This is a genomic window from Shimia sagamensis (assembly GCF_900182745.1).
Taxonomy (GTDB): domain Bacteria; phylum Pseudomonadota; class Alphaproteobacteria; order Rhodobacterales; family Rhodobacteraceae; genus Shimia; species Shimia sagamensis.
In genome coordinates, this window is record NZ_FXTY01000003.1 from 338,366 (window position 1) to 396,036 (window position 57,671).

Annotated in this window: 51 protein-coding genes and 2 tRNA genes (2 of these 53 running past the window's edge); 36 read left to right on the top strand and 17 right to left on the bottom strand. The window is 56.4% G+C overall.

Annotated features, from left to right (window positions below; all coding sequences use genetic code 11):
• The 15 genes from rpsK to QOL67_RS09905 all read left to right on the top strand — a co-directional run.
• On the top strand, positions 1-386 hold the 3' portion of the coding sequence (gene rpsK / locus QOL67_RS09835; protein ID WP_283425792.1) for a 30S ribosomal protein S11. It extends 4 nt beyond the left edge of the window; only the last 386 of its 390 coding nucleotides appear in the window; its start codon lies beyond the left edge, outside the window; its stop codon occupies positions 384-386.
• A 114-nt stretch (positions 387-500) separates the two neighbouring features.
• Positions 501-1,517, top strand: coding sequence for a DNA-directed RNA polymerase subunit alpha (locus QOL67_RS09840; RefSeq protein ID WP_283425793.1), 1,017 nt, complete (start codon positions 501-503; stop codon positions 1,515-1,517).
• Positions 1,518-1,656: 139 nt separating this feature from the next.
• Positions 1,657-2,076 (top strand): 50S ribosomal protein L17, encoded by a 420-nt coding sequence (gene rplQ / locus QOL67_RS09845; protein ID WP_283425794.1) that lies wholly within the window; start codon positions 1,657-1,659, stop codon positions 2,074-2,076.
• Positions 2,077-2,236: 160 nt separating this feature from the next.
• Positions 2,237-2,992 carry an alpha/beta fold hydrolase gene (locus QOL67_RS09850; RefSeq protein ID WP_283425795.1) on the top strand — a complete coding sequence of 252 codons (756 nt, stop codon included), beginning with the start codon at positions 2,237-2,239 and terminating at the stop codon, positions 2,990-2,992.
• Between the two features lie 53 nt (positions 2,993-3,045).
• Positions 3,046-4,215: an NAD(P)/FAD-dependent oxidoreductase gene (locus tag QOL67_RS09855; protein ID WP_283425796.1), complete on the top strand. Its 1,170-nt coding sequence runs from the start codon at positions 3,046-3,048 to the stop codon at positions 4,213-4,215.
• A gap of 74 nt (positions 4,216-4,289) precedes the next feature.
• Positions 4,290-5,672 carry a trypsin-like peptidase domain-containing protein gene (locus QOL67_RS09860; RefSeq protein WP_283425797.1) on the top strand — a complete coding sequence of 461 codons (1,383 nt, stop codon included), beginning with the start codon at positions 4,290-4,292 and terminating at the stop codon, positions 5,670-5,672.
• 17 nt (positions 5,673-5,689) lie between these two features.
• On the top strand, positions 5,690-7,015 hold the full coding sequence (locus QOL67_RS09865) for a replication-associated recombination protein A (RefSeq protein WP_283425798.1): 1,326 nt from the start codon (positions 5,690-5,692) through the stop codon (positions 7,013-7,015).
• Positions 7,016-7,114: 99 nt separating this feature from the next.
• A complete protein-coding gene (gene crcB / locus QOL67_RS09870) occupies positions 7,115-7,504 on the top strand; it encodes a fluoride efflux transporter CrcB (protein ID WP_283425974.1) in 390 nt (129 codons plus the stop codon).
• The gene (locus QOL67_RS09875; RefSeq protein ID WP_283425799.1) at positions 7,501-8,556 is read left to right on the top strand and encodes an RluA family pseudouridine synthase; all 1,056 of its coding nucleotides are present in this window, start codon (positions 7,501-7,503) and stop codon (positions 8,554-8,556) included. Before crcB ends, QOL67_RS09875 begins: the two co-directional genes overlap by 4 nt.
• An 82-nt stretch (positions 8,557-8,638) precedes the next feature.
• Positions 8,639-9,316: an HAD-IA family hydrolase gene (locus tag QOL67_RS09880; RefSeq protein WP_283425800.1), complete on the top strand. Its 678-nt coding sequence runs from the start codon at positions 8,639-8,641 to the stop codon at positions 9,314-9,316.
• Positions 9,313-10,023: an ATP12 family chaperone protein gene (locus QOL67_RS09885; RefSeq protein WP_283425801.1), complete on the top strand. Its 711-nt coding sequence runs from the start codon at positions 9,313-9,315 to the stop codon at positions 10,021-10,023. Before QOL67_RS09880 ends, QOL67_RS09885 begins: the two co-directional genes overlap by 4 nt.
• Before the next feature lie 200 nt (positions 10,024-10,223).
• Entirely contained in the window at positions 10,224-11,240 is a 1,017-nt protein-coding gene (locus QOL67_RS09890; protein WP_283425802.1) for an amino acid ABC transporter substrate-binding protein, read from the top strand.
• Positions 11,241-11,362: 122 nt separating this feature from the next.
• Positions 11,363-12,631 carry an amino acid ABC transporter permease gene (locus QOL67_RS09895; RefSeq protein ID WP_283425803.1) on the top strand — a complete coding sequence of 423 codons (1,269 nt, stop codon included), beginning with the start codon at positions 11,363-11,365 and terminating at the stop codon, positions 12,629-12,631.
• Between the two features lies 1 nt (position 12,632).
• Positions 12,633-13,979 (top strand): amino acid ABC transporter permease, encoded by a 1,347-nt coding sequence (locus QOL67_RS09900; protein WP_283425804.1) that lies wholly within the window; start codon positions 12,633-12,635, stop codon positions 13,977-13,979.
• Between the two features lie 15 nt (positions 13,980-13,994).
• Positions 13,995-14,786 (top strand): amino acid ABC transporter ATP-binding protein, encoded by a 792-nt coding sequence (locus tag QOL67_RS09905; RefSeq protein WP_283425805.1) that lies wholly within the window; start codon positions 13,995-13,997, stop codon positions 14,784-14,786.
• 51 nt (positions 14,787-14,837) lie between these two features.
• Here QOL67_RS09905 and QOL67_RS09910 read toward each other — a convergent pair whose 3' ends face one another.
• The 8 genes from QOL67_RS09910 to rpmH all read right to left on the bottom strand — a co-directional run bounded on the left by QOL67_RS09910 (position 14,838) and on the right by rpmH (position 19,465).
• Complete coding sequence (locus tag QOL67_RS09910; protein WP_283425806.1) at positions 14,838-15,290, bottom strand: DUF411 domain-containing protein; 453 nt, start codon at positions 15,288-15,290, stop codon at positions 14,838-14,840.
• A gap of 66 nt (positions 15,291-15,356) precedes the next feature.
• Positions 15,357-15,872, bottom strand: a complete 516-nt coding sequence (locus QOL67_RS09915) for a SixA phosphatase family protein (RefSeq protein ID WP_283425807.1) — start codon at positions 15,870-15,872, stop codon at positions 15,357-15,359.
• Positions 15,869-16,495 (bottom strand): ferredoxin, encoded by a 627-nt coding sequence (locus QOL67_RS09920; RefSeq protein WP_283425808.1) that lies wholly within the window; start codon positions 16,493-16,495, stop codon positions 15,869-15,871. The genes QOL67_RS09915 and QOL67_RS09920 overlap by 4 nt, the downstream gene beginning before the upstream one ends.
• Entirely contained in the window at positions 16,492-17,286 is a 795-nt protein-coding gene (locus tag QOL67_RS09925; protein ID WP_283425809.1) for a sterol desaturase family protein, read from the bottom strand. Before QOL67_RS09925 ends, QOL67_RS09920 begins: the two co-directional genes overlap by 4 nt.
• 61 nt (positions 17,287-17,347) lie before the next feature.
• Positions 17,348-18,211 (bottom strand): acetylglutamate kinase, encoded by an 864-nt coding sequence (gene argB / locus QOL67_RS09930; RefSeq protein ID WP_283425810.1) that lies wholly within the window; start codon positions 18,209-18,211, stop codon positions 17,348-17,350.
• A gap of 178 nt (positions 18,212-18,389) precedes the next feature.
• Entirely contained in the window at positions 18,390-18,710 is a 321-nt protein-coding gene (locus QOL67_RS09935) for a putative quinol monooxygenase (protein ID WP_283425811.1), read from the bottom strand.
• 152 nt (positions 18,711-18,862) lie between these two features.
• The gene (gene rnpA / locus QOL67_RS09940) at positions 18,863-19,309 is read right to left on the bottom strand and encodes a ribonuclease P protein component (protein ID WP_283425812.1); all 447 of its coding nucleotides are present in this window, start codon (positions 19,307-19,309) and stop codon (positions 18,863-18,865) included.
• 21 nt (positions 19,310-19,330) lie between these two features.
• Entirely contained in the window at positions 19,331-19,465 is a 135-nt protein-coding gene (gene rpmH, locus QOL67_RS09945; protein ID WP_005980833.1) for a 50S ribosomal protein L34, read from the bottom strand.
• Between the two features lie 406 nt (positions 19,466-19,871).
• Between rpmH and QOL67_RS09950 the strand changes: the two genes are divergently transcribed.
• From QOL67_RS09950 to QOL67_RS09965, 4 genes are all read left to right on the top strand, one after another.
• The gene (locus tag QOL67_RS09950; RefSeq protein WP_283425813.1) at positions 19,872-20,612 is read left to right on the top strand and encodes a TVP38/TMEM64 family protein; all 741 of its coding nucleotides are present in this window, start codon (positions 19,872-19,874) and stop codon (positions 20,610-20,612) included.
• 3 nt (positions 20,613-20,615) lie between these two features.
• A complete protein-coding gene (locus QOL67_RS09955; protein ID WP_283425814.1) occupies positions 20,616-22,034 on the top strand; it encodes a dihydrolipoyl dehydrogenase family protein in 1,419 nt (472 codons plus the stop codon).
• 18 nt (positions 22,035-22,052) lie between these two features.
• Positions 22,053-23,441, top strand: coding sequence for a sensor histidine kinase (locus QOL67_RS09960; RefSeq protein ID WP_283425815.1), 1,389 nt, complete (start codon positions 22,053-22,055; stop codon positions 23,439-23,441).
• 62 nt (positions 23,442-23,503) lie between these two features.
• Positions 23,504-23,580: transfer RNA gene (locus tag QOL67_RS09965), tRNA-Arg, on the top strand.
• Positions 23,581-23,926: 346 nt separating this feature from the next.
• On the opposite strand, the gene QOL67_RS09970 is transcribed toward QOL67_RS09965, so the two are convergent.
• Complete coding sequence (locus QOL67_RS09970; RefSeq protein WP_283425816.1) at positions 23,927-24,844, bottom strand: LysR substrate-binding domain-containing protein; 918 nt, start codon at positions 24,842-24,844, stop codon at positions 23,927-23,929.
• A 149-nt stretch (positions 24,845-24,993) separates the two neighbouring features.
• On the opposite strand from QOL67_RS09970, the gene ugpB reads away from it, so the two are divergent.
• The 9 genes from ugpB to QOL67_RS10015 all read left to right on the top strand — a co-directional run bounded on the left by ugpB (position 24,994) and on the right by QOL67_RS10015 (position 37,914).
• A complete protein-coding gene (gene ugpB / locus QOL67_RS09975) occupies positions 24,994-26,301 on the top strand; it encodes a sn-glycerol-3-phosphate ABC transporter substrate-binding protein UgpB (RefSeq protein WP_430458946.1) in 1,308 nt (435 codons plus the stop codon).
• 84 nt (positions 26,302-26,385) lie between these two features.
• Positions 26,386-27,267, top strand: coding sequence for a sn-glycerol-3-phosphate ABC transporter permease UgpA (gene ugpA / locus QOL67_RS09980; RefSeq protein ID WP_283425817.1), 882 nt, complete (start codon positions 26,386-26,388; stop codon positions 27,265-27,267).
• Positions 27,267-28,118, top strand: coding sequence for a sn-glycerol-3-phosphate ABC transporter permease UgpE (gene ugpE / locus QOL67_RS09985; RefSeq protein WP_283425818.1), 852 nt, complete (start codon positions 27,267-27,269; stop codon positions 28,116-28,118). Before ugpA ends, ugpE begins: the two co-directional genes overlap by 1 nt.
• A gap of 14 nt (positions 28,119-28,132) precedes the next feature.
• On the top strand, positions 28,133-29,188 hold the full coding sequence (locus QOL67_RS09990) for a sn-glycerol-3-phosphate import ATP-binding protein UgpC (protein WP_283425819.1): 1,056 nt from the start codon (positions 28,133-28,135) through the stop codon (positions 29,186-29,188).
• Entirely contained in the window at positions 29,185-30,150 is a 966-nt protein-coding gene (locus tag QOL67_RS09995; protein WP_283425820.1) for a glycerophosphodiester phosphodiesterase family protein, read from the top strand. The genes QOL67_RS09990 and QOL67_RS09995 overlap by 4 nt, the downstream gene beginning before the upstream one ends.
• Positions 30,151-30,345: 195 nt before the next feature.
• Positions 30,346-31,992, top strand: a complete 1,647-nt coding sequence (locus QOL67_RS10000; RefSeq protein WP_283425821.1) for a Na/Pi cotransporter family protein — start codon at positions 30,346-30,348, stop codon at positions 31,990-31,992.
• Between the two features lie 190 nt (positions 31,993-32,182).
• Positions 32,183-32,677 carry a P-loop nucleotide/nucleoside kinase family protein gene (locus tag QOL67_RS10005; RefSeq protein WP_283425822.1) on the top strand — a complete coding sequence of 165 codons (495 nt, stop codon included), beginning with the start codon at positions 32,183-32,185 and terminating at the stop codon, positions 32,675-32,677.
• A 426-nt stretch (positions 32,678-33,103) separates the two neighbouring features.
• Positions 33,104-35,392, top strand: a complete 2,289-nt coding sequence (locus QOL67_RS10010; RefSeq protein WP_283425823.1) for a hybrid sensor histidine kinase/response regulator — start codon at positions 33,104-33,106, stop codon at positions 35,390-35,392.
• A gap of 152 nt (positions 35,393-35,544) precedes the next feature.
• Positions 35,545-37,914 (top strand): Hint domain-containing protein, encoded by a 2,370-nt coding sequence (locus QOL67_RS10015; RefSeq protein WP_283425824.1) that lies wholly within the window; start codon positions 35,545-35,547, stop codon positions 37,912-37,914.
• A gap of 70 nt (positions 37,915-37,984) precedes the next feature.
• Here the strand turns inward: QOL67_RS10015 and QOL67_RS10020 are convergent, their stop codons facing one another.
• The 3 genes from QOL67_RS10020 to QOL67_RS10030 form a co-directional block, all read right to left on the bottom strand.
• Positions 37,985-40,264, bottom strand: coding sequence for a calcium-binding protein (locus QOL67_RS10020; RefSeq protein ID WP_283425825.1), 2,280 nt, complete (start codon positions 40,262-40,264; stop codon positions 37,985-37,987).
• Between the two features lie 305 nt (positions 40,265-40,569).
• Positions 40,570-42,903 carry a calcium-binding protein gene (locus QOL67_RS10025; protein WP_283425826.1) on the bottom strand — a complete coding sequence of 778 codons (2,334 nt, stop codon included), beginning with the start codon at positions 42,901-42,903 and terminating at the stop codon, positions 40,570-40,572.
• A 249-nt stretch (positions 42,904-43,152) separates the two neighbouring features.
• A tRNA-Cys gene (locus QOL67_RS10030) sits at positions 43,153-43,226 on the bottom strand.
• Between the two features lie 261 nt (positions 43,227-43,487).
• Between QOL67_RS10030 and QOL67_RS10035 the strand changes: the two genes are divergently transcribed.
• From QOL67_RS10035 to QOL67_RS10045, 3 genes are all read left to right on the top strand, one after another.
• A complete protein-coding gene (locus tag QOL67_RS10035) occupies positions 43,488-44,141 on the top strand; it encodes a protein-L-isoaspartate O-methyltransferase family protein (RefSeq protein WP_283425827.1) in 654 nt (217 codons plus the stop codon).
• Between the two features lie 43 nt (positions 44,142-44,184).
• The gene (locus tag QOL67_RS10040; RefSeq protein WP_283425828.1) at positions 44,185-45,597 is read left to right on the top strand and encodes a TolC family outer membrane protein; all 1,413 of its coding nucleotides are present in this window, start codon (positions 44,185-44,187) and stop codon (positions 45,595-45,597) included.
• A 72-nt stretch (positions 45,598-45,669) separates the two neighbouring features.
• Positions 45,670-46,605, top strand: a complete 936-nt coding sequence (locus QOL67_RS10045; RefSeq protein WP_283425829.1) for a hypothetical protein — start codon at positions 45,670-45,672, stop codon at positions 46,603-46,605.
• A gap of 89 nt (positions 46,606-46,694) precedes the next feature.
• On the opposite strand, the gene QOL67_RS10050 is transcribed toward QOL67_RS10045, so the two are convergent.
• Positions 46,695-47,015: a DUF6280 family protein gene (locus tag QOL67_RS10050; RefSeq protein ID WP_209065235.1), complete on the bottom strand. Its 321-nt coding sequence runs from the start codon at positions 47,013-47,015 to the stop codon at positions 46,695-46,697.
• A gap of 219 nt (positions 47,016-47,234) precedes the next feature.
• Here QOL67_RS10050 and efp point away from each other — a divergent pair, with 219 nt between their 5' ends.
• Complete coding sequence (efp, locus tag QOL67_RS10055; protein WP_283425830.1) at positions 47,235-47,798, top strand: elongation factor P; 564 nt, start codon at positions 47,235-47,237, stop codon at positions 47,796-47,798.
• 82 nt (positions 47,799-47,880) lie between these two features.
• Positions 47,881-48,351: a GNAT family N-acetyltransferase gene (locus QOL67_RS10060; RefSeq protein ID WP_283425831.1), complete on the top strand. Its 471-nt coding sequence runs from the start codon at positions 47,881-47,883 to the stop codon at positions 48,349-48,351.
• Here the strand turns inward: QOL67_RS10060 and ygfZ are convergent, their stop codons facing one another.
• A complete protein-coding gene (gene ygfZ / locus QOL67_RS10065) occupies positions 48,352-49,095 on the bottom strand; it encodes a CAF17-like 4Fe-4S cluster assembly/insertion protein YgfZ (protein WP_283425832.1) in 744 nt (247 codons plus the stop codon).
• A 73-nt stretch (positions 49,096-49,168) separates the two neighbouring features.
• On the opposite strand from ygfZ, the gene QOL67_RS10070 reads away from it, so the two are divergent.
• On the top strand, positions 49,169-49,855 hold the full coding sequence (locus QOL67_RS10070; protein WP_283425833.1) for a TIGR04283 family arsenosugar biosynthesis glycosyltransferase: 687 nt from the start codon (positions 49,169-49,171) through the stop codon (positions 49,853-49,855).
• A 5-nt stretch (positions 49,856-49,860) separates the two neighbouring features.
• Here QOL67_RS10070 and QOL67_RS10075 read toward each other — a convergent pair whose 3' ends face one another.
• Complete coding sequence (locus tag QOL67_RS10075) at positions 49,861-51,735, bottom strand: ABC transporter ATP-binding protein (RefSeq protein WP_283425834.1); 1,875 nt, start codon at positions 51,733-51,735, stop codon at positions 49,861-49,863.
• A gap of 158 nt (positions 51,736-51,893) precedes the next feature.
• Here QOL67_RS10075 and QOL67_RS10080 point away from each other — a divergent pair, with 158 nt between their 5' ends.
• A complete protein-coding gene (locus QOL67_RS10080) occupies positions 51,894-53,090 on the top strand; it encodes a pyridoxal-phosphate-dependent aminotransferase family protein (protein ID WP_283425835.1) in 1,197 nt (398 codons plus the stop codon).
• A 272-nt stretch (positions 53,091-53,362) separates the two neighbouring features.
• Here QOL67_RS10080 and QOL67_RS10085 read toward each other — a convergent pair whose 3' ends face one another.
• Entirely contained in the window at positions 53,363-54,466 is a 1,104-nt protein-coding gene (locus QOL67_RS10085; protein WP_283425836.1) for a pyridoxal phosphate-dependent aminotransferase, read from the bottom strand.
• Between the two features lie 121 nt (positions 54,467-54,587).
• Here QOL67_RS10085 and QOL67_RS10090 point away from each other — a divergent pair, with 121 nt between their 5' ends.
• Entirely contained in the window at positions 54,588-55,379 is a 792-nt protein-coding gene (locus QOL67_RS10090; RefSeq protein ID WP_283425837.1) for a crotonase/enoyl-CoA hydratase family protein, read from the top strand.
• A 136-nt stretch (positions 55,380-55,515) separates the two neighbouring features.
• On the opposite strand, the gene QOL67_RS10095 is transcribed toward QOL67_RS10090, so the two are convergent.
• Positions 55,516-57,671: the 3' portion of a valine--tRNA ligase gene (locus QOL67_RS10095; RefSeq protein WP_283425838.1), read on the bottom strand. 1,000 nt of this gene lie beyond the right edge of the window; only the last 2,156 of its 3,156 coding nucleotides appear in the window; the start codon falls outside the window, past its right edge; it ends in the stop codon at positions 55,516-55,518.

The following is a 57,671-nucleotide window of genomic DNA, read 5'->3' on the forward strand; positions in this document are numbered from 1 at the left end:
CACGTGAAAAGACTCGCGCGAAGAAAAAAGAGCGCAAGAATATCGCCACTGGCGTTGCGCATGTGAACTCTTCGTTCAACAACACCAAAATCCTGATCTCTGACGTTCAGGGCAACGCAATTTCCTGGTCCTCTGCTGGCACCATGGGTTTCAAGGGCTCCCGTAAGTCCACCCCATATGCTGCTCAGATGGCTGCGGAAGATGCAGGCAAAAAAGCTCAGGACCACGGCGTGAAAACGCTGGAAGTGGAAGTTCAGGGTCCGGGTTCCGGCCGTGAATCTGCACTGCGCGCTCTGGCTGCAATTGGTTTCAACATCACTTCTATCCGTGACGTGACACCAATCGCCCACAACGGCTGCCGCCCACCAAAGCGCCGCCGCGTCTAAGCGACATTTCTACTACCTGGGGCCGCGTGATCCGCACGGCCCCAGTTCGTCATTTTGAAACCTCGGGCGTCTGGTTCTTTTGGACATGGGAACGAGACAAGAATGGAGGGACGCATGATCCACAAAAATTGGGCAGAATTGATCAAGCCTACACAGCTTGAAGTGAAGCCGGGCAATGACCCTGCGCGCCAAGCTACTGTTGTGGCCGAGCCGCTGGAGCGTGGCTTTGGTCTCACACTGGGCAACGCGCTGCGCCGCGTATTGATGAGCTCGCTGCAAGGCGCGGCCATTACCAGCGTACAAATCGACAACGTATTGCACGAGTTCTCCAGCGTTGCTGGCGTGCGCGAAGACGTGACCGACATCATCCTGAACCTGAAGGGTGTGTCCCTGCGCATGGAAGTGGAAGGCCCTAAGCGTCTTTCCATCAATGCCAAAGGTCCGGGTGCTGTGACTGCCGGTGACATCTCCGACAGCGCGGGCATCGAGGTTCTGAACAAAGATCACGTGATCTGCCACCTTGACGATGGCGCCGACCTTTATGTCGAGCTGACCGTCAACACCGGCAAAGGTTATGTGTCTGCGGACAAGAACAAGCCTGAAGATGCGCCAATTGGTCTTATTCCAATCGATGCCATCTACTCTCCGGTGAAGCGCGTGTCTTACGACGTGCAGCCAACCCGTGAAGGTCAGGTTCTGGACTATGACAAGCTGACCATGAAAATTGACACTGATGGCTCCATCACGCCGGAAGATGCTGTGGCTTATGCTGCGCGTATCCTGCAGGACCAACTGTCAATCTTCGTGAACTTCGATGAGCCGGAAGCGGCAGGTCGTCAGGAAGAAGACGATGGTCTCGAGTTCAACCCACTTCTGCTGAAGAAAGTGGACGAGCTGGAACTGTCTGTACGGTCTGCAAACTGCCTGAAAAACGACAACATCGTTTACATCGGCGATCTGATCCAGAAGACCGAAGCAGAGATGCTGCGCACGCCAAACTTTGGCCGCAAGTCGTTGAACGAGATCAAAGAAGTGCTGTCCGGAATGGGCCTGCACCTCGGCATGGACGTCGAGGACTGGCCACCAGACAACATCGAAGATCTGGCCAAGAAGTTCGAAGACAACTTCTAAAGAATTTGGGCGGGGGCAACCCCGCCCACTTCAACAAATGCCCGGACCTGCCGGGGACGATCAGGGCACATGCCCCAAGGAGAGTGGCTGACACGCATCGGCTGCCAGACAAAGCAAAAACGCACTTAGGAGAATTACAATGCGTCACGCACGTGGTTATCGCCGCCTGAACCGTACTCACGAACACCGTAAAGCCCTGTTTTCCAACATGGCGGGTTCGTTGATCGAGCACGAACAAATCAAAACCACCCTGCCAAAGGCCAAAGAACTGCGCCCGATCATCGAAAAGATGATCACGCTGGCCAAACGTGGTGACCTGCACGCGCGCCGTCAGGCCGCAGCACGTCTGAAAGAAGACCAGTACGTTGCAAAACTGTTTGACGTTCTGGGCCCACGTTATGCTGAGCGCAAAGGTGGCTACGTCCGCATCATGAAAGCCGGTTTCCGTTATGGCGACATGGCTCCGATGGCGATCATCGAGTTTGTGGATCGCGACGTTGATGCAAAAGGCGCAGCCGACAAGGCTCGCGTGGCAGCTGAAGAAGCCGCCGAGGACTAATATCCTGAATAAACATCCATCTGGATCAACCAGATGCCTGGACCCCTGCCGTAAAGGTGGGGGTCTTTTTGTTTGTGTCGCAGCCTGAGACATCCCGCCGCCTGTTGACTGGTCTCCATCGCTCCTACCTGTTGAGGGAACTCACATAGGTTTCGCGAACATGACCTCCTCCCAAACTCCCATTTTCTTTTGCCATGGCGTACCCGGTGGGCCTGACGATGCAACGCTATTGCAGACCGGCGACTTGCCAGTCACCGCGCCAAACCTGTTTGACTTTGCGACCGGGGAACCCCTGCCGCATTTGTTTTCGATGTATGACAACGCCTGTGCCGAGGCTGGCGCAGGGGGGATGCATGTGGTTGGGTTTTCCATCGGGGCAATGGCGGCCTTGCGGCTGGCAGCGGCACGGCCTGACACAGTGTCTCGCGTGACGGTGATTTCTCCGGCGGCGCCTTTGTCGTTGGGGAACTTCCTGCCGGAGATGGCAGGCGCGCCGGTGTTTAAAATGGCAATGCAACGATCCGGAGTGTTGCGTGTGTTGACTGCCGTACAGGGGCTGCTTGCGCGCAAAGCACCGGGCGTGTTGATCAATCAACTGTTTGCAAAAAGTGGCGCGCAGGAACGATCCTTGTTTGCGGATGCGCAGTTTGTGGCTGCTTTGACCAAAGGCATGCACAGCAGCTTTGGGACGCACCGGTCCGGGTATCTCGACTACCTTGCCGCCTATGTGACAGATTGGTCAGCCGAGGTGCGCCAAGTGCAAGCGCCTGTTGAGATTTGGCATGGTGAAAAGGATACTTGGGCACCTGTGGCGATGGCTGAAGCTATCAAGAATTTGGTGTCAGTACCCTGTTCCCTGCAGGTTGTGCCCGATGGCGAGCACTACTCCACATTAAAAGCGGTACGGATCGGCTAGTACTTCCTGAGATTGCGCGCCATGCTCGCCTTGGATGATTTGAGGTGGTCTAAATGGGCTTTGATGTAATTGTGGTCGGCGCGGGGATGTGGGGCAGTGCTTGTGCCCGACATTTGGCGGAGATGGGGGCGACGGTTGCGTTGGTGGGGCCCGTGGAGCCGGACCATGCGGCGTCGCATGAAGGCGTGTTTGCCAGTCACTACGATGAGGCACGGATCACGCGGCGGTTGGACGGCGACTGTGATTGGTCGCGAGCAGCGGCGGTTTCGATGGATCGATATGCAGACATCGAAGAGAAAGGCGGTGTGCCGTTTTTTCATCGGGTTGGAGCCTTGATGGCTGGGCCCACGCGAGGCGCGGGCAGCGAGTACATTCTCAACACAAAAACTGTGGCTGAGGACGAAGGCATAGATCATGTTGCATTGCGTGGCGCAGATTTGCGAGCGCAGTTTCCGTATTTTGACTTTCCTGACGGTGTCCTGGGTTTGTTTGAGGCAGCTGGCGGGTGGATCAATCCACGGGGACATGTGTCAGCGGAGATCAGCGCTGCGGTGGCCAATGGCGTGACGTTGGTGCGTGATGAGGTTGTGGATGTTCAGGAAGATTCTGATGGTGTACTCGTGCGTTGTGCTGGTGGCGGAAGGTTGCGGTCGGAGAGGGTGGTTGTGGCTTGCGGGGCGTTTTCGAAGGCAGCTGACTTGTTGCCAGAGCCTGTGCCGCTCAAGGTCTATGCGCGCACCATTGCCTTTGTGGAGATTGATGACAGCGAAGCGGACCGGCTGAAGGATATGCCGTCGGTGGTCTATTTCTTCCCAAATGGCGCAGGGGATTGCTACATCCTACCGCCCGTGCGCTATCCGGATGGCAAAACCTATCTGAAAATTGGTGGGGATCCGGACGATGTCGAACTGACCACAGCGGCGGAGATGAAAGAGTGGTTCCGCGGCGGTGGCGACCCGAAGGCGGGCCGCTATATGGCGGAGCAGCTGTTTCAGTTGATGCCCAGTTTGGCATCACAAGGCGTGACGTTTGGCAGCTGCGCTACAAGTTTCACGCCGCGTGGCAATCCCTTGATTTATGGACAGACAAAGCGGGTGTTTGCTTTGACCGGCGGTAATGGGGCCGGTGCAAAATGTGCCGATGAGATTGGGCGGTTGGGCGCGTTGAAGGTGATGGGCAAATCCTTGCCAGAAAACACCTATCAGACGGGTTTTCTGCCATAGCCGCCTTAAGCACTGGCTTGCATTACGCCGGGCTGCTGCGCATATGCGATACACTGAACAATTGAGGATAACGCATGATCCGCGCTGTATTGATTTCCCTCACGTTGGGACTGGCCACCACGGTGTCCGCAGAGACCAAAGTTCCGCAATCGCAAGTCGAGATTTCCATGGGCTTTGCGCCTTTGGTGAAAGAGGCAGCGCCTGCGGTGGTGAACATCTTTGCCAAGCAGATTGTGCAGGTGCGTCAGAGCCCCTTCACCGGGGATCCGTTTTTTGACGAGCTGTTCCGAGGTTTTGGCACGCCGCAGCCGCGGGTTGAGAACTCTCTCGGGTCCGGCGTGATCCTGTCTGACGATGGCATCGTTGTGTCCAATTACCATGTGGTCGGGATGTCGACAGATATTCGTGTGCAGCTGAACGATCGCAGCGAATACACCGCTGAGGTTTTGTTGGCTGACGAAGAGAGTGATTTGGCCATTCTGAAGCTGAAAGATGCTGAGGGGCTGCCGTTTTTGCAGTTCCGTGACAGCGATCATGTGGATGTTGGCGAGTTGGTCATGGCGATTGGCAACCCGTTTGGGGTGGGGCAAACCGTGACCAGCGGAATTGTCTCTGGCCTGGCGCGCTCTGGCGTGGCGACGGGCAATGCGCGCGGCTACTTCATTCAGACCGATGCGGCGATCAACCCAGGTAACTCCGGCGGGGCGCTGATTGATATCAATGGGGACCTGATTGGTATCAATACTTCGATCCTGACGCGCTCTGGCGGGTCAAACGGGATTGGCTTTGCCATTCCTGCCAATTTGGTGGCGCAGTTTGTCGATCAGGCTCGAGACGGTTTTGATGATTTCCAGCGCCCGTGGGCAGGCATGTTTGGCCAGCCGGTGGACGCGGATATGGCGGAAGGTTTGGGGCTGGATCGTGCGGGGGGCATTGTTGTGTCTGCGATGCATGAGGTTAGCCCGTTTCTGGCGGCAGGTGTCGAGGCGGGTGACGTGATTGTTGCGCTTGACGGGCAGCCGGTGAACACGCCAGCGGAGATGATTTTCCGTATGTCGGTGGCCGGGCTCGGGAGTGAAGTTGACGTTGACGTGCTGCGGGACGGTGAGGCACTTATTCGGACCGTGAAAATGGATGTTGCGCCGGACACGCCAAGCCGAGACACAATTGAGACCAGTGCACGATCGGCGATTCCGGGAGTGGTGATGTCCAACATAAACCCAGCCGTATTGGGCGAATATGGCCTGCCCCTGAGCCTTGAGGGCGTGATGGTTGAAAATCCGGGTGAAATTGGCGCACGTTTGGGCCTGAGACCTGGAGATGTGTTGCGTGTGATCGACGGAACGGAAATCAACACCTCCAAAGAAGCGGACAAGGCTTTGCGAGAGGCGCGCAAGCGGCTTACGTTGGAGGTCCAGCGGGGCACCCAACGGGTGGTGATGCGCTTTAGACTTTAGGGATTTTCAAGCAGACCATGGCCGATCTTTTTGACAGCACGCCTGCGGATATTCCCGCAGCGACACCTGCGGGTGAAGCGCCACGTCCCTTGGCGGACCGGCTGCGCCCCAAGGCGTTGTCCGAGGTGATTGGGCAGGCGCAGGTGCTGGGCGAAGAGGCTCCCTTGGGCGTGATGTTGTCGTCGGGCTCATTGTCCTCGCTGATCTTCTGGGGACCGCCCGGTGTGGGCAAGACCACGATTGCGCGGCTATTGGCGGATGAAACCGACCTGCATTTTGTCCAGATCAGTGCGATTTTTACCGGGGTTCCGGAGCTGCGCAAAGTGTTCGAGGCCGCCAAGGTGCGGCGGGCCAACGGCAAAGGCACGTTGTTGTTTGTGGACGAGATACATCGGTTCAACAAAGCGCAGCAGGACGGGTTTCTGCCCTATATGGAGGATGGCACCATTCTTCTGGTCGGCGCGACCACGGAGAATCCGTCGTTTGAATTAAACGCTGCGGTGTTGTCGCGCTCGCAAGTGCTTGTGCTGGAGCGTTTGTCTCTGGGTGACTTGGAGCGCATGGCGCAGAGGGCAGAGAAAGAACTTGAGAGGCCCCTACCATTGGACGGACCTGCGCGGGAAGCGCTGCTCGAGATGGCGGATGGCGATGGGCGGGCATTGCTCAACTTGATTGAGCAGGTGATGGCCTGGAAGGTGGATGGAAAGCTCGACACAGATGCGCTGTCCACACGCCTGATGCGGCGCGCAGCTAAATACGACAAGTCGGGTGACGAGCATTACAACCTGATTTCAGCCTTGCACAAATCGGTGCGCGGATCCGACCCGGAGGCGGCACTCTATTGGTATGCACGGATGCTGGAGGGCGGAGAAGATCCTCGGTTTCTGGCGCGACGACTGACGCGGATGGCCTGTGAGGACATTGCCTTGGCGGATCCGCAGGCACAGGGCATTTGCTTGAGTGCTTGGGAGACATATGAGCGCTTGGGTAGCCCTGAAGGGGAGCTGGCGCTGGCGCAGGCGGTGATTTATCTGGCGCTCGCGCCAAAGACCAATGCGGGCTATGCGGCCTATAAGGCCGCGCGGGCGTTGGCCAAAAAGACCGGCTCAGAGCCCCCACCCAAACATATCCTGAATGCGCCAACGTCGTTGATGGCGGATCAAGGCTATGGCGACGGCTATCAATATGACCATGAAGCTGAAGATGGGTTTTCCGGGCAAAACTATTTCCCCGAGGGCGTCAAGCGCCCGGTTATCTACACACCGGTGGAGCGAGGCTATGAGCGTGAGCTCAAGCGGCGGATGGAGTATTTTTCAAAGCTGCGCAGCAAACGCAGCGGGTAAAAGGCACTCGTTTGGTCTCCAAACGGTTCTCTGAGAGTATTTGAGGCTGAAGGCGCTGGTTTTCTTGACATTGCAGACCAAAGCGCAGAGAGACGCGTGATGGTTTTGAACGTGGTATATGTGGCTTTGGGCGGTGCGGTAGGCGCTGCGCTGCGCTATCTGCTCGGCATCGGCGTGGTGCGGCTGGTAGGGCAGGGTTTCTGGAATGGATTTCCCGTCGCGATCATCACTGTCAATGTCATTGGTTCGTTCTTGATGGGGGCTTTTGTTGTGCTGGCAGCACAGCGTGGTCTGACCCATTTGTCACCCTTGGTGATGACCGGGCTGTTGGGTGGTTTCACGACGTTTTCGGCGTTTTCGCTGGAGACCGTGAACTTGATGGAGCGTGGGGCTTATGGCGCTGCGACGTTTTATGTGGCTGTTTCAATTGTTGGCGCGGTGGGCGCGCTGATGTTGGGTATGGCCGTGACAAGAGGAATGCTGGCATGAGCCGGGTACAGACAATGACCGTCGCGGACGGTGAAGGCGATCAGCGGCTAGACCGGTGGTTCAAGCGCAAATTCCCCCATATAGCCCAGGGGCAGGTCGAGAAGATGTGCCGTAAAGGTGAAATCCGCGTGGATGGTGGTCGTGTGAAGGCCAATTCGCGTGTGGAAGACGGGCAAAGCGTGCGTGTGCCGCCCTTGCCGGAGCCCCATGAGGTGGCTCAACGCGAACAGTCCCGCGCCGTAGCCAAGGTCAGCAAGGCAGATGCCAAATTGATGCTGGACAGCGTGATCTACAAAGATGACGAGATCATTGCGATCAACAAACCGGCGGGCTTGCCCACGCAGGGTGGCAGCAAACAGACCCGGCATGTGGACGGGCTGTCGGTTGCGTTGCAATTTGACATGGAAGAAAAGCCGCGTCTGGTGCACCGTTTGGACAAAGACACGTCAGGTGTGTTGTTGCTGGCGCGAACCCGTATGGCGGCCAAAGCCTTGACCGAGGCGATGCGGCACAAGCAGACCCGCAAGATTTACTGGGCTGTAGTCGCCGGTGTACCAACGCCGTATCTGGGCGAGATCAAATACGGTCTGGTGAAAGCTGGCGGACATGGGGCGCGTGGCGAAGGTGAGAAGATGATCGCGGTGCATCCGCGTGAAGTGGACAGCACACCAGGCGCAAAACGCGCCATCACGCAATACTCCACATTGTATCGTGTGGCCGGTCGGGCATCTTGGGTGGCCATGGAGCCGATCACAGGTCGTACGCACCAGCTGCGGGCGCATATGGCGGAAATTGGTCACCCGATTATTGGCGATGGGAAATACGGTGGCTCCGGGCAAGAGAACCTTGGCGATGGCTGGGGCGCAAAGCTGGGCGGAATGATTTCCAACAAGCTGCACCTGCACGCGCGGTCCATGACCTTTATGCACCCTACGAAGGGCAAACCGGTCACCGTGACTGCGGAGCTTCCTGAGCATATGGCCCATACGTGGGAGAGCTTTGGGTGGTCTGAAGATCTGGCAGCTGACGATCCATTTGAGAGCTTGCGGTAAAGCCCTTCACGTTTGCTGAGACTAGAGTGTAGTCGCGGTTCATTTTGTGGTGCCTCAAACACATTGGAAACAAGGGGGCCTCATGCGGCTCAAACTCGTAATTTTTGACGTAGATGGCACGTTGGTGGACAGTCAGGGGCTGATTGTCGAGGCGATGAATCTGGCCTTTGAGGGTGAGGGGCTGACACCGCCAAGCCGAGCAGACACCCTTTCGATTGTTGGGTTGTCGCTGGATGTAGCAATGTTCAAGCTGATGCCAGAAGCGGACAGCGATTTGCGGGCCCGGTTGGTGGACGGCTATAAGCAAGGCTACATGATGCGCCGTACGGAAACCGGCGTGGCGCAGTCCTCGCCGTTTTTTGCTGGCGCGCGGGAGGTGCTGGAGCGGTTGCGAGCGCAGGATGATGTGCTTCTCGGGGTGGCCACCGGTAAATCGCGGCGTGGGCTGGACAAACTCATTGAAGGCCATGGGCTGGGCGGTTTCTTCGAAACGACACAGGTGGCCGATAATCACCCATCAAAGCCACATCCGTCGATGATCACCACAGCGCTGGCCGAAACCGGCGTGGTGGCGCGGGACGCGGTGATGATTGGTGACACAAGTTACGACATGGAGATGGCGGCGGCCGCTGGTGTGGCAGCCATCGGTGTGGGCTGGGGATATCACGAAACAACTGCCCTGAGCGCTGCGCACTGTGTAGCTGAGGATTTTGCGGCGCTTGAGGGCGCTTTGGCACAGGTTTGGGAGAATGCATCATGAGCGGATGGGCCAAAAAACGATTTTGGAAAGACACTACCTATGAGGCCACCGAGGGTGGGTTCAAAGTGCTGTTGGACGGGCGGGGCGTCAAAACGCCAGCCAAGGCGCCGCTGGTGGTACCAACTGAGGCGCTGGCACAAGCCGTGGTGGCGGAATGGGATGCACAAGAGGGTGAGATTGACCCAACCGGCATGCCGGTGACGCGCTCAGTAAATGCTGCAATTGATAAGGTATCCATACAGCGTGCCGAAGTCGCGGACATGTTGGCGGAGTATGGTGGCAGCGATTTGCTGTGTTACCGTGCCACCAATCCCGAGGGGTTGATCGCGCGTCAGGCCGAGGCTTGGGATCCGCTTTTGGACTGGGCTGCGGAGACATTTGACGCGCGCCTAAAAACAGTGGCCGGGGTGATGTTTGAGGCGCAAGATGCGGAGGCGTTGAGCAAGCTAAGCGCGAGTACGCACAGTTTTGACAACTTCGAGTTGGCAGCGTTTCATGATCTGGTTGGCATCTCCGGCTCACTGATCATTGGATTCGCCGCAACCCGTGATCTGCACCCCGTCGAAACACTGTGGAAACTGTCCCGAATCGACGAGCAATGGCAGGAAGATCAATGGGGACGAGATGACGAAGCCGCCGAGGAAGCCGAGAAGAAAAAGCAAGCTTTTCTCCATGCTTACGCTTTCTTCCAGATGAGCAAAAAGTGATCTCTCTGCATGTAAAACAGGGGCATGAGGCTGATAGCGCAAGCATTGATAGTATTGCGTGATGGAGCTCTTGACGTTTGGCGATGAATGCGACCAAACTGAACCTCGATGTGAGGGGGGTGTAATCTCTGAACATCTACTTTCGGTCTAACATGGCCAAAAACCACCCGGCATAGGGTGGACAACAGGAAGAGGTAAAAATGAAAAAATCCGTAGTTTTCGGTGCATTGACAGTTGCTGGTCTCGCGGCCGGCGCAGCTGCTGCTGGCACGCTTGACGATGTTAAAGCGCGCGGCAAGCTGAACTGTGGTGTGACCACTGGTCTGGTTGGCTTTGCCGCACCAGACGCAAACGGCGAATGGATGGGGTTCGACGTTGGCGTTTGCCGTGCAGTTGCAGCAGCCGTACTGGGCGACCCGAAAGCGGTTGAGTTTGTTCCGACCACTGGTAAGACACGCTTCACCGCGCTGGCTTCCGGCGAGATCGACATGCTGGCTCGCAACACCACCTGGACCTTCTCCCGCGACGTTGACCTGAAGTTCACCTTTGTTGGTGTGAACTACTATGACGGTCAGGGCTTCATGGTTCCAAAAGAACTGGGTGTGTCTTCCGCTAAAGAACTGGACGGTGCGACCGTTTGTATTCAGACCGGTACCACAACCGAGCTGAACCTGGCGGACTTCTTCCGCTCCAACAACATCAGCTACGAGCCGGTGCCAATCGAAACCAATGCTGAAGCACAGCAGCAGTACCTTGCCGGTGCTTGCGACGTGTACACTACTGACGCATCTGGTCTGGCTGCGACACGTGCCACCTTTGAAGATCCTTCTGCGCACGTTCTGCTGCCAGAAATCATCTCCAAAGAGCCACTCGGCCCATTGGTTCGTCACGGCGATGACGGTTGGGGTGACGTAGTTCGTTGGTCCCTGAACGCTCTGGTAACAGCTGAAGAGCTGGGTGTGACCTCCGCAAACATCGGTGAGATGGCTGCAGGCACAAACAACCCAGAAATCAACCGTCTGCTGGGTTCCGAAGGCTCCCTGGGCGAGATGCTCGGTCTGGACGCTGGTTGGGCTAAGAACGCCATCATGGCGGGCGGCAACTACGGTGAGCTGTTTGAAGGTAACATCGGCGAAAGCACTCCGATCGGTCTGGCCCGTGGCCTGAACGCTCAGTGGACCGATGGTGGCCTGATCTACTCCCCACCTTTCCGCTAAACACATCACGGAAAGGGCGCGGACATCTCCGCGCCCTTTTCGCTTTTACGACCCACAACAATAATCGGCCACGGCGCAACGACGCCATAGTTTAACCGGCCGAGCAACGGGGAAGATCCCATATGACCACTTTGACCGACCCTCCCAAGGCGTCGTTCCGGCTGTCTATGCTGATCTACGACACGCGGTATCGTTCCATGACGATCCAAGCTGTCGCAATGATCGGTTTTATGCTTTTTGCCGCCTGGTTGATCAATAATACAATGACCAACCTAGAGACCCTTGGAAAAACACCGCAGTTTGGCTTCTTGCTGGAGCCTGCTGGCTATGACATCAACCAACGCTTGCTGGACTATAACAGCCAAGACACCCACATGCGGGCGTCGCTGCTTGGTCTCTTGAACACACTGCTTGTTGCGGTGATGGGCTGTATCACAGCGACCATCATCGGTGTGCTTGTAGGCGTCCTACGGCTTTCGAAAAACTGGATCGTCGCTAAAATCATGACGGTCTATGTGGAAATGTTCCGCAACGTGCCGGTGCTTCTCTGGATCGTGTTGGCGATGGCCATCCTGATTGAGAGCCTGCCTGCACCACGTGCCTTCCGTGGAGAAAACCCCGAAGCCACGATGAACCTGTTTGACACAGTGGCGGTCACAAACCGCGGCATTTATGTGCCGGAGCCCCTGTTTTCCAACAGCCTTGGCAATATTCACCTGCTGGGTCAAAGCTCGCTGCGGTTTGACGTCTCGGTCGATTTGATTGCCTTCCTGATCGTGCTGGGTCTGAGCATATTTGGCATTACCAAGGTCAACGCCCGCGCCAAGCACATTCAGGAAACAACCGGTGAACGTCCTAAAACACTTTGGGCAAACCTCGGACTGTTTTTTGTGCCAACCGGTATCTTGTTGGCGTTGCTTGGGTTCCATCTCGGCTATCCGGAGTTGAAGGGATTCAACTTCAAAGGCGGCACGCATATGCGTAACTCGCTGATTGCTTTGTGGTTGGCGCTGAGTCTCTATACTGCGGCCTTTATCGCGGAGATTGTCCGTGGCGGTATCTTGGCAGTGAGCCATGGTCAAACCGAAGCCGCCGAGGCGCTGGGCATGCGTTCTGGTCGCACGATGCGGCTTGTGATTCTTCCGCAAGCATTGCGTGTGATCATTCCACCAATGATTTCCAACTACCTGAACCTGACCAAAAACTCTTCGCTGGCGATTGCGGTGGGTTACATGGACATCACAGGCACGTTGGGCGGCATAACCATGAACCAGACCGGGCGTGAGCTTGAGACCGTTCTGATGTTGATGCTGTGTTACCTGGTGATCTCGTTGAGCATCTCCATGGTGATGAACTGGTACAACAACCGCGTAAAACTGGTGGAGAGATAAAATGAGCGACGTTTCTTTTGTCCGCACCGAAATGCTTCCACAGCAAGAGCCTCCCGGCTCCTCTGTTGGGATCGTTGGTTGGGCGCGGGCCAATCTGTTTGATGGTGTTACGAACTCCGTTCTCACCATTATAAGTCTGATTCTTGTGTACTTCGTGTTGGAAGGCCTGCTGTCCTGGACATTCCAGTCCGTGTGGAACGCGAGTTCGCTGACCGAGTGTCGCGAGATCATGACCGCCACTTGGGGCAAAACCCATGGACACGCCTGTTGGGCGGTGATCAATGATCGTTGGCTGCAGCTGCTGTATGGGTTTTACCCTCCTTATCCTGCAGAACCGGGTGTGAACTTTGGTGAAAACACAGGGGCCTGGCCGGCCTACTTCCGTCCAAACCTGTCGTTTGTGCTGTTGTTGCTTGCTGTTGCGCCTGTTCTGTTTGACAAAGTGCCACGCAAGCTGCTGATCGTGACTGCTGTCTATCCGTTCCTGATGCCTTGGCTGATGTGGGGTGGATCGATTTGGGGCCCTGTCATGGCTGCCGCTGGTTTTGGCATCGGATTCTTGGCCTATCGCTTGCTGACCCCGGTCATTGGTGGCTTGGGTGGTATCATTGCGGCGATCGCATTGCCCGTGATCTGGTGGTTGTTCCTGGTTGGCATCGTGGCAGCAGGTCTGGAATCGGTTGTTTCGATTTCAATACCTGAGGTTGAAAGCCGCAAGTTTGGTGGCTTCATGCTGTCGATCCTGATTGGGGTGGTGGCCATTGGCTGCTCGCTGCCAATTGGCATCGTGCTGGCGCTCGGTCGTCAGTCGGATCTGATGATTGTGAAAACATTGTGTGTGGGCTTCATCGAGTTCATCCGGGGTGTGCCCTTGATCACTCTGCTGTTTGTGGCATCTGTTCTTTTGAACGTGTTCCTGCCACCGGGTACGCAGTTTGACATCATCTTGCGGGTTCTGATTATGGTGACGTTGTTTGCCTCTGCTTATATGGCGGAAGTTGTGCGGGGTGGTCTCGCCGCGCTGCCAAAAGGCCAATATGAGGGCGCTGACTCTCTGGGTCTGAACTACTGGCAGGCACAACGGCTGATCATCATGCCTCAAGCGTTGAAGATCTCCATTCCCGGCATCGTGTCGACCTTCATCGGGGTGTTTAAAGACACCACGCTGGTGTCGATCATTGGCTTGCTTGACCCGCTGGGTCTGTCCAATGCGATCCGTGCGGATGCGGCCTGGAACGGCATCTATTGGGAGCTGTTTGCTTTCATCGCCTTCCTGTTCTTCGTCTTCTGCTTCGGCATGTCCCGCTATTCCATGTACCTGGAGCGCAAGCTCCACAAAGGTCACTAATAAGGAGTTCATCAAATGTCTGAACTGATGACCGACCGCCAAATCGACCGCTCGAAGATGCAAGTCTCCGATGAGGTCGCGATCGAAATCCGCAACATGAACAAGTGGTACGGGTCGTTCCACGTACTGCGGGATATCAATCTCAACGTCAACGAAGGCGAACGCATTGTGATTGCGGGGCCTTCGGGCTCCGGTAAATCGACGCTGATCCGCTGCATCAACCGTCTGGAAGAGCACCAGTCCGGTGACATCATCGTGGATGGCACCGAGCTGTCCAGCGATCTCAAGAACATCGACAAGATCCGGTCCGAAGTTGGTATGTGCTTCCAGCACTTCAACCTCTTCCCGCATCTGACGATCCTTGAGAACTGCACGCTGGCGCCGATCTGGGTGCGCAAGACGCCTCGTAAAGAGGCCGAAGAAACAGCGATGCACTTCCTTGAGAAGGTGAAGATTCCGGAGCAGGCCGACAAGTATCCCGGTCAGCTTTCCGGTGGTCAGCAGCAGCGTGTGGCAATTGCCCGCTCGCTCTGTATGAAGCCACGCATCATGTTGTTTGACGAACCGACGTCGGCGCTTGACCCAGAGATGATCAAAGAGGTGCTCGACACCATGATCGAACTGGCAGAAGAGGGCATGACCATGTTGTGCGTGACACACGAGATGGGGTTTGCCCGTCAGGTTGCGAACCGCGTGATCTTCATGGACCAAGGTCAGATTGTGGAGCAGAATGAGCCGGAAGAGTTCTTCAACAACCCGAAGAGCGAACGGACCAAGTTGTTCCTGAGCCAAATCCTGGGTCACTGATCCCAAGCACAGATCAAATAGAAGGCCGGGCATCTGCCCGGCCTTTTGCGTTTAGCTATGGCTTTCAAAAACTTCCGTGCAGCCATCAGTGTGGATCAGCAGTGTGTCATAGGGCTCCACCTCTCCGCCCATTTCCATGCCGGGTGACCCCATGGGCATGCCGGGAACTGTGAGGCCGCGAGCTGTAGGGCGCTCGGCCAGTAGGCGGCGGATGTCGGAAGCGGGTACGTGGCCTTCCACCAGATAGCCGTCAATCAGGCCGGTGTGGCAGGAGGAGGTTTCATCGGTCAGGCCAAGGCGGGCTTTCATATCCCACAGTTGTTCGTCAGGTATAGCATGGCTTTCTACCGTGAAACCTTCGGAGCGGAGGTGGTCTTCCCAGGCGCCGCAGCAGCCACAGGTGGGCGACTTCACAACTTTGATAGTGACGTCATCAGCGGCCAGAGCTGGCAGAGTTGTCAGGGGCAAGCTGGCGGTAGCCAGAAGAAAGGCGCGGCGGTGCATGAAGCTCTCCTATGCGTGGGTTTTGCAAGAGATATGCACTGAGATGCGCGTCGGCAATGCGATGGATCAAGCTGAGCGGTTTTGCGCGGCAATCACTTCACGAGGGATGGCAAAATCGATCACAGTTGCGTGGGTGAATTTTGTGTCAGACCAGCTTGCCGCGTCAAAGTGGAACACGGTGGTGGCGCAGGTGGGGTAATCTGAGAACCGTGGATGTTTGGCGGGTGATTTGGCGAGGAGCTCAGCAAAATGGGCGATGCCAGGATTATGGCCAACCATTAGAACGGTGTCGGATGTCGCGGACTGCAATACACGGAGCATCACGTCTGGGCTGGCGTGGTACAGGCTGTCCTCGTACCGGGTATAGGACGTGGGAAGCCCCAGGCGCGTGTAGGTTTCGCGGGTGCGTTCAGCAGTGGAACAAAGCAACTCGTCAGGGAGGTAGTTGTTTTGTGTCAGCCAGTTGCCCATGGCATCCGCCGAAATGCGACCACGCACATTTAGGACACGCGCGTGATCGGGTTGCATAAAGTCATCCCAGCTTGATTTGGCGTGTCGCATCAGAATCAGGGTGCGGCTCATGGATGAAAGGACCTCATATGTAACGCGGATTGGGCGTCTGTGCGCCCGGACTTGGCCGAGTGTGGACAGGCGCGTCGGGCAATGCAACCGCGAGACATGCACTCGGAGCCATCTTCCGTGTCCAGGAAGGCATGGCAGGCGGCGACGTTGTAGCCGGTGTCTGCGCCAAGCGCGTCAACCGGACAGGCGGTGGCGCAGGGGGCCTCACAGGTGAGGCAGGGCGAGGAGGTACCCTGTTGAGGTAAAGGGATTTCTGTTGGCAGGATGAGGGCGCCGCGCAGGGAAATCATCAGGCCTACTTCGGGGTGTACCATCATGCCCACAGGGCTTTGGAAGAACTGTCCGCTTTCCAAGGCCCAGCGGATGAAGGGTGGGTAAGGTGGGCCATCGGACGGGAACCGGCATGTGCCGTCGAAAGCGTTGGCGAGCTCCCCAACGGTGCGCTTGGACCAGCGGTCAACGGGGTGTTTTTTGCCATCCAGATATTCAGGTGACGCGCTGAGCGCGGCCCAGAACTCCGGACCCGTGCCAAAGAGCACAATGGTTTTGCCGTCCTCATGCAGCGCTCCCATGGTGAGCAGCCCCGCGTCTGCGGCGGCGGTTTGAATGCTTTCCAACGTCATTTTGCGCGGAAGGGGAGGCGTAGACTCCAGGAGAGTTTTGTGGGGCGTGTGTCCTGCCACTGTAGTCCTATTGCCATCTTATCATGTCCTGCACGTGGTTGCGCGATATAGGTTCCCAGTGCGCGGTCCCAGATCGACAGGGCAAAGCCATAATTGCTGTCGTGCTCGTCCCGATGCACCGAATGGTGCACACGATGCATGTCCGGCGTGACCAAAACAAGCCGGATCAATCGATCGAGTTTGGTGGGCAAGCGGATGTTGGCGTGGTTGAACAGTGCGGTGCCGTTGAGCAGGACTTCGAACACCAGCACGGCCAGAGCAGAGGGGCCAAGCAGGTAGATCAGGCCAATTTTTAGCAGCATGGACAGGGCAATTTCCACCGGATGGAAGCGAATTGCGGTGGTGACGTCAAAGTCCGGATCAGCGTGATGGACCCGATGCAAGCGCCAGAGCAGTGGGACTTTGTGGGTGATAAGATGCTGCAACCAAATGGTAAAATCGAGGACAAGTATGGCGAGCAGGAACTCGATTGCGATGGGGAAGTTCAAAATGTTGAACAGACCCCAACCGTTGGATTGGGCATCGGAGGCTGCGCCCACGGCGAGCAATGGCAAGGCGATGGCCAAAGCGCGTAAGGTGAGCGTGTTGAGCAGGGAGAGGCCCCAATTGGTCAGCCAGCGGTGGGTTTTGGACCAAGTCAATGAACGCCGTGGTGCAAAAACTTCAACTGCAGAAAGCAGGGCAAAAAGGCTGAAGAAAACGCAGAGGCGGATCAGAAAGTCGTGTTGCATTGAGAAGGCATCCTTGCTGATGGCCTCTCAATGTATTTGTTTTTTAGAATATGAAAAGGGGTTAGTCCGCCCGGATCAACGAGCCTGCACCATGTTCTGTGAACAGCTCAAGCAGGCAGGCGTTGGGCGCGCGGCCATCGAGAATGACCACCGCACGGACGCCTTTTTCGATGGCGGACAGTGCGGTTTCGGTCTTGGGGATCATGCCGCCAGCGATCACGCCTTCTTTGGTAAGATCGCGAATTTGTTGCGCTTTTAGCTCTGTCAAAACTTCGCCTTCACCGTTCTTCACACCGGCAACATCGGTCAGGAGCAACAGGCGATCAGCTTGCAGTGCACTTGCAATGGCGCCAGCGGCGGTGTCGCCGTTGATGTTGTAAGTTTCGCCATTGCGGCCTGCGCCCAAGGGCGCGATCACCGGAATGGTGTCATTGGCAAAAAGCTCATGCAGAATCGCCGGGTTCATATCGGCTGGTGTGCCAACAAAACCAAGATCCGGATTGGTCTGATCACAAACAATCAGATTGGCGTCTTTGCCTGACAGGCCCACCGCTTTGCCGCCCTGACGGTTGATCGCCTGCACGATGCGCTTGTTCACGACGCCGGACAAAACCATCTCCACCACTTCGACCGTGGCGGCATCCGTCACGCGCTTGCCGTTCACAAAATCGGATTTGATTTCAAGACGTTCCAACATCGCGTTGATCATCGGACCACCGCCATGCACGATCACCGGATTGATGCCCACCTGGCGCATCAGAACCACGTCACGGGCAAAATCATCCATGGCTTCATCAGAGCCCATGGCGTGTCCGCCAAGCTTAATGACCACGGTCGCACCGGTATAGCGCTGCAGATACGGCAGAGCTTGGGACAGGGTGCGGGCGGTGGCGATCCAATCGCGATTCATTTCTTGTGTCTTCATGTTGCTGGCCTCTTTGTCAGAGCGTGTTAACCGCTCTTTAGAGAAGTGCCAAGATGTACTGGAGAAATGACGTGCCGATTTGGTAAAAAACTGCCAAATTAACCCGATATGGAACATCGGTATTGCGTCGGTATCACGACTGTTTTGCAGAGGTGCGGGTTCTGTTAACCATATTTCCTTAACGCACCTGCACGGGGGATCCGATGGACGGTGTGAAGTGAGGCGTGAGTTCTTTGATCACCAGATCGGTGACGCCGTCCTCAAACAGGTCTTGGAAAGTGTGCAGGGCCTCACTGTTGAGAAAGGTCTGCCAATCTCGGCGTGTTTCCCAGCGGTGAAACAGGATGAATTGCCCAGGGTCGTCGGTGCCGGTGTGGATGTCAAAGCGCAGGCAGTTTTGGTCGTTTAGGACACGTTGAGCCAACTCCAGCAAACCGGTGCGCACGCGCGCCCGGTGTGGTGAAGGAAGGTAGAAAGACACCATGATGGTTACTGACATCGCAAGGCCTGTGCCGATTCTTAAATGGCTTTTGTTTCGGGCATAGGTTGCGCTTCAAAAAATTACTTAACAATGAAAGAGAGTGGTAAGGGGGGGCAACTAAGACGAGACAATTTGACCGATGTTCAAATTGGCGACGTCGGCGCGACGGGTCAGTTACGCGGGGTGTGTAATTTCCTGAGCGCCCATTTGAGATCACCCTGTAGGGCCAAGAATTCGCGGATGGCGGTGGCGTCTTTGCGCCCAATCAACACATAGTCCCAACCGGGTTTGCCATGGTCTGGAAGAATCGCGCGGGCCACTTCGCGCATCCGGCGTTTGGCGCGGTTGCGGGCGACGGCGTTGCCAACTTTTTTGGAACAGGTGAAGCCCACGCGTACAAGCGATGGATCAACGGCTTCATCGTCGCGGCGCTTGCGGGCCTGGATCATCATCGCCTTGGTGCCCTGTTTGCGGGCGCGGGAGGCGGCAAGAAAGTCACTGCGTTTTTTCAGGACGGGCAGCGAGGCGTCCGCTTTGGCGTCAAGACAAACGGAAACCGCCGGAGACGATGTCCCGTTGGTGGCTGTGCCATCCGTTGGGGTCTCCGGCGGTGTCATTCCGTCAAACGGTCGGTGAGCTTATGCGCTCAGCGACTTACGACCGCGTGCGCGGCGTGCGTTCAGGATTTTGCGGCCAGCTTTGGTGGCCATGCGCGCACGGAAACCGTGGCGGCGTTTACGAACCAGGTTCGAAGGTTGGTAGGTGCGTTTCATCGCTCCGTCTCCGTCATGTTGTTTCAGCGGGCCTCGGCGCGAGATTCGCGAAGCCTATCTATTCGAAGACCGGTCTTTAGACCTGCCTGCAGAATAAGTCAAACGTCAGATGCGGGATTCTTGGCAAAAAGGCAATGGCAAGGACGGAAAGAAAGCAATTGAGGAGAGGCTTCCTTTAATACAGGGGCATTTTGCGTGGTTTGGTGCCTTTCAAAGGGGCTTCTGAAACAATACGCGGCTTTTGGAGCGACTTACAGGCGGCAATATTACAGGTCTCTTGCTCCATTGTTACGGTTAACCAAGAATCGCTCACAAAACGTGGTGTTACGATCAAGCGCCCGTGAGGTCTCTGTTGTTTTATCGGTCCGTCAGCCATGTTGGAGAGAGACCAAGAAACGGATCAAAGATGTCGGACGTGACGGATACACCTCAAGAAACCAAATCAAAATGGGCGCGCATGTTGCCGCTGGTGGCGCTTGTTGTGGGCGCTGTGCTTGGTGCGTATGCGCTGGGAGATTACCTGAGTTTTGAAGCGCTGCGAGACAATCGCGAGGTGTTGATTGCTTATCGGGATGCGCATTATGCGTTGGCGGTGGTGGTGTTCATGGCGATCTATGTGGTGATTGCCGGATTTTCGTTGCCTGGGGCTACTATTGCCACGCTGACCGGCGGCTTTTTGTTTGGCACCTTTCCGGGCGTGCTGTTCAACGTCGGTGCCGCGACGATTGGGGCCACGGTGGTGTTTTTGGCCGCACGTTGGGGGTTGGGCGACCGATTGGCGGCAAAGATGGACGCCGGCGAGGGTAAGATAAAAGCCATCAAAGACGGGATTGATGAGAACCAGTGGTCGATGCTGTTCATCATCCGGTTGGTGCCACTGGTGCCGTTCTTTGTGGCAAACCTGATCCCTGCGCTCGTGGGGGTGTCGCTGTGGCGTTACGTGGTGTCGACCTTCCTTGGCATTATTCCTGGCGGGTTGGTTTATACGTCGGTGGGTGCTGGCCTAGGTGAGGTGTTTGCGCGGGGTGAGACGCCGGATCTGGGCATCATCTTTGAGCCACATGTGCTGTTGCCCATCCTCGGCTTAGCGGCGCTGGCGTTCCTGCCGGTGGTGCTGAAACTCATTCGCGGCAAAGAGGCGCTGTAAATCATGGAACAGATCAAGACGGATGTGCTGGTCATCGGGGCTGGCTCTGGTGGGTTGTCTGTGGCGGCGGGTGCGGCGCAAATGGGCGCGCGCGTGGTGCTGCTTGAGGGCCATAAGATGGGCGGCGATTGCCTGAACTTTGGCTGTGTGCCGAGCAAAGCGTTGTTGGCGAGTGCCAAGATGGCGCATCAGCAGACCAAGGCAAATGCGTTTGGCGTGTCCGATCAGGTGCCGCAGGTGGACTATGCGGCGGCCAAGGCGCATGTGGCCGATGTGATATCGCAGATCGAACCGATGGACAGCGTGGAGCGGTTTGAAGGCTTTGGCGTGCGGGTCATTCAGGAATACGGGCATTTCATCAGCCCGTCGGTGGTGCAGGCCGGGGATCATCAAATCACGGCACGGCGGGTGGTGATTGCCACAGGGTCCAGTCCGCTGGTGCCGCCGATTCCCGGTTTGGATCAGGTCGACTACCTGACCAATGAAACGCTGTTTGAGATGACAGAGACGCCGGAGCATCTGTTGATCATTGGGGGCGGTCCCATTGGTATGGAGATGGCGCAGGCGCATGTGCGGTTGGGCATCAAGGTCACGGTGATCGAAGGCGCCAAGGCGCTGGGGCGCGATGATCCGGAGATGGCGGCGATTGTGCTGGAGCGGCTGCGCGGTGAAGGCGTGGAGATTGCCGAAGATGCGATGGCAAAGGCGGTGACGCAAAAAGACGGCGTGATCACTGTGGAGGCGCAGGATGGGCGCAGCTTTGGCGGGTCCCATCTGTTGGTGGCTGTGGGACGCAAGGCCAATATGGGGCGCCTCAATCTGGAAGCAGCGGGTATTGAGACCCATAAGGCAGGCATCACCGTGGACGCCTCGCTGAAGACATCCAATAAGAAGGTTTATGCGATTGGCGATGTCGCGGGGGGCGCTCAGTTTACCCATGTGGCAGGCTATCAGGCGGGGATGATCATCCGCTCGATGTTGTTTGGACTGCCGGCGAAGGCGCGCACAGATCACATTCCTTATGCGACCTACACAGACCCAGAGCTGGCGCAGGTTGGATTAACCGAGGCAGAGGCGCGGGCGCAATATGGCGACAAGCTCACCGTGACGCGGTTTGAGAGCCATCACAACGACCGGCTGATTGCTGAGCGCAATGCCTATGGGCTGATCAAAGCGATGGTGGTGAAAGGACGGCCTGTTGGCGTGTCAATTGTGGGGCCGCAGGCGGGGGAACTTGTTAACCTGTGGTCGCTGGTCATTGCCAATAAGCTGAAGATGAGCGCGGTTGCTGGCATGGTGTCGCCTTACCCAACGGTGGGAGAAATTAACAAGCGGGTTGCAGGGGCCTATTTCTCTCCCCAACTGTTTGATAATCCTAAGGTGAAACGGGTGGTTGGCTTGGTGCAACGCTGGCTGCCGTAACCAGAACGGTCGCGAAACATGCTCAACACGCTCTCAGGTCGGTTCCTGATCCTGACGGTCATCTTTGTGATGCTCGCGGAAATCCTGATCTTTGTGCCGTCTATTGCGCGCTATCGTGAGGATTATCTGCTGCTGCGCCTAGAGCGGGCGCAGATTGCGTCGCTGGCGTTACTTGCCGATGATATGATCGATATGGAGCTGGAAGAAGAGCTGCTCAAAAACGCCGGTGTTTATAACGTGGTGCTGCGGCGTGACGAGATGCGGCAGTTGATCCTGAGTTCGCCAATTCCAGAGCCGATCAGCGCGACCTACGACATGCGCGGGGCCAGTGCTGGCGTGTTGATCAAAGACGCGGTGATGCAGCTATTGGACAGCCAGAACCGCGTGGTGCGGGTGATCGGTGCACCGGTGCAAGATGCGGGGCTGCTGATCGAGGTGACAATGGACACCGAAGAGCTGCGCATGTCGATGATCGACTATGGGGTGCGCATTTTGGCGCTGTCAGCCGTGATCTCTGTGGTCACGGCGTTTTTGCTGTTTTTGGCGGTGCGGGCGATTCTGGTGCGGCCTATCAAGGGCGTGGTTGGTTATATGCAGACCTATGCCGCCGCCCCGGAAGATGCGCGCAGTTTGATCAAGCCGCAGGCGGGTGTGACCGAATTGCGGGAAGCGGAAGAGGCGCTGTTGGCCTTGCAGACGGAATTGACCGCCTCGCTGAAGCAGCGCGAGCGGTTGGCACAACTGGGCAGTGCGGTGGCCAAGGTGAGCCATGATCTGCGCAACATCCTGACCTCAGCCCAACTGTTCACGGATCGCATTGAAAGCAGTGAAGACCCGTTGGTGCGGCGTCTCGCGCCCAAGTTGGTGAATTCGATCACCCGCGCGGTGCATCTCTGTGAAAGCACATTGGCCTTTGGTAAGGCGGAGGAGCCGGCGCCCACGCTCACGCGGTTTGCGTTGAGCGAGATGGTGGCGGATGTGATTGCCTCCGAACGGCTGGCGGTAGAGGAGTTTGACCTGAGTTTTGGTGAGGACATTCCGGCAGGGCTGACGGTGCGGGCTGATCCGGAACAAATGTATCGGGTGGTGAGCAATCTGGTGCGCAACGCGCGGCAGGCGATTGTGGCCAGCGGTCAGCCGGGGGAAATCGCTGTGAGTGCGACCGAAAATGACGACGCCTGGCTGATCACGGTGAGAGATACCGGACCGGGGTTGCCACCCAAGGCCCAAGAGCACCTGTATCAGCCGTTCCAAGGTGGGATTCGCAAAGGTGGGTCCGGTTTGGGGCTGGCGATTTCGCAAGAATTGGTGCGCGGCCACGGAGGAATGCTGACCCTTTCGGAGACCGGAACGACCGGAACCACCTTTGAAATATGCCTCCCGAAAGGGGAAGTTGCGGTAATCTGATTTTTCTTTGATTTTGCACTTGCGCCCCCTGTGGGTTCACATTAAACCGCCCCACATACCGCGCTCTGGTAGCTCAGCTGGATAGAGTACCTGACTACGAATCAGGGGGTCGGGGGTTCGAATCCTCCCCAGAGCGCCACTATCTTCCTTACAAAATAGTGACAAACCCAGCCTTCAGAATTGAAGTGTTTCCCGCGGATTCAGCCGCGCTGTGCTGTGTGCACTTGCGTTTGCTTGGTGCGCTTAATTCACTTCCAGCTCCGGAGCCATTTAACTCAGCCCGCGACCGGCAAAGTCCAGAAGGGCGTGGCCTTTGGGAATTGAGGGTGGGAACTGCCCGCAGCACATAACACCACGTTATTCATGGGCCGAGGTGGAGGATCAGTTCCAGCGCCTTCAGGACAGGATTCGCGAACTGGAAGGACAGCTGGCAGGTTTTTTGTTTGCAGAGTACGGCCGGCGGCATAAGTCACCGGCCTTTGTTGTTAAGAGCGTTCGGCCTCTTTGGCAGAAGCCACATAGGGCTGCAGGCTTTCGATAAATGCATCCACGAAGTCCAGCACCACCGGCGACGTGGGGCCGGAGGCCGGTTGCAGGATCGAAAGGCGGTGGAAGAGTTCTGGCTTAAATGGGCGGATCACGATGCCGGTGGCGCGGAAGGCCTCGGCGTCGAGCGCGCTGACCACAGAGGCGCCCATGCCCTGGGCTACCATGGTGCAGGCCGTGGTGAATTGGCGGACCTCGATCAAGCTGTTGATTTCCACCCCGTCCTCAGAGAACGCACGTGAGAGATGTTGAAAAAACCGGCTGTCGCGGCGGGTGTGGATCAAGCGCTCGTCGGCAAGATCGCGGGGGGTGATGTACTCCCGTTCGGCAAGGGGATGGTCCGGGGGGAGGATGCAGGAGGACTTGATATGCAAATCCTGACTGCGGGTGGCTGGGTGTCCGAGAAATCCGTCAGTGATACCGCAGTCGTATTGTTCTCCAATGATCCATTCCAAAATGCGCTCTGGTCGGTCCGGTTCCAGAGTTACGGTGACGTTCGGGCGCTCCTTGAGGAAGTTGACCAAAACGCCCGGCAGGTGACTGATGGCAAAGCCAGGAAGGCAGGCAATGCGGACGTGCCCGCCGGTGCGTTCGACGAGATCTCGGCGCAGATCGTCCAGGTGTTCAAGCCCATCAAGGATGCGCTGCACCTCCGCCAGAAGGTAGCGCGAGTCGCTGGTTGGTTCGAGCACGCCTCGGTGGCGGGTGAACAGTTCGATTCCGGCCGACTGGGAGAAATCCGAGAGCAATCGGCTTACCGCTGGTTGTGAAACGCCCATGCGTTTGGCGGCTTTGGTCATATTGCCGGTCTCGGCCACGGCGCGGAAGGCTTCAAGTTGTCTTAACTGGAATTTCAATGGCTTATCTCGCGTTAGCCGCAGCGCGGCATGTTAACTCTTTGGTCAAACTATAACATAAAGTTATGAGATTTGTTATAAAAACTTCACTTGCATTATGGTCTAAACTTTTAAATGATCCCCGCAGCACAGCAGATGGAGGAATTTCTGTGACTCATTTCAAAACAGTTTTGTTTGGTGCATTGGCTGCCGGTATGACCGCTGGCGTGGCCTCAGCACAAACCGAAATCAACTGGTGGCACGCCATGGGCGGCACCAACGGCGAGCGCGTGGACAAGATTGCGGCGGATTTCAACGCCAGCCAGTCTGAGTACAAAATCGTGCCGTCTTACAAAGGCAACTACACTGAAACCATGACTGCAGCCGTGGCGGCATTCCGCGCCAAAGAGCACCCGCATCTGGTTCAGGTGTTCGAAGTGGGCACCGCAACCATGATGGCCGCCAAAGGCGCGATCTATCCGGTTGAGCAGATGATGAAAGACGCCGGCGAGAGCTTTGACAAAGGCGACTATCTGCCAGCGGTGATTTCTTACTATCAGACGCCGGAAGGCGAACTGCTGTCGATGCCGTTCAACAGCTCTACGCCGGTTTTGTGGTACAACGCAGACGCGCTGAAAGCAGCCGGCGTTGAGGCACCAACAACTTGGGATGACGTGAAAACAGCCTCCCAGGCGCTGGTCGACAATGGCATGGATTGTGGCGTCAGCTTTGGTTGGCAGTCCTGGGTGATGCTGGAAAACTACTCCTCCTGGCACAACATGGAAATGGGCACCAAAGAAAACGGTTTTGCCGGTTTCGACACCGAGTTCACCTTCAGCAACAACGACAAGCTGGCCGCGCGTCTGGATGACGTGGCTGCGATGTCTGAAGGCAACCTGTTCAAATATGGCGGTCGCCGCGGCGACTCCCTGCCGATGTTCACCAACGGTGAGTGCGGCATGTGGATGAACTCCTCCGCATATTACGGCTCGATCAAATCTCAGGCTGAGTTTGAGTTTGGTCAGACCATGCTGCCGCTGGATACGGCTGCGGCAGATGCGCCGCAGAACTCCATCATTGGTGGTGCAACCCTGTGGGCGCTGGCTGGTCACGAATCTGAAGAGTACAAAGGTCTGGCGCAGTTCATGACCTACCTGTCCTCCGCAGAAGTGCAGGCGTGGTGGCACCAGGAAACTGGTTATGTGCCAATCACAACCGCGGCTTGGGAATTGTCCAAGGATCAGGGTTTCTATGACAGCAACCCGGGCACAGACACAGCGATCAAACAGCTGAGCCTGAACACCCCGACCGCCAACTCCCGCGGCATCCGCTTTGGTAACTTCGTGCAGGTGCGCGACGTGATCAACGAAGAGATGGAAGCGCTGTGGGCCGGTGACAAGACCGCTCAGGAAGCTCTCGATGCTGCCGCCGAGCGTGGCAACGCGTTGCTGCGCAAGTTTGAGCGTTCCGCCAAATAAACGACCCTCTCCTGCGCCCGGCGGACCTTATGTGTTTGCCGGGCGTGTTTCTGTCTAAACGACCCACCCTTATCTGAGGGCCGCATGCTCAAACGCGTCCACTTCCCCACATCTGCCTTGCCCTACCTGTTGGTTGCGCCGCAGATTATCATCACGCTGATCTTCTTTATCTGGCCCGCAAGCCAGGCAGTGTATCAATCTTTTCTGATCGAAGACGCCTTTGGATTGTCTTCTGAGTTTGTCTGGTTTGAGAACTTCCAGATTCTATTTGAAGACTCGCTGTATCTAGAGACCTTCTGGCGCACGATTTTGTTCTCTGCCGCTGTGGCTGTGCTGTCGATGGGCTCCGCGCTGATCCTTGCGGCCTTTGCTGACCGCGTGGTGCGGGGGGCCACAACCTATCGCACGCTCTTGATCTGGCCTTATGCGGTGGCGCCGGTTTTGGCCGGTGCGCTTTGGGTGTTTATGTTCAATCCGACGTTGGGCATATTCCCCTATATCCTTGAATTCATTGGCATTGACTGGAACCACTACCTTAATGGCGGCCAAGCGATGACGCTGGTGATTTTTGCCGCGGCGTGGAAACAGATTGCCTATAACTTCTTGTTCTACCTTGCGGCGATGCAGTCGATCCCGCGCTCGCTGATCGAAGCGGCGGCGATTGATGGCGCGGGGCCGGTGCGCCGGTTCTGGGATCATATCTTCCCGCTGATCTCCCCCACCACCTTCTTCCTGCTGGTGATCAACGCGGTTTACGCCTTCTTTGACACCTTTGGCATCATCCACGCTGTGACCCAAGGTGGCCCGGCCAACAGCACCACGATCCTTGTCTACAAGGTGTTTAATGACGGCTTTGTTGGTCTCGACCTTGGTGGGTCGGCGGCACAGTCGGTGATCTTGATGATCCTCGTGATCGCAATGACGGTGGTTCAGTTCCGCTATGTCGAAAGAAAGGTGGAATACTGATGGTTGAGAATCGTCGTATCCTTGGGATCGTTTCCCACCTCGTGCTGATCCTTGGTGTGATTATGGTGGCGCTGCCCATCTGGATCACCTTTGTGGCCAGCACCCATGATGCGGTGCGTATGACGCAGGCGCCGATCCCGATGCTGCCGGGCACGCATTTCTTTGAGAACTTCAAACAAACGCTGTTTGGCGCTGGGCTCTCCGGGTCTGAAGGCGCGCCGGTGTGGCGGATGCTGTTGAACTCGATGGCGATGGCTTTGATGATTGCCTTTGGCAAGATCGCGATTTCGCTGCTCTCGGCCTTTGCGATTGTGTACTTCAAGTTCCCATTCCGTATGGGTTTTTTCTGGATGATCTTCATCACCCTGATGTTGCCGGTGGAAGTGCGGATTTTGCCGACCTTTGAGGTGGTGGCAAATCTAGGCATGCTCAACAGCTATTGGGGCCTGTCGATCCCGCTGATTGCGTCTGCGACGGCCACATTTATGTTCCGGCAGGTTTTCCTGACCATTCCGGACGAGATGCTGGAAAGTGCGCGTATTGATGGGGCGGGGCCGCTGCGGTTTTTCTGGGATATCCTGATCCCGCTCAGCCGGACCAATATTGCCGCGCTGTTTGTGATCCTCTTCATCTACGGCTGGAACCAATACCTCTGGCCGCTCCTGATCACCACCGACACAGACATGACCACCATTGTGATGAGCATCAAACAGATGCTGGAGGCGGCCGAGCAATCGCCGCAGTGGAATATCATCATGATGACCGCTCTGCTGGCGATGATTCCGCCGGTGTTTGTGGTTGTTGGCATGCAAAGGCTCTTTGTGCAGGGCCTCACTGAAACTGATAAATAACGGGGATCCTGAGAATGGCATCCATTTCACTCAAAGACCTTGTCAAAACCTATGGCGATGTCGAAGTCCTGCACCATGTCGAGGGCGAGATCCAAGATGGCGAATTGATCGTCATCGTGGGCCCGTCGGGCTGCGGTAAATCCACCTTGTTGCGCATGGTCGCTGGCCTGGAGACTGTGACCTCTGGCGAGATCAGCATTGGTGACAAAGTGGTCAACAAGCTGGAGCCAGCCGATCGCGACATTGCGATGGTGTTCCAGAACTACGCGCTCTACCCGCATATGTCGGTGCGTGAGAATATGGCCTATGGCCTGAAAATCCGCAAAATTTCCAAAGATGAAATTGACCGTCGCGTGCAAGAGGCGGCGGAGATTTTGGAGATTGGTGCGTATCTGGACCGCAAGCCCCGCCAGTTGTCCGGTGGTCAACGTCAGCGTGTTGCCATGGGGCGCGCGATTGTGCGCAATCCGCAGGTGTTTCTGTTTGATGAGCCACTGTCCAACCTCGACGCCAAGCTGCGGGTGCAGATGCGCCTTGAAATTCGCAAGCTGCAGCAACGTCTGGGCGTGACCTCGATCTATGTGACCCATGATCAGGTGGAAGCCATGACGCTGGGTGACCGGTTGATGGTGCTGAACGGTGGCTACGTGGAGCAATTTGGCACACCAATTGAGCTTTATGACCGTCCGGCCACAGTGTTTGTCGCAGGCTTTATTGGCAGCCCATCGATGAATTTCCTGCCTGTAGAGGCCAGTGGCGGCACCTTGGCGCTGGCCAATGGTGCGACGCTGACCGGTGGGACACAGGCCAGTGGCAAGGTGACGCTTGGCGTACGGCCAGAACATCTGGTCCAGGATGACACCGGTGAGATCCGGATAACGGTACAGATGGTTGAGCAGCTTGGTGCCAACACGCTGATCCATGGGCTGCTCGAAGGCTCTGATACCGAGTTTGTCGCCAGTGCGGCGGGGCATGTGACGGCGCAAGCTGGCACTTTGATGAGCTTCACGGCGGCAGCCGAAGATTTGCACATTTTTGACGCGACTTCAGGCAAGCGGATCGACGCATGATGCAGTTTCCTCAGTTAAATGGTTTTCGCGGTGCGCCCGGATTGGTCCGACTGATTGGGCATCGGGGTGCGCGCGGTGTGATGCCGGAGAACACACTTGAGGGGTTTGAGTTCACGGTGAGATCTGGCGTTGTGGCGCTGGAGTTTGATGTTGTGTTGACGCAGGATCATGTGCCGGTTGTAACCCACAACCATCACCTGTTGAACGCGGCGACGCGTGGGGCGGATGGCAGATGGCTTGAGGGCGAAGAGCTCAAAGTGTCAGAAATGCCACTGTCACAGCTTCAGTCTTACGACGTAGGCGGATTGGACGGGCGCACTGTGTATGGGCAACGCTTTCCGGATCAGGTGTTTATGTCCGGAATTCGCGTGCCAACATTGGGTGATCTGTTGGATACGGCGCTTACACCGCAGGGCGCAGAGATGTTGTTTCTGTTGGAAATGAAATCCGATCCGGAGTTTGCAGGGGACAATCTCGCCGCAGAAACTTTGGTGTCTGAAGCGGTCAATGCCGTGCGGGCGCGGGGGCTGGAGCAACGTACGGTCTTGCACAGCTTTGATTGGAACTTGCTTGAGGTGTGTGGACGCATCGCACCAGATATGCCGCGATCCTTCCTGACCAAATTGCCAGAGAATGCAGGAGAACTTGGCGAAGACTCTTCCCGATCTGTTGCGCCCGATTTTGCAAGCTTGGGCATGCCTGTTCCACAGGCAGTGGCAGAGGCCGGTGGCCAAATGTGGTGTCCTTTTTATGCGGATGTAACGCCGGAGTCGGTGGCGCAGGCGCATGAGTTGGGCTTGCTGGTGTCAACCTGGACCGTGAATGAAGTGGATGACATGCACCGTGTGATTGAGGCCGGTGTGGATGGTATTGTCACGGACTATCCAGGGCGAGCGCAACGTGTGTTGCTCGAGCGTGGACTGGTCTGGAGCGAAGATGTGGCTCAGATGGTGGCCGAATAACCAGCTATCACCATCAGGCGCGGGCCGGTCTTGGCGCGCAAGGTGCCGGTTTGTGACCGTACGTGATCTCGCAAAGCGGGCATTTATGTTGGATGATGCCCACTTAGAGCGGGCAGGCGGCTTTGCGGTATGGGACAATGCCATGTCCCAACGCAGACCCGACCCAATAAGAAGAAGTGGACGAAGACACATATTATGCTCCTATTCCTGATTAACATTGCAGGTGCTGCGGCGCTATTGATTTGGGCGGTGCGATTGGTGCGCACGGGAATGGAGCGGGCCTTTTCGGTGCAGCTCAGGCTTTGGTTGCGGCGCTCGTCAAAAAACCGGGGCCTGGCGGCAGGTGCTGGCCTGGTGGTGTCGATGTTGCTGCAAAGCTCCACTGCCGTCGCAATGCTGGTGTCCAACTTTGCTGCCAATGGTGCGGTGGCCGTGCCAGTTGGGCTGGCGATTATCTTGGGCGCAGATGTGGGCTCAGCGCTGGTGGCGCAGGTTCTGTTGGTGCGGCAGACGTGGTTGATCCCCTTGCTCTTGGTGCTGGGGACCGCACTGTTCTTGCGAGGACAGCAGAGAAGGGTGCGGCAGACTGGACGCATCCTGATTGGCTTGGCGCTGATCTTTGTGTCGTTGGACATGCTGCGGGCGGCCACTGCGCCGGTGATGGAAAGCGAAGCTGCGTTGCGGATGTTGTCCTATTTGGGCGCGGACCTGTTTGCGGCCTTTGTGATTGGCGCGATTTTTGCTTGGATGGTGCATTCCAGCGTGGCAGCGGTGTTGCTGTTTGTGACCTTGGTGGCGCAAGGCGCGTTGCCGACAGAGGCAGCCATGGCGATGGTGCTGGGGGCCAACCTTGGCGGGGCGATGATTGCCTATGTGCTGACACTGGCGGCGGAGCCGGAAGCGCGACGTATCGTTGTGGCGAACTTGGTGCTGCGCGGTGGTGGCGCAGCGGCGGTTGTGTTGGGCTTGCGGTTTGTCGAGGTGGATCTGACGTGGCTGGGCGAGACGGCAGCGACGCAGACCATCAACTTGCATTTGGTGTTTAATGCAGTGCTTTGTGCCTTGGCCTTGCCGTTTGTTGAGGTGATTGCGCGGCTGGCCGGCAGGTTTGTGGTGACGCCTGTGGCAGACGAAACGGCGGTTGTTTCTGCATTGGACCCAAGTGCGCTGGACACGCCATCACGGGCGTTGGCCAATGCGTCGCGTGAAATGATGCGTATGGGCGAACGGGTGGAAACGATGCTGATTGCGGGGCAACGGTTGTTTGACACGTGGAGCGATGTGAGTGCCGAGGCGATCCGGACCAATGATGCAGCGGTGCGAAAGACGCATCAGGAGATTAAGCTCTATCTGGCTGAGCTAAACCGGCATGAGCTGGATGAGGAAACCGTAACAGGCGCGATGGAATTGTCGTTGCTGGCGGCCAATCTAGAAGCGGCGTCTGACGTATTGGCACGCAATCTGGTGGAGCTGGCACGGCGGATGGATCTGGAAGGGTTGAATTTCTCAGCGGAGGGGCGTCAGGAAATTTGTGATTTCCATGATCGCGTATTGGCCAATGTGCAACTGGCGCTGAGCGTGATGATGGCCGGGCAGCCGGATGATGCGCGCGAGTTGGTGGCGCAGAAGGAGAAGGTGCGAGGCGTGGAGCAGAAGTTGCAGCGCAAGCATCTGCGGCGTTTGCATGAGGGGCTGTCTGAGAGCATTGAAACCAGCAATATCCATCAGGAAACGCTACGTGTTCTAAAACAGGTAAACACGTCCTTTGCGATGGTGGGGTACCCGATTTTGGCCGAAACCGGTGATTTGCTGTCCAGCCGGTTGTCGCCGGCAGAAAACTAAGCTGCTTGTGATAAGCGGCCCCGTGCCTCTTGCGACTGGACAGAGTGATGCGATCTGTCTAGGCAATGGCATGGAATTTGTACCAGAGACATATGTGGCACTGCGTGTTTGCAGCATTATCTACCCGGTCTGAAGGGTCAGGCCGGGGCAGTTGTCGTCACGCATTTCCATTTTCTGACAGGGGTGTCCCATGTCTGTTCCGTCTCCTACCCTTCATTTGATGTGCGGATTGGCCGCTTCCGGTAAATCCACTTTGGCTAGGTGCTTGGCCTCTGAAACGGGAGGCGTGGTGATTTCCGAAGACCAGTGGCTGTCCGCGCTTTTTACAGATGAGCTGCACAGCCTGGCGGATTACGTGCGCTACTCCGCGCGATTGCGTCACGCCATGGGGCCACATGTGGTGGCGCTTTTGCAGGCCAGGCAAACGGTGGTGATGGATTTCCCGGCCAACACGCTTTCTACGCGGCACTGGTTGGGTGAGCTGGCGCGGCAAGCCGGCGTGCGTGCGCGACTTCATTACCTTGATGTACCGCAGGACATTTGTCGCAATCGGGCGATGGCGCGAAACCAAAACGGGACACATCCATTTCAACTTACGATGGACCAATTTGATCATTTGGCGTCGTACTTTGAGATACCAAGTGCCAACGAGGGCTTTGAATTGGTCTTACACAAGCACAGCTAAATCCAGCCTCAAGGCGGTGTTTTGGTGATTTTTGTAACTGTTGCGCGATGAATTGGTCTGGTCCATAGTCCGCGCGACGACGCCTAGAATGGGCGAAATGAGAGTCGGAGTTGTGGTTTTTGGCTGTGTTTTGAAAGGCTAAGCCGCCTTTCTCCTGTGTCTTGTGGATGCTTGGAGGCGAGTCGCCGAGGCGCCACGAGTAAGACAAAGACTAAGCAGAGGAGCGGTTAGAGCCAGAGGCCTCCGGTCGTAAAGCGGCTGAATTGGTTGCAAACCCGGTCATACCGGTCGCAAGCATAGCTAATCTGGGGACGGAGGAACCTTCGGGGTCTCTGCCTGCCAAACGCAACGTGCATGTTGTTAGCGAATGTTAACCTTTTGAGGGCTTTACTTCACGCGAAAGCGAAACCCTAACCAGACCAACCTATGAACCATGCCTCAACAGTATTTAGCCCGATCGCGGGGCCATCAGCGCAGGAATCTGAGATTCGCGCACGGCGGAAGCTGTTGCTGGCTTATGCGGATGAACGGGTTCGGCGGCTGCCAGTACGCCTTGCGCTATACTTTATTGGGTGTTCGATTGGCTACTATGCCGTAGAGTTGCTCCCGGTTTTACTGAGCCTTTTCATTCTGTTGGCTGGGGATACAGTTGATTGCCTTCTGTTGCGAACCTTCGTGCGGCGGGAGGCTTTGGTGGGCAGCTTGCAGCGGGGGCAAAGATGCGCAACGTTGACCAGCGCGTTGCAGGGTATGAGCGTGGTGGCTGGCGTGTCGGTCTACTATTTCAAGCTCGGTGACGAAGCCAATATTCTGTTTGTGATTGGTGCTTTGGGGCTGGGCGCGGTGAACGCGGCGATTGTGCTGCCCAAGAACCCGGCGGCGGCATTCACGCGATTGTCTTTCTACCTCATGGCACCGTTCATCTACGTGGGACTACAGGCACTCTGGGCCAAAAGCTGGACGCCGTTTGTCATGATGGATGTTGCCGGCACCATGCTGGTATTCTGCATGTTGTATATGTTCTTGGCCTTCACCAAGTCAGGTATGAGCAATTTTCGGATCACCCAGGATTTGGAGCGACAGAAGTCCGAGATGAAGCTCATGTATGCCCGTATGGACCGGCATCAGACCGAGTTGCAGCAACTGTCACTTGTGGCGCGGCATGCCAATGACAGTGTGATCATTACCGACCGGGAGAGGCGCATAGTCTGGGTCAACGATGCCTTTACGCGGGTCACCGGGTTTTCATTTGCGGAGGCCAAAGGATCGATCATTGCTGATTTGCTGACCGGCGCGGATCATGCGCTGAAAGCGATCAACACCATTGATCTGGCTGTGGAAGCTGGCCAGCCGTTTCGCGGTGAAGTGCAAAACGTCACTCGCGATGGACGCAAGATTTGGTTGGACGTGAACCTATTCCCTATTCGGGGGCTTGATGGGGAACCGGAGTTTTTTGTCTCGATCGAGCGGGACGTGACGGAATCACGCAAATTGGCGGAGCAAATGGGCAAAGCCCGTCAGGCCGCTGAAGAGGGCGCGCGGGCCAAATCCGAGTTCTTGGCCAATATGAGCCACGAGATCAGGACACCGCTGACAGGGGTGATAGGAATGGCCGATCTATTGTCCGAGACGACGTTAGATTCGGAGCAAGAGCGCTACGCCGACACGATCCGCGGGTCGTCACAGGCGCTTATGGCGATTATCAACGATATTCTGGATTTGTCCAAACTGGACGCGGGCCGGATGGAACTACATCCGGTGAGTTTTGCGCCGCGTGCCTGTGTTCAGGAAACACTTGATCTGTTGACACCTGCGGCGCGCAGCAAGGGTTTGGAGCTTACATGTCATGTGGACAGCACAGCGCCGGAGTTCATCAAAGCTGATGATGGCCGGTTGCGGCAGGTGGTCACCAATATTGTTGGCAACGCCATCAAGTTCACCGAAGAGGGTGGGGTATACTTGAAGCTGGGCCATGAAGTGGATGCGCAGGGCAAGCGGTTGATCGTTGAGGTCACAGACACTGGGATCGGCATTTCGAGGGAAAACCAGGCCCATATCTTTGATCATTTCACCCAGGCCGAAGCCGCAACCACGCGCAAATTTGGCGGCACGGGATTGGGTCTCTCGATTTCCAAACACATACTGGATGTGATGGGGGGCGCCATTTCGGTACACTCTGAAGAGGGTGAAGGTGCCAGCTTCCGCATGGAAGTCCCCTACGACGAGGCGGATCTGTCTTATGAGGCCCCCGGCAAGGTCGCGCAGGGCGTTCCTCTGACGCTTGTCCCGGGGCTACGGGTGCTGGTGGCGGAAGACAATAAGACCAACCGGTTCCTGTTGAAGAAATACCTGGCGGATCAACCCATCGACTTGGCCTTTGCCAACGATGGTGTCGAAGCGGTGGAACAGGTGCAGAGTTTTGTGCCTGATCTTGTGTTTATGGACATGTCCATGCCCCGCATGAGCGGGCTGGAAGCGACGCGGGAAATTCGTGGTCTGGAGATTCCCCAGCCGTCCATTGTTGCTTTGACAGCCCATGCTTTTGATGAAGAGATGCGAGCTTGTTTGGATGCGGGTATGGATGACTTCCTGACCAAGCCGATCCGGAAAGCCGCGCTGATTGAGTGGATGGTTCAGTTTCAGCAACGTCTACTGGATGCGCGTGCGACAGATCTAATTGAGGCCGGTGATCCACCTGTAGAAGGCGCGGCGTAAGCGCGGCGCGTGAGGGCGATTTTCCTTTGTCTCCCAATCTCAAATTTGTAAAATTTTGAAATTGTTTTGTTACGAGGCCCGACAACAATCTTGGCATTGATTTAATCCGCATTTCTTAGATCGAGACTCCACTTGTTTCTGGAGCCTCGGTCATGGCCACAACTTTTGATGTTTTTTATCTCGGCGTCTTTGCAGATCTCGATCCAATTGAAGGGGACTATTCTGCTGAAAACGCCGAAAGTTTGGTTGGGGCGGTAATTGGCGAGGCTGATGCACCTCTGTCCGGCAATGTCGCCACAATGAGCCAATACGGGTCGGATTACGAAGAGTATTACATCAACAATAATGAAGGTAACGATCAGTTCCAAATTGATGGCGGTACGCCTCTGACCTTTGATAGTCTGGTCGAATACAATGCAACGATCACTTATACAGATGGCACCACAGCCAACATTACAGCGGTGGTGTTCCAGTCCACAGATGGGCAAACCTTTCTGGCGCCAGAGTATACCAACAACAATGACCAATACGCGCTCGAGTCCCAGGCGATCCAGTCTCTGACACTCAATAGCGTTGCCACTGCTGGCGATGACATGATCAGCGACCGGGTGGATGGAGACTATATCGTCGAAGATGGTGTTGTTGACGGGACGGACAGCGGGGACGATATATCCGTTGGGTTTACAGACACCGCCGGCGACCGGGTAACTGAAGGTGCAGACAGTATAAACGCTGCAGGAGGAGATGACACTGTGAACGCCGGAGGTGGTGATGACACAGTGGACGGTGGCGCGGGCAACGACGTGGTGACGGCTGAAGAAGGTAACGACCTGGTTCTCGGTGGTGCAGGTCAGGACACCCTCTACGGGATGTCGGACAATGACACCATTATCGCGGGTGATGGGGCGGATGTTGTTTATGGGGGCACTGGCGACGACTCTCTCGAAGGTGGCGGTAATGGGGATTTCCTTTCTGGTGGTTCAGGGAACGACACCATTTACGGCGACGCTGATAGTAATCCGGGCGAAGAATGGCAGATCCATTCCAGCTGGAATGCGTATTTCCTGGGCAATGGCACCGATTTAGATGGAGATGAATCCAGCGGTTACTCCCACAATGCGGCCAGTCTTTTGGGCAGTTATGGCTCGTCAGACACTCCCATTTCGGGGCAAACCGTCCGTGTTGATATCAACGACTTTGACGGCGACGGTGGCGTAGACGAAAACAGCGAGATGGCGTCTGGCGCTGTGTCCGAGATGAAAATTGACGGCGTGGACCAAGTGTTGGACAACAATGCCGGCTATCAAGCGACAGTGACGTTTGACGATGGATCAACTGGCACATTTACGGCCGTTGTTTTTCAGACGGTTGATGGCGACTTTTATTTGGCGCCGGAGTATTCCAACAACGACGACATGGAGTTGTTGTCGAGCAAGCCCATCCAGTCGATCTCCCTAGACAGCGTTTTCAGCGACAATAACTATCTGATATCGGACCGATGGGATGCCATCGCGGATGAAGATGGTGGCGACGACACTATTTACGCCGGTGAAGGGGACGACGTTGTCTATGGCGAAGGGGGCGACGATACAATTTTCGGGGAAGACGGCCAAGACACGTTGGACGGCGGTGAGGGTGACGACAAGCTCCATGGTGGCACTGGGGACGACGTCTTTGTGGTCAGCGGTGGCAATGACACGATTTCAGACTTCAACTCTGGCAACTCTGGTGCGCTGCGTGATGGGGACAGCGACAACAACGATTTTGTCGACCTAAGCGGGCATTACGATCATATGGATGAGCTGCGCGCCGACTTGGCGGACGACGGTGTGCTCAACCAATCCAACACGCTTAATGCCAAGGGCAACACGGTGGATTATTCCGACAACACGCAGTTTGGCGATGGCAGTCTGAGTTTCACAGGAAATGTGGAGCTGACGGCGGATAACACCGGGGTCGTGTGCTTCACCACTGGAACTATGATTTTGACGCCGCAGGGCGAGCGCCCGATCGAGAGCCTGAAACCGGGTGACATGGTCACCACAATGGACAATGGACCGCAGCCAATTGTGTGGATTGGCAGCACATCTCTGTCGGGTCATCAGTTGAGCGCGCAGCCGAAATTGCAGCCTATCCATATCAATGCGGGTGTGCTGGATGTCGATCGTCCACTGCTGGTGTCACCACAGCACGGCGTATTGCTGCCGGGCAGCGATATTTTGGTGCGGGCGACCCATTTGCATCGGTTTGTGAAGGGCACACGAGTGGCCTCAGGCAAACAGAGGGTAACCTATTTCCACATGATGTTTGAGCGCCACCAGATTGTGTTCTCCAACGGCTGCCCCAGCGAGAGCCTCTATCCGGGGCCAATGGCTCTGCAGGCGATGAATGCTGAGGCGCGGGCGGAAATTGATGTGCTGTTCCCCGGGGTGTTGGGGATGTCTGTGCGGGATAAAGTGTCGAGGCTATACGGGGACACCGCGCGAGACGTTGCGCGCAAGCCCGGCCAGGACGTGGCGTGAGATCAAGCAGGCGCGAAACGGGCGGCCTTGGGAACAGGCCGCCTGTTTTGGTTTTTGTTTCTGGGGTCAATCACAATTGCACCACGTCGTCCCCAATTTGCCAGTGATAGAGAGTTTCGATGAACAATGATTGCCCATTGTCAAAACGGATCTCGATACCAGGGCGCGAGTCGAAGCCGTAGATCAGGGCAATTTGCCCGTCGCCGTCTGTGTCTCTGAAGCCGTATAGTTCAAGTGTATCTGCGTCATCTTTAAAGTCGGTGATGGTGTCGTTGCCATCCCAGTGGCGGAATTGGAAGACATCCGCCCCTGTGCCACCTGTCAGAGTGTCGTTGCCGTCCCCGCCGTCAAGGATGTCCTTTCCCGTGCCTCCGAAAAGGACGTCGTTGTCGCTGCCACCGTATAGTTCGTCGTTGCCGCTGCCGCCATAAAGCTGGTCGGTTCCGCGGGCGCCATACAGCGTGTCATTACCCCCGTTGCCCCGAAGCAGATTCGAAAAATCGTTGCCTCCGATCTCGTCGTGTCCGCGATTGGATCCGGATGCGCCTTCAAAGTTTTTGATGGTGTCGTTGGCGCTCCAGCCACCGGAAACACTGTTGTTGTCTAGATCAATATCCACGCCGGTGGGGCTGTCGAAGTAGCTGATGTAATCGTTGCCGAATCCGCCGTCAAAACGCTCCCGGCCGCCACCAGCCTTGACGTAGTCGTTGCCAAACCCAAGCGAGATGTAGTCGTTGCCTTTGCCGCCGTAGACTTTGTCATCGCCGTCACCAGCAATGATTTTGTCGTTGCCGTCGCCGCCGTAGATTGTGTCATTGCCGTCTTCCGAGGAGATTGTGTCATTCCCGCCGTGGGTTTTGATGAGATTGGCTGCCCTAGTTCCAATTACCCTGTCAGACCCGTTTTTGGAGCCAGTGACGTTTTCAAAGCCACTGATGATGTCGTTTGTTGCCCAGGACCCCGAGACCGCGTGGGTCTGCAGATTGATGTTCACACCGGTTTTGCTGTCGTAGTAGCTGATGGTGTCATTACCTTCGCCGCCGTGGAACTCTTCGCGACCACCGGCGACCCGTACGTAGTCGTTGCCGTCGCCCAGGAAAATTGTGTCGTTTCCTTTGCCGCCATAGACTTTGTCATTGCCGTCACCCGCATAGATGGTGTCGTTGCCATCGCCGGCGTAGATCTTGTCATTGCCGCCGAACGTCTTGATGGTGTTGGCCCCGGATGTGCCATAGATTTTGTCGTGTCCAATGCGGGAGCCGGTCACACTTTCAAAGCCGCTGATGGCATCGTTGGTTGCCCAACCGCGGGATGCCGCGTTTGTTGCCAAGTTGATGGTCACGCCTTTGGAGCTGTTATAGTAGCTGATGGTGTCATGACCGCTGCCGCCGTGGAACTCCTCGCGGCCGCCACCCGCGCGGACGTAATCATTGCCGCTTCCCAAATGCACGACGTCGTTGCCCTTGCGTGAAAAGACTTTGTCGTTGCCACCCGCCGCGCGAATGACATCATCACCGTTGGTGCCGATGATACGATCGTCTGTGTCAGCGCCCAGGATGTCTTCAGTCTCAATGATTTGGAAGTCGTATTCGCCCAGGTGGCTATAGCTTATGGTCTGGTTCCGTAAATTTTCGACCCCAGAGTGTTCCAAAAACAGGTAGTAGGTGCCGCCTTCGGATGGCGTGAACGCGAGTATGTCAGGGGATTTGAGATTGAAATCCGCAACAACGTTGCCTTGATCATCCAAGATCTTGAGCGGGATGTATTCCTCGCCCCGTCCGTCACCCAGTGTAATATTGATAGCGTATCGCTTGCCGTCTTCGAGCGTTACCTCAAACATGTCGGCATCGCCGTCGTAGTCGAGGCTGCCCACCGTTGATTCCGCAAGATTGACGGAGGTTGCCTCTGCTATTGTGTTACCCTCAGGGTCGGTCACCTCGTTGATCGTGAAGGTGTACTCAACGTCATCGGGTGCACGGTGGCGAAAATTGATGAAGTAGGTGCCGGCCGTTTCAATTCTTTGCGGCAGATGATTGTAGTAGCCGTTGTTGTCGCCGATGCTTCCCCAATTAAGATACCTATCCCTGTCCGCGTCATACTCAAACCTACTAATGTAGGAGCGGAGGGTGTCGTGGTCTTCGGCGTTTAGACCGGACCCGGGCGCATATGCGAAGGCAAACTCGTAAATTTTTCCGGCCTCTAGAGTCACCCCAATCACGTCTGTGTCCCACCGGTCAAATGCGCTGGTGACCGTCTCGCCCACATCGACGATGCGTGCAGTTGCTGGCGTGTCGCCAATGTCGGGTTCAGGGGCGTTGAGCGGGCTGGACAAAGCGTTTTCTAACGTCATGCAGAACCAAGGTCAGTTTAGGGTTTCAAATGATGTGCGCCCGTTTGCAGAGCGAATTTTCTTTTTGGAGAATTTCAATTCAAAAGATCGCGCCTAGGATGATTATCGGTGTCCTAGAATTCAAGGTAAATAGCTGGTTAACGCAGCTATATTTTTCACATGTGTCACCAAGACACTTGCTTTGGTTGCCTTGCAAGAAGAGGTGCCACAGCCCGGTTGGGGCGTGGCGTGAAGGCTGTCCAACGTAAAATCGGGCGGCCCTCAAAAGAGGCCGCCCGTTTTTTCGGCTCAGCGCTGGGTTCGCACTAAAGTTGGATGAAGTCGTCGTTGCCAATGAGCCCATAGAAGATGTTCTCGATGGTAAGTGTTTGGCCATTATCAAAGCGGACTTCCACGGTGTAAAAACCAACGCGCCACAATCTTGCATAGTTGCCATCACCATCCAGATCCCTGAAACCGTCAGCTTCAATTTTGTCGATGCCATCTTGGAAGTCGGAGATAGTGTCGTTGCCATCACCCAAATTGAAGTGGAACACGTCCGCACCCGAACCACCATAAAGCAGGTCGTCTCCGGATCCGCCGTCGAGAAAGTCGTTGCCACTTTCGCCGCGGAGGTTATCGCTAGAGCTACCGCCAAACAAGCGGTCGCTGCCACTGCCTCCGAATAGCCTGTCGCTGGAGGATCCGCCAAACAAGGTGTCGTTGCCTGTGCCACCATAAAGCGTGTCGTATCCGCTGCCACCGTCGAGCCTGTCGTTGCCTGATCCGCCATCGAGTCTGTCGCTGCCGCTGCGACCGTAGAGCTTGTCATTGCCGCCGTAGCCTTTCAAGACGTTGGACCCGGAGGTCCCATACATTGTATCCGCCCCTTTGTTGGACCCAGAGGCGCTTTCGAAATTCTTAATGCTATCGTTGCTACCCCAGGCGCCTGATACTCTGTCCGCTTCCAGATCGATCCAAATTCCGCCCGTGCTGTCATAATAGCTGATGTAGTCGTTGCCAGAGCCGCCATCTAAGCGTTCCCGGCCGCCACCCGCTTTGACATAGTCGTCGCCGTCTCCAAGGGAGACGTAGTCGTTGCCGCTGCCGCCATAGACCTTGTCGTTGCCACTACCCGCAATGATTTTGTCGTTGCCGTCGCCGCCGTAGATTGTGTCATTGCCGTCCCGGGCAGAGATTGTGTCATCGCCGCCGTAAGTTTTGATGATGTTGGCGCCGGAGGTGCCTCGGATCGTATCAGACCCGTTTTTGGAGCCGGAGACGTTTTCGAAGCCGCTGATGATGTCGTTTGTTGCCCAGGACCCTGAGACTGCGTTGGTCGTTAGGTTGATGTTCACACCGGTTTTGCTGTCATAATAGCTGATGGTGTCGCGGCCGCTGCCGCCGTGGAATTCTTCGCGGCCGCCGCCGACCCGGACATAGTCGTTGCCTGCGCCGAGATAGACCTTGTCGGTGCCGCCGCCGGCATAGACCTTGTCGTTGCCGCCGTAGGTGCGGATGGTATTGGCCCCGTCCGTGCCGAAGATTTTGTCATGCCCAATGCGGGAGCCGGAGACGTTTTCAAACCCGCTGATGACGTCGTTGGAGGCCCATCCGCGTGATACAGCGTTGGTCGCCAAGTTGATGGTCACGCCTTTGGAGCTTTCATAGTAGCTAAGGGAGTCGCGGCCGCTTCCGCCATGAAATTCCTCGCGGCCGCCGCCAGCGCGGACATAATCATTGCCGGCCCCCAAGTGCACGACATCGTTGCCTTTGAGTGAGTAAACTTTGTCGTTGCCACCCGCTGCACGGATAGTGTCATCACTATTGGTGCCAGTGATGCGATCGTCGGTGCCGGTGCCTACGATTTCTTCTACTTCGACAATCTGGAATTCGTATTCGCCCAGGTGGCTGCGCGACGGCTCCCGTAGACGTGACCCCCAGATGTGCTCCATAGACAGGTAGTATGTACCGCCCTCAGATGGGGTGAACACTAGTATATCCGGCGTGTTGAGGTTGAAGTCCGCAACAACGTTGCCTTGATCATCCAGGATTTTGGCGGGGATGTAGTCCTTCCCGCTGCCATCACCCAAAGTAATGTTGACAGCGTACCTTTTGCCCGCTTCGAGATCCACCTCAAACATGTCAACATCGCCAGAATAGTCGAGGTCGCCATCCATTTGGTCACCGACGCTGATGGAGGTTGCATCTGCTATCGAGCCACCGTCACGATCAATCACTTCGTTCACGGTGAAGGTGTAGTCGACGGGTTCCTCGACACCGGAAGAACTGTGCCAACCTTTGATGAAGAAGGTACCGGTAACATCAATTTTCAGTGGCAGCGTGGCATTGCTGTAGTCATCTCCATAGATTTGGACACCTGTGTATGTGCCTGTGTCGTCGTTATACTCATACCGCGCCATCTCAATGCGGAATGTGTAGTAGTCTTCAACTGTGTGACCGGAGCCTGGCGCATAGTCGAAGTTAAACTCGTAGATTTTTCCGGCTTCCAGAGTGACACCGAACATGTCCTCGTCAAACCGTTCAAACGTGCTGCTGACAGTTTCGCCTACATCGACCATCCGCGCGGTGGCAGGGCTTTGGCCAATGTCGGGCGCTGGGGCGTTCAGTGGCGGGGAAGAGAGGTTTTCAATTGGCATGGGGAACCTGATTGTTAGCTAATTGCACAAATATTTGGTCTGCCCGCTATTGCGCGGGCATCTAATTTAGTTTGGGTGATTTTTTGCCATTCTGGTCAGCCGGAAGATGAGTGGGGCTGTGCCAGATTGCAAGGTTAATTGAAGGTTAACAGTGCGGCATTTACTGCAAAAAATTCGCGCAGTGGTATGCATGTTACAGTGGCTGGACGCGACATTGGGCTGACGAAAGGCAGCTGTGTGGAGGAGAGGTGGAGGCGAGTACCGGAATCGAACCGGTGTACACGGATTTGCAATCCGCTGCGTCACCACTCCGCCAACTCGCCATCCGTGGTGCTCTGAAGTGATGCTTCAGAGTGGGCGCATAAATGGTCTGAATCTTGGCGAGGTGCAAGCCCCTTTTTGAGGGCATTTTTTTGTTGGAGGGCGTGATGACGTGCGGGCAGTTGCCCTTTGTGGGCATTGCGGTTTGGCGCGAAGGTGCGCAGAGTTGTCACATTCATTCGAAAACACAGGGGCGTACCGTTGCTGCGGACGCTCGGTTGTGGCATGAGAACGCAACACGAGTCTGAGCACATGAGAAATCGATGACCGACTATGCCACCCTCCGCACCACAATGGTTGATACACAAATCCGTCCATCGGATGTGACCAAGTTCACTGTCATTGAGGCTATGCTCAATGTGCCGCGTGAGGCCTTTGTGCCAAACAGCCAGCGCGACGCGGCGTATGTCGACACCTGCGTGACCTTGGACACCGGGCGGGTGGTGTTGGATGCGCGCACGTTGGCAAAGATGCTGGACGCGCTGGATATTCAACGAGATGAGCTGGTGCTCGATGTGGGGGTAGGCCTGGGCTATTCCTCTGCGGTGATTGCGCGGATGGCCGAGGCCGTGATCTCTGTTGAAGATGACGAGGCGCGCGCGTCTGAGGCGCAGAGCGCGCTGAGTGAGCAAGGCGCTGACAATGCGGTGGTGCATCACGGAGCTCTGGTCGACGGTGCAGCCGAGCATGGCCCCTACGACGTCATTCTATTGCAAGGTGGTGTTGAACAACTGCCGGAGGGCCTGTTGGCGCAGCTCAAAGAGGGTGGCCGAATTGCCGCTCTGTTTGTGGAAGGCGCTTTGGGGGTTGTGCGCGTCGGTTATAAACTTGATGGTGACATCAACTGGACTTTTGCTTTCAACGCAGGAGCCCCCGTGATGCCCGGATTTGAAAAAGACCGCGCATTCCAACTATAAGGCCGCCAACAAGTAGGCCAACGATACGCAGGAGGCAGCAGCCATGTTCCAGAAGGTACAAAATGCGGTCCGGCGCGGTGCGCTGGCTTTGACAGTTTCCGTGGTGTCTATGAGCGCGGCGCAAGGCCAGACCCTCTCAGACGCTTTGGCGACTGCTTATGAGCACAGTGGTTTGCTGGAGCAAAACCGCGCTCTGTTGCGTGCTGCGGACGAAGATGTGGCGATTTCACAAGCCCTGCTGCGCCCGATCATCAATTGGTTTGGCAACGTCAACTACGACTATGGCCGGTCTGGCGCGGGGTCTGTGACGTCAGCTGTTGGCTGGACGCCTTATGCCAATATTGGTGTTTCTGCGGATCTGCTGCTTTTTGACAATGGCAACTCGAAGTTGGCCGTCGAGGCTGCAAAGGAATCGGTATTGGCCACCCGTCAGGCGTTGGTGTCTGTGGAGCAATCAGTGCTGTTCAACGCGGTGCAGGCTTTCATGGACGTTGTAGCAGACGACGAGCTGGTGAAGTTGCGTCAAAACAACCTCCGCCTTCTTGAGCGGGAATTGCAGGCTGCGCAAGATCGGTTTGAAGTGGGTGAAGTCACACGCACCGACGTGGCGTTGGCTGAAGCCCGTTTGGCGGGGGCGCGTGCCCAGTTGGCCGCGGCGCGTGGCGATCTGGATGCCAGTAAAGAATTCTATGCAGCCGCCGTTGGTGAACGTCCCGGCAACCTGGTGACGCCGCGCAGCCTTCCGAAAGCGGCAGGCTCCCTGGATCAGGCCAAAACAGTTGCGGTACGTTCACACCCACAGATGTTGCAAGCGCAGTACCAAATTTCAGCATCTGAAATTAATGTAGAGCGGGCGCGTGCGGCGATGGGGCCAACCGTCACCCTCAAAACAAATATCGGTGCCCGTCGGGACTTTGATTCTTCCGTATTCTCTGACTCCGCTCGTGTGGGCGTCGAATTGGGCGGGCCTATCTACCAAGGTGGGCGATTGTCAGCGTTGCTGCGTCAATCTATGGCGCGCCGGGACGCCGAACGGGCGAACCTGCACGTGGTGCGCCACAGCATTCGCCAGAATGCAGGCACGGCCTGGGCGCGGTTGATCGCGGCCGGTGCGCAAATTCAAGCCAGTGCGCGGCAAGTTGAAGCGTCGCGGATTGCCTTTGAAGGTGTGCGTGAAGAAGCAAAGCTGGGCGCGCGGACCACTTTGGATGTCTTGACCGCTGAGCAAGATTTGTTGGATGCGGAAGCTGATCGCATTGATGCGCAGGCGGTGCAGATTGTGGCGGCCTATGCGGTTCTGTCATCCATGGGGCTTTTGACCGTGGATCACCTGAACCTGCGGGTGGAGCGCTATGATCCGGAAGCCTATTTCAACATGGTGAAAAATGCGCCTGCACTGCGGTCTGAACAAGGTAAAAAATTAGACCGTGTGCTTAAAGCAATTGGGAAAGAATAACATTTTTCCTATCTGTTGTATGGCTTAGCAGCAGAGGCTACACTCGCCGTGAGGTAAGAGTGGTGAATTTCTATGTCCGATCCAGTGACCAACACGGAAATCGAAGATGTTTTGACGTCTATTCGGCGGCTTGTGTCGGAAAACCGACCAGTAAAAAACGCCGAAGAGACCGAGGCTTTGGCGCGGCCGGTGGTCGTAGAGTCCGCTGTTGTTCAAGATGATTTGGCACAGAGCACGCCTGCACCAGCAGAGGCTCCGCTAGCGTTGGTTTTGACACCAGCACTTCGGGTTGAGGAGACGCCAGACGAGTCCGCTGATGTTGAAGATGCCGGTCGATCTAACGCTTCGGATGAGGGTGAAGATGCTCCTTTTGCCGAGGTTGCGGCTGACGAGGATTTTGACACGGTTGCGTTAGTGGTCGGCGATGCCGAGGCCGAGGAGACTGAAGAATCTGATCCCGATATAGACTTGGTTTTTGTTGAAAATCAGCAGGATACCGTTGAAGAGATCAGCGCTGGTGAAAGCCACCTGTCGGATCCGGAACGCTTTGCTGAGGCCGAAACAGAGGCGCGCGACGAGGCGGACATGTCCTATGTTGCTGTGACTGATTCCGCGCCTGATGAGGCAGTGGATGAAGAACAGCCGTTTGATTTCAAGCAGGTGTTGGAAGCGCGGATTCATCAATTTCGGGACGCTACTTCAACCGAAGAAGTGATTGAGGTGCCCGCCACCGAGCTGATGCCGGATATGGCGGGTGCTGTGGTGGATGAGATGCGTGAGAGCATGCCTGAAGAGGTGGCTGATGCGGTGGATTTGTCCCAACCGGAAAGCTTTGGAGCCGCCGTGGATGAAGCTGCGGAAATTGACGAAGCGATGTTGCGAGAAATGGTGGCTGATATTGTCCGCCAAGAGCTTCAGGGTGCACTTGGTGAGCGGATCACGCGCAATGTGCGTAAGTTGGTGCGGCGTGAAATCCATCGAGCTTTGGCGGCGCACGACCTAGGATAGGTTAACAAACGGCGCTCAGAACGCATCATTCAGAAACAAAAAACGCGCCCTTGGGGGCGCGTTTTTTGTTTGGCAGCGTGTGACGGTGCTTAGGCAGCTTCGGCCTGTGCAGCGGCATTGCGGCGCTCGCTCTCTTCGCGCGACAGCGCAACCGAGGTGCGGACACCTTTACCGACAAATTCCATCAGGCCTTCGACCACACGTTCATTGGGGTCGATCCCAGCGCAGGACAGCACTTCGCGACCGTCGCGGGACCGGGCCCAACGGGCAATCTGTTCCGGGCCGTTGCCATATTTCTTGTCATCTGCAATGGCATCATCCAAGGCCGCGAGAACCACAGCTGCGAACAGCTTGCGTGCACGGTTACCTTGTTCATTGTTGTATGCCGCTGCATCAACGAAATCGGTCATCTCGTCGTCCTTGTGTTATTGCTCTTGTATTTCCGGCGTGGCGCTCCTTATGACCCATCCAAGCCGATTCGAATAGCCCGCAGATGCATAGCTTCTATGCGGAATTTGCATAGCATTCTGTGGATTGTTCTCGCGACAGGCTGTCTTGCCACCTGTCGACTGGGCAGATATAGGAAGCTAAACCCTCCGATCAACCTTTTTTGCTTAGGTTTTCTTAATATGCCCAAGATCAACGGTAACGAAATTCGTCCCGGCAACGTGCTGGAGCACAATGGTGGTCTTTGGGCCGCGGTGAAAGTAGACCACGTAAAGCCCGGAAAAGGCGGCGCATTTGCACAGGTAGAAATGAAAAACCTGCGTAACGGTTCCAAGCTCAACGAACGTTTCCGCTCCGCGGATAAAGTTGAGCGTGTGCGCCTAGAACAGAAAGACCAGCAGTTCCTTTATGAGGATGATGGCATGTTGATCTTCATGGACACCGAGACCTATGAGCAAAATCAGATTTCTGCGGAGTTGCTGGGCGAACGCCGCCCCTTCCTGCAAGATGGCATGACCATCGTGGCAGAATTTCACGAATCCGAGGCGCTGAATGCCAAGTTGCCACAGAAAGTGATCTGCAAAGTTGTTGAGACGGAGCCGGTGGTGAAAGGCCAAACAGCGGCCAACTCGTTCAAGCCTGCGATCCTGGATAACGGTGTAAAAGTCATGGTGCCACCGTTTGTGGGCCAGGACGAAAGCATCGTGGTGAACACCGAGACCATGGAATATTCCGAACGCGCATAAGTTGCGTCCGGACATATATCCCCGCGCAACCTGCCGGGGGACAGATTGAGAAACCTCCGGTGACACCACTGGAGGTTTTTTTGTGATTAGATTTTTGAAGGCGGAAGAGCTTGAGAAGCTTCTGCCGCTGTCGGCGCAAGTGAACGCGCTGCATGAAGCTCAGCATCCGGAACAGTACCGCGGAGACGCTACGGCGGAGGAAGTGATGGGCTTCTTCTCGGCGCGGCTAAGCGAAGGCGCGATGATCTTTGTCGCTGAGAAAGTCGCTGGTGACCTCACAGGTTTCATTTTGGCTGTGCCGGTCGTTCGAGACGCCTCACCGTTTTTGCATTCAGTTCGTCACGTGGAACTGGATCAGATATGTGTCGACAAAAGTTGCCGTGGGCAGGGCGTTGGCAAGTCATTGGTGACGGCGATGGAAAGTTGGATGGTCCAAAACGACTTCCGGGAGTGGAAATCGATGGTGCAAGGCTTCAATACCCATTCCCAGAACCTCATGCGCGGGCAGGGAGCGGAGGTACTGGGACTGCGTTATCGCAAGATGCTGGGCTGATCAGGCGGGGTAACGAATCTTGGCGTCACCAGCGGTCATGTCTTCGCTTGCGCGGTCATAGCGCAGGTAGGCCAGAGCTTTATCACCGGCGCGGCTGAGCAGGGTGCCCACGGCTTTGTCATTGTGCTGAATCGGCGTGCCGAAGGGGGCCTCCCCGTCAATGCCAACAACTGCAAGTCCTTTGCGCAATTCGGTTTTGTGCTTCATACGCGCCGTGACTTCTTGCCCGACGTAACAGCCCTTTTTGAAATCGACACCGTTGAGGCGTTCAAATCCCATTTCGAGGATGAAGCTGTTTTGGTCCAATTCCAAACCCGCGTTGGGGATATGATTGTCGACATAGAGTGCGGTCCAATCAACGACATCATCCGATTGCGGTGTGTCGCGATATGCGCGCCAACCCAGAGCTGAGGTCCGAGGGTCGGCGGCACCGTCTCCAGGCGCATCACCGAATCCGCGATGCAGATACAACTTGGTTGGTTCAATACTGATGTCGGCGCGCAGCTTATACATGGTCAGGCGCTGCTGTAAGGCGGGGGCCTGTGCCGCGTCAGCATCCAGCAGAACCGCATCGCCATCGCGTTTTAGAAAGAAATCGGCGAGGTATTTGCCTTGCGGCGTCAGGATGGCCGCGTAGAGCAACCCATCGGTGAGATGGGTCATGTCATTGGTGATGAGCCCCTGTAAAAAGCTCTCGGTGTCGCTGCCGGTGAGACGAAAAATGCTGCGATCTGAGGTCGACATGCCGCTGCTCCTGTTCTTGCGCTTCTCTGTCATATAGAAGCAATGTCGCCGTGCAACAGGGCTGGAGTAAGAAATGCGTGCACCTGTGAGTGTTATCATCCCGACACTGAACGAAGAGGACGGGTTGCCGACCTGTTTAGGCGCGCTGTTTGAAGGCGTCTCGACTGGTCTGCTGCGAGAGCTGATTGTGGCGGACGCGGGTTCAAAGGATGCAACTCTGGACGTTGCTGAGGAGGCGGGTGCCGAAGTGGTAGACTGTGCGCCGTCCCGAGGGGGGCAGTTGCGGGCAGGGGCCGCCAAGGCACAGGGTGAGTGGTTGCTGTTTGTGCATGCCGATACGGTTTTGCCTGAGGGGTGGAGTACATCGGTTGAAGCGCATTTGGCGCATATCGATAGGGCAGGATATTTTGGCTTGTCGTTTGACAAAGGAAAGCTCGCTGGCAGTTTGGTGGCAGGCTGGGCCAACCTGCGAAGTTGGGTATTCGGCTTGCCGTATGGTGATCAGGCGCTTTTGATTTCGCGACGTCTCTATGAGGAGATGGGCGGGTTCCCGGACATTCCGTTGATGGAAGACGTGGCGCTTGCGCGTGCGCTTGGTCGATCGCGATTCCTACGGCTTCCCGGGCATGTCACGACCAGCCCGCGCAAATATCAGGCCCAAGGCTGGTTGCGCCGAGGGGGGCGCAACCTTTGGACGTTGGGTCGGTACATATGCGGTGTTTCACCGGAAAAACTGGCGTCGGCGTACCGGCGCCAATGAGCGGCTTATTCGCGTCCGGCCAGGCGGCCAAAGAGACGTGCGACAAGAGAGCGCTTTGGTTTGGGGAGAGCTGCGTTGAAGCCTTCGGCCGGTTTCAAAGCCCGCGCTTCTGCTGTTTCGCCTTTGGTTTTGAATTGCAGCTCATAAAGGTCCGCGTAGATACCGCCTTGCGCAAGCAGCTCTTCGTGGGTGCCCTCATCCACAACCTGCCCTTTGTCCATGACCAAGATTTTGTCTGCATCCCGAACTGTTGAGAGACGGTGGGCGATGACCAAGGTCGTGCGCCCTGTGGACAGTTTGTCCAGAGCGGCTTGAACGACGGTTTCAGACCGCGTGTCGAGCGCTGACGTCGCTTCGTCCAACAGCAGGATAGGCGTGTCACGCAGCAGGGCACGGGCGATCACCACACGCTGTCGTTGGCCCCCAGACAAGTTGGTGCCACGCGGGCCAACTTGGGTGTCCAGACCGTCCGCCAATTTGGGCAGGAAGTCTGAAACATGGGCCGCCTTAAGAACTTCTTGCAAACGTTCCTCGCTGACATTGGTTTGATCCAAGAGAATGTTTTCACGGATGGTGTCATCAAAGAGCATGGCCTCTTGGGACACCACGGAAAACAGGCTGCGCAAATCGGGTAGGCTCATGTCGCGATTGTTCACGCCGTCAATGAGACTGGTTCCAACTTGGGGATCAACAAGGCGGGTGAGGACATTAAAAATTGTCGATTTGCCTGCACCGGATGCGCCTACAATCGCGGTGGTTTTGCCGGGCTCAGCTACAAAACTGGTGCCATCGAGAACCGTGACGTCGCCATAAGAAAGGTTGACCTTGTCCATAGTGATGCCCGGAATGCCTTGTGGTGCTGCGACAGGATTGGGGGGCGATTTGATGGTGGGTTCGGCTTCGATAAGCTCCTTGAGGCGTTCGATGGCAGCGGCGGCAACCTGCCAACGGCCAGAGAGGCCTGCGAGGCGGCGCAGCGGTTCGAACATCATACCCAGGGAAGTAAAGAAGCTCATGAATTGACCGATGGATTTTTCACCAGATACAATCTCGCCACCGCCATAAATCAGAACACAAAAGAAGCCGAGGCCAGCGGTGAAATCCACCATCGCTGCAATGGAGGAGGTGCCGGCGGTGGCCCGCACCTCAGCCCGCACCAGTTTACCAGTCAAAAAACCAAATTTTGTAATTTGGTATTTTTCCAGAAGGTTGAGCTTGGTGGGGATGATGCCGTGAAAGGTTTCATCAAGCCGTGTGGCGATTTTTGCACCCAAATCACGGGCTTCGCGGGCGCGGCGACGAACAAAACGCTGCGCCACCAAAGACGGAAGGATCAGGAGTGGGGTGCCAATGCAAGCCACAATGGTCCAGCGCCAATCCACGCTCAGGGCCACACCGAGCAGGGCGATCAGCGAGATAAAGTCGCGGCCTGCGCCGGTGATGAATGAGCTCCAAACTCCATTGATGGCGCCCACATCTGATTGCGTGCGCTGAATCAGATATCCGGGTGGGTGCGTTTGGTGAAACGCGTTGTCTTGCAGCATCATGCGGCCAAGCAAGTCGATGCGCAGGTCGGCAGAGGTGCGTTGGGCTGCGGTGGTCATCATGACCTTGTGGCCAATGCTGGTGACGCCGCGGGTGAAAAAGATACCGGCAAAAACCATGCCAACCGCCCAAAGTGCGGTTTCACTGCCTGCCGAAAAAGCCGTGTCAAACATCGGTTCCATCATCCAAGCGATGAGGCCAAGCGTGGAGCCCTCGATTGCCATGAGAACCGATGAGAAAATCAGCAGCCACTTGTGACGGTGGAGATACTTCCGCCAGAGCCAGGACAGCAAATAGCCGTTGTCTTTGGTGGGTTGGACGTCTGTGTCAGTCACGATTGCAGCCTTTTCCGACCTTGTATTTGTATTTGACCTTTACAGGTCACAGAGAGGCAAAACCAGTGCCAATACAGAGTGCATCGGTGGAGCAAGTGGCGATTGACGTTGCGCAAAAGCCGGATAGGGTGCCTTGGAGATTTACGGGGGCAGCGATCATGAAACTCACTCAGGGACAAACCTATCTGGCGATTCCAGGGCCATCGGTGATGCCGGAGGCTGTGTTGCGTGCGATGCATCGGGCGGCGCCAAACATCTATGAAGGTGAGTTGATTGAAATGACACATGGTCTGCTTCCGGATCTGAAGAAGATCGCAGGCACAAGGCATGATGTGGCAATCTATATCGGAAACGGCCACGCTGTTTGGGAAGCCTCGTTGGCCAATGTGATTGCGGAAGGTGATCGTGTTTTGATGCCTGCAACGGGTGCCTTTGGGCATGGCTGGCGTGAAGTCGCAGCCGGGCTGGGGGCTGAATGTGAGGTCATCGATTTTGGACGCCGGTGCCCTATGGATCCGGCCAAGGTGGCAGAGGCGTTGGCGGCGGACAAGTCGCACAGCATCAAAGCTGTGTTGGCTGTGCATGTGGACACTTCCACCTCAGTGCGCAACGACATCGCAGCGTTGCGGGCGGCTATTGACGCAACCGGCCACCCTGCTTTGTTGATGGTGGATTGCATCGCGTCTCTTGGCTGTGACCGGTTTGAAATGGACGCCTGGGGAGCTGACGTGATGATCGCCGCCAGCCAAAAGGGGCTGATGGTGCCGCCGGGCATGGCGTTTGTATTTTTTAACGAAAAGGCCGCAGCGCGTCGGGCAGAGATGCCTCGCGTTAGCCGGTATTGGGATTGGGCGCCTCGGGCCAACCCCGAAGCGTACTATCAGTTGTTTTGTGGCACAGCGCCGACGCATCACCTGTATGGGCTGCGGGCGTCGTTGGACATGATCCTGGACGAGGGGCTGGAGCAGGTTTGGCAACGCCACGATGTATTGGCCAGAGCCATTTGGGCCGCCTGTGACGCGTGGAGCGCGGAAGGGCCATTGGAGCTAAATATCGCGGATGAGGCACATCGTAGTCGGGCGGTTACATCCCTACGCATTGGTAAGGAACACGGCACGCGGTTGCGGCGCTGGTGCCAGGATCAAGCAGGTGTAACACTGGGTATTGGTTTGGGCATGGCCACGGAAGATGATCCGCAAAGTGATGGGTTTTTCCGGTTTGGTCACATGGGGCATGTGAATGCGCAGATGATCATGGGGCTGTTGGCCAGTGTTCAAACCGGCCTTATTGCGCTTGATATTCCACACGGATCCGGCGCGATCGATGCTGCGGCGCGGGTGATTGCAGAGGCCTAGGCGCGTCGCTCAAAGTGGGTGCGCAGCCGGTCGATTCCGGCGTTTAGGACGATGGCAAGTATCAAGACCGCCGGAAGGCCCCAGAGGAGAAGTACCAACATAAGAACCCAGAGCAGGTTGATAAATGCCATGACGAGGCAACTGGTGGTGTGATCTTGTACAGGTTGCACGGGGCGTGACATCGCTGGCTCTCATTACACTTAGTGTGCTTTCATTCCTGCCATAAAACGGAAAAAAAACTATGAACGAGGCGCGAATTAAGTGTGCAAGTGTCAGGCCAGATCCTCCAAGGCGTCGCCAAGTGCCTTGTCCAGCAGAGTGATTTCGGCTTCGGGTGCGCAGCTGACGCGGATGCAGCGGTTTTGTGGCGCGACAAAGGGCATGCGAGCAAAAATGCCACGTGCGACCAAACCATCGAGGATCGCTTTGGCGTAGGTGCCGTCTTTGCCGCAGTCGATGGCGACAAAGTTGGTGGCGGAGGGCAAGGCTATGAGGCCGTGTTTGGCGGCCACTTCGGTGATGTGCTGGCGAGAGGCTTCGACTTTGGAACAGGTCTCAGAGAGCCAAGAAGCGTCTTGCAGCGCGGCCAGTGCGCCGGCCTGTGCGGCGCGGTTCATGCCAAAGTGATTGCGGATTTTTTCGAATGCCCGGATGTTTTGAGTTTCGCCAATGGCGTAACCCACACGGGCGCCGGCCATGCCATACGCCTTGGAGAAAGTGCGCATGCGGATCACGCGGGGATCATTGATATCGATCACGGGGGCTGTTCCGTCTGGCGCGAGTTCAACGTAGGCCTCGTCCAGCAGAAGCAGACAGCCGTCCGGGATGTTGTCGAGCTGTGCGACAATGTCTTCGCCTGCGCACCAGCTGCCCATCGGATTGTCGGGATTGGCGAAGTAGACAAGTTTTGCGTCCACTTCAGAGGCTTTGGTCAGCAAGGCGGCCAGGTCTTCGGCGTCGTCACGATAGGGTACTTTGTGTAAGGTGCCGCCAAACCCCGCGACGTGGTAGTTGAAGGTGGGGTAGGCGCCCTCAGACGTGACAACTGCGTCGTCATTGCAAATCAATAGGCGCACGAGGTAACCCAACAGCGCATCGATGCCTTCCCCGACCACGAGGTTTTCCGGGGCAATGTCATGATGTGCCGCTAGTGCGTGACGCAGATCAAAACTTTCGGGGTCGCCATACATCCAGATGTCGCCAGCCGCCTTTTGCATGGCTTCAATTGCCTTGGGCGAGGGGCCAAAGATGTTTTCATTGGCACCAATGCGGGCGGCAAAGGGGTGCCCCATCGCGCGTTCTTGCGCTTCGGGGCCAACAAAAGGAACGGTGGCGGGCAGGCTTTCAGCCAGTTTGGTATAGCGAGGTCCGGTCATGCGCGGAAAGTGACGCAAGGACGGGGATGGCACAAGAGCAAATGCCCTCACGTCAGGGTGGATTTTCACCAGAGGGACACAGAGTGTAGGATCAAGAAAACCCATCTGTGAGGAGGCTTTTATGGCCCGTGTATCGGTAGAGATCAAAGACCACATCGCCCATGTGCGACTGACCCGCGGTGACAAGATGAATGCGCTGGATCAGGCGATGTTTGATGGCATCATCGACGCTGGCGAAGGGCTGATGGACAATGAGGATGTGCGGGTTGTGGTGCTGTCCGGTGAGGGAAAGTCATTCTGCGCTGGACTGGACGTGATGAGCTTTGCCGCCTTGGCAGGGCAGGACCCGGTGGCACGGATCATGCCGCGCACGCATGGCAATGCCAATGACGCGCAGCAGGTGGCCATGGTATGGCGCAAGCTGAAGGTGCCGGTGATTGCGGCGCTGCAAGGCGTGGCCTTTGGCGGCGGGTGCCAATTGGCACTGGGCGCGGACATTCGTTTTGCGGCTCCGGGCACCAAGATGGCAATCATGGAGATGAAATGGGGGCTGATCCCGGACATGGGGGGGATGGCGTTGCTTCCACATCTTGTGCGCTCCGATGTTTTGCGTCGACTGACTTATACAGCGGCGCCGATTGAGGCGGAGCAGGCGTTGGCCTGGGGACTGGTGACCGAGATTGTCGATGACCCGCTGGCGGCGGCAATAGCTCTGGCGGAAGAGATTGCCGGTAAGAGCCCTTCGGCTGTGCAAGCGGCCAAGGCACTGATTGGCTACGCAGAAGAGCACATGGATGATGTGGACGCGGTTCTTCTGGAAGAGAGCCGGGCGCAGGCGGAGTTGATTGGCAAACCGCACCAGATGGAAGTGATCGCAGCGAATATTCAGAAGCGAAAGCCAGTGTTTAAGTAACCTACGAGAGGGAGCATCCCTCCAGCAAGTTTACACAAATATGTTGGGGCTGTTTTCAGGCGCATCCGTGACGTTGGATAAGACCTTGGAAGGCTCGCATCATGCCCGAATATGGGCATGATGCGTTTTTTTCGCGTTAGTCGAGCTCTGCGAGCTTGGCGAGTGCCGATTTGATCTTGGCCTCTTCTTCTTCGCGCAGGGCCAGGTTTTCGCGGGCCTCAGCAACCACCTCTTCGGGGGCGGACGCCGCGAATTTTGGGTTTTTCAACCGTCCACGCAAGCCGCCCAGTTCTTTGGTCAGTTTGCCCAGGTTTTTCTCCTGACGTGCTTTTTCCGCAGCCACATCAATGATGTCGGCCAAGGGCAGAGCAAAGGAGGCACCGGGAGCGCCGATGGAGATACAGCCTTTTGGCAATTCGTCAGCCTGAGTCAGGCTCTCAATGCGGGCTTTGTTCATGATCAGCGCGCCGTTGCGATCCCAGTAGGTCTGGGCGGCATCGTCCATTTCGGTGACCAACATGGGCACGATGGACCCCGAAGGTACGTTGAGTTGCGCGCGGGCGGAACGTACGTTGCCAATAACCGCGATGACCCAGTTCATTTCGGCTTCTGCCTCAGCGTCAACCAAATCGGCTGCGGTATAGGTAGGCCATTGCGCGTGGGCCAACATCTGCGATGCGGTGCCCATTTTGAAACCACGGCCTTCGGTGATGTTCCACAGCTCTTCGGTCACAAAAGGCATGATCGGGTGCATCAGGATCAACGCTTGGTCGATGACCCAAGCAAATGTCGCGCGGGTTTCTTGCTTGGCTGCATCATTGTCGCCTTGGAACACTGGTTTGGTGAACTCCAGGTAGCGGTCACAGAAGGTGTTCCAGAAAGTGGAATACAGCGCATTGGCAGCGTCGTTGAAGCGGAAGCTTTCAAAGCCTGCATCAACCTCTTCGCGCAGTTTGGCAATTTCGCCGATGATCCAACGGTTCAGCGGCAGGCTTACCTTGGGAGGCTCGGCTCCACGCTCAGCGTTAAAGGCGTCAATCTGGCTGTCGCCATAAGAACAGGCCTGCCAGATCTTGGTGACAAAGTTGCGGTAGCCTTCGATGCGCTTCATGTCGAGTTTCAGCACACCACCCAGCGAGGCCATGGCCGCATTGGTAAAGCGCAGAGCATCGGTGCCGTATTGATCAATGATCTCAAGCGGGTCCACCACGTTGCCGGTGGATTTGGACATCTTCTTGCCTTTGGCGTCGCGCACGAGGCCATGCAGGTAGACCGTGTCAAACGGGATCTGATCCACGACGGCGAGCTGCATCATCATCATGCGGGCAACCCAGAAGAACAGAATGTCTTGGCCGGTGACCAGCGTGGAGGTTGGGAAGTACTTTTCCAACTCCGGAGTTTGATCGGGCCAGCCGAGGGTGCCGATGGGCCAGAGGCCGGAGGAGAACCAGGTATCGAGCACGTCTGGGTCGCGCCAAACCGGGTACACCAGCTTGAGCGGATCTTGGTCCACCACATATTGCGCGAGGCTTTCTGCCAGCATGTGGATGGCTTCGTGCTTGTCGGCTACTTCGACTACTGTGGCGTGGTTCAGAGGCGCAGGGATGTTGGCGTTGTCGTCCAAGAACTGTTCAACCACACCGTCGAAGTTGGCAGCGCAGTGGGTGACGTTGCCACGGTGCAGCATGCCGCCATCGCCAAGCAAGCGGCCCATTTCCACGAGATCCAGCGCGCCGTTGTTTTCATCATCCTTGAAGTCATCGGCGGAGAGGTCGAGGCCGTACCACACCGGGATCTGGTGACCCCACCAAAGCTGGCGGGAGATACACCAAGGTTCGATGTTTTCGAGCCAGTGGAAATAGACCTTTTCGCCACTTTCCGGTAGAATTTTAACGTCGCCGTTGCGCACAGCCTCCAGTGCCGGGCCGACAATTTTGTCAGTTTCCACAAACCACTGATCGGTCAGCATAGGCTCAATGACCACTTTGGAGCGGTCGCCAAACGGCTGCATAATTGGTTTGTTTTCGACCACCGGGATGTCGCGGAAGGCTTCGTGGCCTTCGTCGTCAACATAGTGTTCGGTGATCATCACCGCGAGACCTTCGTTGGTGATCTGCTCCACCACCAGTTTGCGCGCTTCAAAGCGGTCCAGGCCGCGCAAGTCATCGGGCACAAGGTTCACGCCGTCGGCTTCATTCACGGTCAGGGTGCGCTCACCCTTGGCTACAGCCATGGCGATGGTGGCTGCGGCATCGTAGCTGTCACCGTCCGCGCGCATCGCGCCTTTGGTGT

What these genes read in the sequence shown, in the direction of transcription:
- QOL67_RS09840 (WP_283425793.1), top strand. Translation starts at nt 501, where the DNA reads ATGATCCACAAAAATTGGGCAGAATTGATCAAGCCTACACAGCTTGAA.
- rplQ (WP_283425794.1), top strand. Translation starts at nt 1,657, where the DNA reads ATGCGTCACGCACGTGGTTATCGCCGCCTGAACCGTACTCACGAACAC.
- QOL67_RS09850 (WP_283425795.1), top strand. Translation starts at nt 2,237, where the DNA reads ATGACCTCCTCCCAAACTCCCATTTTCTTTTGCCATGGCGTACCCGGT.
- QOL67_RS09855 (WP_283425796.1), top strand. Translation starts at nt 3,046, where the DNA reads ATGGGCTTTGATGTAATTGTGGTCGGCGCGGGGATGTGGGGCAGTGCT.
- QOL67_RS09860 (WP_283425797.1), top strand. Translation starts at nt 4,290, where the DNA reads ATGATCCGCGCTGTATTGATTTCCCTCACGTTGGGACTGGCCACCACG.
- QOL67_RS09865 (WP_283425798.1), top strand. Translation starts at nt 5,690, where the DNA reads ATGGCCGATCTTTTTGACAGCACGCCTGCGGATATTCCCGCAGCGACA.
- crcB (WP_283425974.1), top strand. Translation starts at nt 7,115, where the DNA reads ATGGTTTTGAACGTGGTATATGTGGCTTTGGGCGGTGCGGTAGGCGCT.
- QOL67_RS09875 (WP_283425799.1), top strand. Translation starts at nt 7,501, where the DNA reads ATGAGCCGGGTACAGACAATGACCGTCGCGGACGGTGAAGGCGATCAG.
- QOL67_RS09880 (WP_283425800.1), top strand. Translation starts at nt 8,639, where the DNA reads ATGCGGCTCAAACTCGTAATTTTTGACGTAGATGGCACGTTGGTGGAC.
- QOL67_RS09885 (WP_283425801.1), top strand. Translation starts at nt 9,313, where the DNA reads ATGAGCGGATGGGCCAAAAAACGATTTTGGAAAGACACTACCTATGAG.
- QOL67_RS09890 (WP_283425802.1), top strand. Translation starts at nt 10,224, where the DNA reads ATGAAAAAATCCGTAGTTTTCGGTGCATTGACAGTTGCTGGTCTCGCG.
- QOL67_RS09895 (WP_283425803.1), top strand. Translation starts at nt 11,363, where the DNA reads ATGACCACTTTGACCGACCCTCCCAAGGCGTCGTTCCGGCTGTCTATG.
- QOL67_RS09900 (WP_283425804.1), top strand. Translation starts at nt 12,633, where the DNA reads ATGAGCGACGTTTCTTTTGTCCGCACCGAAATGCTTCCACAGCAAGAG.
- QOL67_RS09905 (WP_283425805.1), top strand. Translation starts at nt 13,995, where the DNA reads ATGTCTGAACTGATGACCGACCGCCAAATCGACCGCTCGAAGATGCAA.
- QOL67_RS09910 (WP_283425806.1), bottom strand. Translation starts at nt 15,290, where the DNA reads ATGCACCGCCGCGCCTTTCTTCTGGCTACCGCCAGCTTGCCCCTGACA.
- QOL67_RS09915 (WP_283425807.1), bottom strand. Translation starts at nt 15,872, where the DNA reads ATGAGCCGCACCCTGATTCTGATGCGACACGCCAAATCAAGCTGGGAT.
- QOL67_RS09920 (WP_283425808.1), bottom strand. Translation starts at nt 16,495, where the DNA reads ATGACGTTGGAAAGCATTCAAACCGCCGCCGCAGACGCGGGGCTGCTC.
- QOL67_RS09925 (WP_283425809.1), bottom strand. Translation starts at nt 17,286, where the DNA reads ATGCAACACGACTTTCTGATCCGCCTCTGCGTTTTCTTCAGCCTTTTT.
- argB (WP_283425810.1), bottom strand. Translation starts at nt 18,211, where the DNA reads ATGAAGACACAAGAAATGAATCGCGATTGGATCGCCACCGCCCGCACC.
- QOL67_RS09935 (WP_283425811.1), bottom strand. Translation starts at nt 18,710, where the DNA reads ATGTCAGTAACCATCATGGTGTCTTTCTACCTTCCTTCACCACACCGG.
- rnpA (WP_283425812.1), bottom strand. Translation starts at nt 19,309, where the DNA reads ATGACACCGCCGGAGACCCCAACGGATGGCACAGCCACCAACGGGACA.
- rpmH (WP_005980833.1), bottom strand. Translation starts at nt 19,465, where the DNA reads ATGAAACGCACCTACCAACCTTCGAACCTGGTTCGTAAACGCCGCCAC.
- QOL67_RS09950 (WP_283425813.1), top strand. Translation starts at nt 19,872, where the DNA reads ATGTCGGACGTGACGGATACACCTCAAGAAACCAAATCAAAATGGGCG.
- QOL67_RS09955 (WP_283425814.1), top strand. Translation starts at nt 20,616, where the DNA reads ATGGAACAGATCAAGACGGATGTGCTGGTCATCGGGGCTGGCTCTGGT.
- QOL67_RS09960 (WP_283425815.1), top strand. Translation starts at nt 22,053, where the DNA reads ATGCTCAACACGCTCTCAGGTCGGTTCCTGATCCTGACGGTCATCTTT.
- ugpA (WP_283425817.1), top strand. Translation starts at nt 26,386, where the DNA reads ATGCTCAAACGCGTCCACTTCCCCACATCTGCCTTGCCCTACCTGTTG.
- ugpE (WP_283425818.1), top strand. Translation starts at nt 27,267, where the DNA reads ATGGTTGAGAATCGTCGTATCCTTGGGATCGTTTCCCACCTCGTGCTG.
- QOL67_RS09990 (WP_283425819.1), top strand. Translation starts at nt 28,133, where the DNA reads ATGGCATCCATTTCACTCAAAGACCTTGTCAAAACCTATGGCGATGTC.
- QOL67_RS09995 (WP_283425820.1), top strand. Translation starts at nt 29,185, where the DNA reads ATGATGCAGTTTCCTCAGTTAAATGGTTTTCGCGGTGCGCCCGGATTG.
- QOL67_RS10000 (WP_283425821.1), top strand. Translation starts at nt 30,346, where the DNA reads ATGCTCCTATTCCTGATTAACATTGCAGGTGCTGCGGCGCTATTGATT.
- QOL67_RS10005 (WP_283425822.1), top strand. Translation starts at nt 32,183, where the DNA reads ATGTCTGTTCCGTCTCCTACCCTTCATTTGATGTGCGGATTGGCCGCT.
- QOL67_RS10010 (WP_283425823.1), top strand. Translation starts at nt 33,104, where the DNA reads ATGAACCATGCCTCAACAGTATTTAGCCCGATCGCGGGGCCATCAGCG.
- QOL67_RS10015 (WP_283425824.1), top strand. Translation starts at nt 35,545, where the DNA reads ATGGCCACAACTTTTGATGTTTTTTATCTCGGCGTCTTTGCAGATCTC.
- QOL67_RS10020 (WP_283425825.1), bottom strand. Translation starts at nt 40,264, where the DNA reads ATGACGTTAGAAAACGCTTTGTCCAGCCCGCTCAACGCCCCTGAACCC.
- QOL67_RS10025 (WP_283425826.1), bottom strand. Translation starts at nt 42,903, where the DNA reads ATGCCAATTGAAAACCTCTCTTCCCCGCCACTGAACGCCCCAGCGCCC.
- QOL67_RS10035 (WP_283425827.1), top strand. Translation starts at nt 43,488, where the DNA reads ATGACCGACTATGCCACCCTCCGCACCACAATGGTTGATACACAAATC.
- QOL67_RS10040 (WP_283425828.1), top strand. Translation starts at nt 44,185, where the DNA reads ATGTTCCAGAAGGTACAAAATGCGGTCCGGCGCGGTGCGCTGGCTTTG.
- QOL67_RS10045 (WP_283425829.1), top strand. Translation starts at nt 45,670, where the DNA reads ATGTCCGATCCAGTGACCAACACGGAAATCGAAGATGTTTTGACGTCT.
- QOL67_RS10050 (WP_209065235.1), bottom strand. Translation starts at nt 47,015, where the DNA reads ATGACCGATTTCGTTGATGCAGCGGCATACAACAATGAACAAGGTAAC.
- efp (WP_283425830.1), top strand. Translation starts at nt 47,235, where the DNA reads ATGCCCAAGATCAACGGTAACGAAATTCGTCCCGGCAACGTGCTGGAG.
- ygfZ (WP_283425832.1), bottom strand. Translation starts at nt 49,095, where the DNA reads ATGTCGACCTCAGATCGCAGCATTTTTCGTCTCACCGGCAGCGACACC.
- QOL67_RS10070 (WP_283425833.1), top strand. Translation starts at nt 49,169, where the DNA reads ATGCGTGCACCTGTGAGTGTTATCATCCCGACACTGAACGAAGAGGAC.
- QOL67_RS10080 (WP_283425835.1), top strand. Translation starts at nt 51,894, where the DNA reads ATGAAACTCACTCAGGGACAAACCTATCTGGCGATTCCAGGGCCATCG.
- QOL67_RS10085 (WP_283425836.1), bottom strand. Translation starts at nt 54,466, where the DNA reads ATGACCGGACCTCGCTATACCAAACTGGCTGAAAGCCTGCCCGCCACC.
- QOL67_RS10090 (WP_283425837.1), top strand. Translation starts at nt 54,588, where the DNA reads ATGGCCCGTGTATCGGTAGAGATCAAAGACCACATCGCCCATGTGCGA.